General features: G+C 36.1%; 40 protein-coding genes. 19 read left to right on the top strand and 21 right to left on the bottom strand.

Features of this window, described 5'->3' with window-relative positions:
- Positions 1-69: 69 nt before the first annotated feature.
- The 13 genes from HHU12_RS14995 to HHU12_RS14935 all read right to left on the bottom strand — a co-directional run bounded on the left by HHU12_RS14995 (position 70) and on the right by HHU12_RS14935 (position 18,185).
- Entirely contained in the window at positions 70-1,767 is a 1,698-nt protein-coding gene (locus HHU12_RS14995) for a polysaccharide lyase family 7 protein (protein ID WP_169657561.1), read from the bottom strand.
- A gap of 237 nt (positions 1,768-2,004) precedes the next feature.
- Positions 2,005-2,904: a polysaccharide lyase family 7 protein gene (locus HHU12_RS14990; protein ID WP_169657560.1), complete on the bottom strand. Its 900-nt coding sequence runs from the start codon at positions 2,902-2,904 to the stop codon at positions 2,005-2,007.
- A 13-nt stretch (positions 2,905-2,917) separates the two neighbouring features.
- Positions 2,918-3,607 carry a bifunctional 4-hydroxy-2-oxoglutarate aldolase/2-dehydro-3-deoxy-phosphogluconate aldolase gene (locus tag HHU12_RS14985; protein WP_169657559.1) on the bottom strand — a complete coding sequence of 230 codons (690 nt, stop codon included), beginning with the start codon at positions 3,605-3,607 and terminating at the stop codon, positions 2,918-2,920.
- A 1-nt stretch (position 3,608) separates the two neighbouring features.
- Complete coding sequence (locus HHU12_RS14980; protein WP_169657558.1) at positions 3,609-4,643, bottom strand: sugar kinase; 1,035 nt, start codon at positions 4,641-4,643, stop codon at positions 3,609-3,611.
- A 1-nt stretch (position 4,644) separates the two neighbouring features.
- Positions 4,645-5,397, bottom strand: coding sequence for an SDR family NAD(P)-dependent oxidoreductase (locus tag HHU12_RS14975; RefSeq protein WP_169657557.1), 753 nt, complete (start codon positions 5,395-5,397; stop codon positions 4,645-4,647).
- A gap of 88 nt (positions 5,398-5,485) precedes the next feature.
- A complete protein-coding gene (locus HHU12_RS14970) occupies positions 5,486-6,805 on the bottom strand; it encodes an MFS transporter (RefSeq protein WP_169657556.1) in 1,320 nt (439 codons plus the stop codon).
- Positions 6,805-7,158 (bottom strand): cupin domain-containing protein, encoded by a 354-nt coding sequence (locus HHU12_RS14965; protein WP_062614710.1) that lies wholly within the window; start codon positions 7,156-7,158, stop codon positions 6,805-6,807. The genes HHU12_RS14970 and HHU12_RS14965 overlap by 1 nt, the downstream gene beginning before the upstream one ends.
- Positions 7,159-7,179: 21 nt before the next feature.
- Complete coding sequence (locus tag HHU12_RS14960) at positions 7,180-9,414, bottom strand: alginate lyase family protein (RefSeq protein ID WP_205959890.1); 2,235 nt, start codon at positions 9,412-9,414, stop codon at positions 7,180-7,182.
- Positions 9,414-11,735: a polysaccharide lyase 6 family protein gene (locus HHU12_RS14955; RefSeq protein ID WP_205959889.1), complete on the bottom strand. Its 2,322-nt coding sequence runs from the start codon at positions 11,733-11,735 to the stop codon at positions 9,414-9,416. The genes HHU12_RS14960 and HHU12_RS14955 overlap by 1 nt, the downstream gene beginning before the upstream one ends.
- 86 nt (positions 11,736-11,821) lie before the next feature.
- Positions 11,822-12,583: a PKD domain-containing protein gene (locus HHU12_RS14950; protein WP_169657554.1), complete on the bottom strand. Its 762-nt coding sequence runs from the start codon at positions 12,581-12,583 to the stop codon at positions 11,822-11,824.
- Between the two features lie 110 nt (positions 12,584-12,693).
- Positions 12,694-14,061, bottom strand: coding sequence for a RagB/SusD family nutrient uptake outer membrane protein (locus HHU12_RS14945; RefSeq protein WP_169657553.1), 1,368 nt, complete (start codon positions 14,059-14,061; stop codon positions 12,694-12,696).
- A gap of 5 nt (positions 14,062-14,066) precedes the next feature.
- Positions 14,067-17,171, bottom strand: a complete 3,105-nt coding sequence (locus tag HHU12_RS14940; protein WP_169657552.1) for a SusC/RagA family TonB-linked outer membrane protein — start codon at positions 17,169-17,171, stop codon at positions 14,067-14,069.
- A 309-nt stretch (positions 17,172-17,480) separates the two neighbouring features.
- Positions 17,481-18,185, bottom strand: coding sequence for a FadR/GntR family transcriptional regulator (locus HHU12_RS14935; RefSeq protein WP_169657551.1), 705 nt, complete (start codon positions 18,183-18,185; stop codon positions 17,481-17,483).
- Between the two features lie 396 nt (positions 18,186-18,581).
- Between HHU12_RS14935 and HHU12_RS14930 the strand changes: the two genes are divergently transcribed.
- Entirely contained in the window at positions 18,582-20,195 is a 1,614-nt protein-coding gene (locus tag HHU12_RS14930; RefSeq protein WP_169657550.1) for an aminopeptidase P family protein, read from the top strand.
- Between the two features lie 63 nt (positions 20,196-20,258).
- Positions 20,259-20,963, top strand: a complete 705-nt coding sequence (locus HHU12_RS14925) for a hypothetical protein (RefSeq protein WP_169657549.1) — start codon at positions 20,259-20,261, stop codon at positions 20,961-20,963.
- A gap of 246 nt (positions 20,964-21,209) precedes the next feature.
- On the opposite strand, the gene HHU12_RS14920 is transcribed toward HHU12_RS14925, so the two are convergent.
- The 4 genes from HHU12_RS14920 to HHU12_RS14905 all read right to left on the bottom strand — a co-directional run bounded on the left by HHU12_RS14920 (position 21,210) and on the right by HHU12_RS14905 (position 28,763).
- Positions 21,210-22,850, bottom strand: coding sequence for a RagB/SusD family nutrient uptake outer membrane protein (locus tag HHU12_RS14920; RefSeq protein WP_169657548.1), 1,641 nt, complete (start codon positions 22,848-22,850; stop codon positions 21,210-21,212).
- A gap of 11 nt (positions 22,851-22,861) precedes the next feature.
- Positions 22,862-25,954 (bottom strand): SusC/RagA family TonB-linked outer membrane protein, encoded by a 3,093-nt coding sequence (locus HHU12_RS14915; RefSeq protein ID WP_169657547.1) that lies wholly within the window; start codon positions 25,952-25,954, stop codon positions 22,862-22,864.
- Between the two features lie 612 nt (positions 25,955-26,566).
- Entirely contained in the window at positions 26,567-27,001 is a 435-nt protein-coding gene (locus tag HHU12_RS14910) for a YkvA family protein (protein WP_169657546.1), read from the bottom strand.
- 4 nt (positions 27,002-27,005) lie between these two features.
- Positions 27,006-28,763: a M14 family metallopeptidase gene (locus tag HHU12_RS14905; RefSeq protein ID WP_317170483.1), complete on the bottom strand. Its 1,758-nt coding sequence runs from the start codon at positions 28,761-28,763 to the stop codon at positions 27,006-27,008.
- A 210-nt stretch (positions 28,764-28,973) separates the two neighbouring features.
- On the opposite strand from HHU12_RS14905, the gene HHU12_RS14900 reads away from it, so the two are divergent.
- The 9 genes from HHU12_RS14900 (at position 28,974) to HHU12_RS14860 (ending at position 37,507) form a co-directional block, all read left to right on the top strand.
- Positions 28,974-29,918 carry an alpha/beta hydrolase gene (locus HHU12_RS14900; RefSeq protein WP_169657545.1) on the top strand — a complete coding sequence of 315 codons (945 nt, stop codon included), beginning with the start codon at positions 28,974-28,976 and terminating at the stop codon, positions 29,916-29,918.
- A 117-nt stretch (positions 29,919-30,035) separates the two neighbouring features.
- Complete coding sequence (locus tag HHU12_RS14895) at positions 30,036-30,644, top strand: hypothetical protein (protein WP_169657544.1); 609 nt, start codon at positions 30,036-30,038, stop codon at positions 30,642-30,644.
- A 100-nt stretch (positions 30,645-30,744) separates the two neighbouring features.
- Positions 30,745-31,170 carry an acyl-CoA thioesterase gene (locus tag HHU12_RS14890; protein ID WP_169657543.1) on the top strand — a complete coding sequence of 142 codons (426 nt, stop codon included), beginning with the start codon at positions 30,745-30,747 and terminating at the stop codon, positions 31,168-31,170.
- 15 nt (positions 31,171-31,185) lie between these two features.
- Positions 31,186-32,094, top strand: coding sequence for an alpha/beta hydrolase (locus tag HHU12_RS14885; RefSeq protein WP_169657542.1), 909 nt, complete (start codon positions 31,186-31,188; stop codon positions 32,092-32,094).
- A gap of 183 nt (positions 32,095-32,277) precedes the next feature.
- Entirely contained in the window at positions 32,278-32,670 is a 393-nt protein-coding gene (locus tag HHU12_RS14880) for a phasin family protein (RefSeq protein WP_205959888.1), read from the top strand.
- Between the two features lie 174 nt (positions 32,671-32,844).
- The gene (gene fbp / locus HHU12_RS14875) at positions 32,845-33,888 is read left to right on the top strand and encodes a class 1 fructose-bisphosphatase (RefSeq protein WP_169657541.1); all 1,044 of its coding nucleotides are present in this window, start codon (positions 32,845-32,847) and stop codon (positions 33,886-33,888) included.
- 213 nt (positions 33,889-34,101) lie between these two features.
- On the top strand, positions 34,102-35,337 hold the full coding sequence (locus tag HHU12_RS14870; protein WP_169657540.1) for an MFS transporter: 1,236 nt from the start codon (positions 34,102-34,104) through the stop codon (positions 35,335-35,337).
- Positions 35,338-35,358: 21 nt separating this feature from the next.
- Entirely contained in the window at positions 35,359-36,294 is a 936-nt protein-coding gene (locus tag HHU12_RS14865) for a TIGR01212 family radical SAM protein (protein ID WP_169657539.1), read from the top strand.
- Between the two features lie 334 nt (positions 36,295-36,628).
- Positions 36,629-37,507: a DnaJ C-terminal domain-containing protein gene (locus HHU12_RS14860; RefSeq protein WP_169657538.1), complete on the top strand. Its 879-nt coding sequence runs from the start codon at positions 36,629-36,631 to the stop codon at positions 37,505-37,507.
- A 334-nt stretch (positions 37,508-37,841) separates the two neighbouring features.
- On the opposite strand, the gene HHU12_RS14855 is transcribed toward HHU12_RS14860, so the two are convergent.
- Both HHU12_RS14855 and HHU12_RS14850 read right to left on the bottom strand, forming a co-directional pair.
- Positions 37,842-38,747 carry an IS1595 family transposase gene (locus tag HHU12_RS14855; protein WP_169657537.1) on the bottom strand — a complete coding sequence of 302 codons (906 nt, stop codon included), beginning with the start codon at positions 38,745-38,747 and terminating at the stop codon, positions 37,842-37,844.
- Between the two features lie 183 nt (positions 38,748-38,930).
- Positions 38,931-39,950 carry a bestrophin family protein gene (locus HHU12_RS14850; protein WP_169657536.1) on the bottom strand — a complete coding sequence of 340 codons (1,020 nt, stop codon included), beginning with the start codon at positions 39,948-39,950 and terminating at the stop codon, positions 38,931-38,933.
- A gap of 499 nt (positions 39,951-40,449) precedes the next feature.
- Here HHU12_RS14850 and HHU12_RS14845 point away from each other — a divergent pair, with 499 nt between their 5' ends.
- A complete protein-coding gene (locus HHU12_RS14845; protein ID WP_169657535.1) occupies positions 40,450-43,011 on the top strand; it encodes a TonB-dependent receptor in 2,562 nt (853 codons plus the stop codon).
- Between the two features lie 18 nt (positions 43,012-43,029).
- Positions 43,030-44,166, top strand: a complete 1,137-nt coding sequence (locus HHU12_RS14840) for a hypothetical protein (protein ID WP_169657534.1) — start codon at positions 43,030-43,032, stop codon at positions 44,164-44,166.
- A gap of 533 nt (positions 44,167-44,699) precedes the next feature.
- Here the strand turns inward: HHU12_RS14840 and HHU12_RS14835 are convergent.
- Positions 44,700-49,352 carry a choice-of-anchor tandem repeat GloVer-containing protein gene (locus HHU12_RS14835; RefSeq protein ID WP_169657533.1) on the bottom strand — a complete coding sequence of 1,551 codons (4,653 nt, stop codon included), beginning with the start codon at positions 49,350-49,352 and terminating at the stop codon, positions 44,700-44,702.
- Positions 49,353-49,789: 437 nt separating this feature from the next.
- On the opposite strand from HHU12_RS14835, the gene HHU12_RS14830 reads away from it, so the two are divergent.
- The 5 genes from HHU12_RS14830 to HHU12_RS14810 all read left to right on the top strand — a co-directional run bounded on the left by HHU12_RS14830 (position 49,790) and on the right by HHU12_RS14810 (position 56,244).
- Positions 49,790-51,040 carry an alpha/beta fold hydrolase gene (locus HHU12_RS14830; protein WP_169657532.1) on the top strand — a complete coding sequence of 417 codons (1,251 nt, stop codon included), beginning with the start codon at positions 49,790-49,792 and terminating at the stop codon, positions 51,038-51,040.
- Between the two features lie 39 nt (positions 51,041-51,079).
- Positions 51,080-51,448, top strand: coding sequence for an alpha/beta fold hydrolase (locus HHU12_RS14825; RefSeq protein ID WP_169657531.1), 369 nt, complete (start codon positions 51,080-51,082; stop codon positions 51,446-51,448).
- 42 nt (positions 51,449-51,490) lie between these two features.
- Positions 51,491-51,787, top strand: coding sequence for a GNAT family N-acetyltransferase (locus HHU12_RS14820; protein WP_169657530.1), 297 nt, complete (start codon positions 51,491-51,493; stop codon positions 51,785-51,787).
- Positions 51,788-52,270: 483 nt separating this feature from the next.
- Complete coding sequence (locus HHU12_RS14815; protein WP_169657529.1) at positions 52,271-54,361, top strand: T9SS type A sorting domain-containing protein; 2,091 nt, start codon at positions 52,271-52,273, stop codon at positions 54,359-54,361.
- Positions 54,362-54,684: 323 nt separating this feature from the next.
- Positions 54,685-56,244 carry an arylsulfatase gene (locus tag HHU12_RS14810; RefSeq protein ID WP_169657528.1) on the top strand — a complete coding sequence of 520 codons (1,560 nt, stop codon included), beginning with the start codon at positions 54,685-54,687 and terminating at the stop codon, positions 56,242-56,244.
- 85 nt (positions 56,245-56,329) lie between these two features.
- Here HHU12_RS14810 and HHU12_RS14805 read toward each other — a convergent pair whose 3' ends face one another.
- Positions 56,330-57,004 carry a hypothetical protein gene (locus tag HHU12_RS14805; protein ID WP_169657527.1) on the bottom strand — a complete coding sequence of 225 codons (675 nt, stop codon included), beginning with the start codon at positions 57,002-57,004 and terminating at the stop codon, positions 56,330-56,332.
- Between the two features lie 235 nt (positions 57,005-57,239).
- Between HHU12_RS14805 and HHU12_RS14800 the strand changes: the two genes are divergently transcribed.
- Positions 57,240-57,671: transposase (locus HHU12_RS14800; RefSeq protein WP_169656040.1), on the top strand; the 432-nt coding region annotated here is incomplete at its 3' end.

Here is a 57,671-nt window from a genome sequence, read left to right as displayed (position 1 = left end):
TCGTCCGTTTTCAAAAAAATACAATTTAAATGTATTGCATGGGCGTTACAGTGCAACGCCCATACTTTATTAGTGAGTGATTTTCAAATAGCTTATTGAAACTAAACCATAATCGCTTGTATCTAATGACTTTCCTTTCATAGATTGCATATAGTTACCTGCTTTAAAATAGTTTGAATCACTATTACAGCCGTTGAAACGGTAGATCTCAGTTCTTGAACCATTGTTGATAGAATACAACACTACATTGCTGTTTTCAAAAATCAGTTCAAGATGCATTTCTTGATCCAATGCCCAGTTTCCATCAATAAAATCACCAGAGAAATCTCCATTTTCTTCTGTTACCCAACCCATAATTTTCAATCTTGCTGAACCTGAAGATTGGTTAGGATCACCTTCATATTGTACTCTGATGACATCATCATAAGAGCTAGAAGGACCGTGAATTTGACCAAAGCAAAGTTTTCCTGAACTTGGTAATTGATTTACCGTCACTTTCCATTCCATACGGTTAGTACCGCTTCCACCATCCCAATAAATATTACTAGAACCATTGGCAGTTAACTCTCTTAATTCTGTTCTCGGGTTTCCTGAACCTGATGATGTAGGATATCCTGCATAGCATTTAAAGAAGACCTTTGAGCCATCTGTATAGAACCAATTATCATTTGAATAGGTATCCAAATTTGGAATTTGATCTACAAAAGTAGGATTGTTTAATGTCCCTGAGAAAGCATTCAACTTCCAATTTTGTAACCCTAATACATCATAAGGATAATCACCTCCTGGAGTTGGGTCAGTAGGATCCGTTGGATCTGTGCCATTACCTTCACCATCCGTTCCAAATGCTTCAAACTCTGTGATACTATTCCATGAGTTAGCAGTATTTCCATAACCGACAATTTGAATATAACGCCCTGAAACATTGCTTAATGAAATGGTTTCAAGATCTAAAGAGGTTCCACTTGACACTCCCGAATGCACAACACTTAATGCATCAGTAGCATCTCCTGCTAAGACTTCAAAAGTACTTGCTCTTTGGTCGCCCTTGAACCAAGCAATTGATACTGACTCTACATTTTTCACAGAACCAAAATCGTAACGGATCCATTGGCCATTTCCATTCGCTGACCACCTTGTAGCCAAGTTCCCATCAACAGTGTTTTGAGGAACATTTCCATCATTTGATGAAGCCGCTACTCCACTCACCGCTAATTGTTCTGCAGAAGCAGGAGGATTTGTAGATGAACCATCCAATGCGATCAATTCAAAATCATCATAACGGCCTTCTCCATTATAATACTCACCTTTAATGGTCACAGTAGTTGCTGATCCAGAACTAAATGCGACTGTTTCTTTTTTCCAATCAGAAGTATTTCCACTTCTTGAAGTTTTGTTGCCATTGACTGTTGCTGAAATTCTCCAACTGCCTTTCACATAAGCCGATACTTCAAAATCTGTATTAGAAGAAACATTTACATCTTGAGCAAATGACCCTCCACTTCCTGTGATTTTGGCAGCGCCTGTTCCAGAGTTGGCATCGCCTGAAATAGCAGATGGGTCCGTATCCGACCAACCACTCCAACTGCTTTCAAAGCCACTGTTACTTATAGCGACTGCTGTTCTGGCATTACTGCTCTGAAGGCTGGTTTCTTCAGCAACTGTAATTTCTTGCTGGTTGTTTGTACAGCTCATTGCTCCTGCAATAAGCATTGTTCCCAAAATAGATTTAGAGAATAGTTTTCCCTTTAAAAACTGGTTGTTCATAATTCATTTAATTTGTGTGCATTTTTGCATTTCATTCTGAAGTTGTTATGCTGTTTATTTAGTTTATATGGTATGCATTTGAAACCAAATACGTACCGCACACTGTTAATAATGTTAGTTAGGATCCTTTGTGACAATTGATAAAAAAGTGTTTCACTATATAAAAAACTATGATAATTCTTGGTGTTTTTTTTTGGTGGTCCGTTAGATATTGCAGTGCAATATCCCTACAAATACTTATTGATGTGTGACTGACAAGTAAGACATTGAGACTTGTCCATAATCTTCCAAATTGTATGGTTTGTTTTGCATGGATTGCATATAAAGTCCTGCTTTGAAGTAATTTTCAGTACTTCCACATCCTTCAAAACGGTAAATTTCTATAGGTTCTTCATTCACAATTGAATATAAAATCAGGTTTTCATTTTCGAAAATTAATCGGAATCTATAAACAGTATCCAAAGCCCAATCTCCATCAATAAAATCACCTGAGAAATCTCCATTTTCTTCAGTTACCCAACCCATTATTTTTAAGCGTACATCCCCTTCACCTTGGTTTTTATCTCCTTGGAATTGTACTCTGATGACATCATCATAGGAATCTGAAGGCCCATGAATCTGTCCAAAACATAACTTTCCAGAACTCGGCAAGTGCTCTACATTCACTTCCCATTCCATTTGATGAGTTCCTTTTGTTCCATCCCAATAGCTGTTGGTTTTTCCATCACTCTCCAATTCCCTTAATTCTGTACGAGGATTTCCAGAACCTGAAGAGGTAGGAAAACCTGCATAACATTTAAAGGTCACCCAATCTTCTGCTGATGAATAAAACCAATGTTCATTGGAATAATTGGCTAAATCAGAAATTCTATCGACGTACTCCAAATTGTCTAATTCTCCTTCAAACGCATTTAATTTCCAATTATTTAAATTAAGAATAACGAATGGAAGATTATAGTCTGGAGTTACGGTTACAGTATCTTCGTTTGTTGTATTAGTTGTGTCTTTTTCTGTCAGTTCATCGTCTACTTCTTTAATAATCTCCTCTATTTCCTCAGAAGGTTCAACAGCATCCGATTTGCATTGAGCATTAATAAAAAAGAAAGAAAGTAGTGTTAATGTAAAAAGTCTGTTCATCGCTTTATCAAAATTATACAAGTACAGTTTCTCTGCCCATCGCTTCTTGAGCTATTTGATAGACATTTTTAATATGTTCTTCCAATGCAGTGAAGTTACCTGAGGCAATCATTTTTGAATCCATCAACTGTGAGCCTAGTCCAACACAATGCACTCCTGCATCAAACCATTTTTTTAATTCATCGAATTGAGGTTGCACTCCGCCTGTTGGCATAATGCTCGACCAAGGCATTGGTGCTTTGACTCCTTTTACAAACTCAGGTCCACCAACTTGTAGTCCTGGGAAAATCTTCACGACTTCAGCTCCCAATTCTTCTGCATAAGAAATCTCTGTAACAGAACCACAACCCGGCATCCAAGCTACTTTTCTACGATTGCAAACCTTTCCAATACTTGGGTTCAACAGTGGTGAAACGATAAAATCAGCTCCATTTTGAATGTATAATCCGGCTGTTACGTCATCGACAATTGACCCCACACCCATTTTCATTTCAGGGGCTTCTTTAATCACTTTCTTTAATACCTCATCAAAAACTTTGTGGGCATTATCTCCTCGGTTTGTAAATTCGAAAACTCGGATTCCAGCATTATAACATGCTTTTACCACTTCCCAACACACTGTGGCATCGGCATGATAAAAGACGGGAACAATCCCACCTTCTTTCATGCTCAAGGCTACTTCAATTCTACTGAATCTTGCCATTTTATCGATTGATTTTTTTGATACTGTTTTTATCCATGATCTGGAATACTTCCTCCTCTGTGGCAATGTTATAATCGCCTGGAATCGAAAGTTTGTAAGCGGATGCGGCCAATGCGAAATCCAATGCTTCTTTGTCTACCACAAATTTTCTTTTTCCATGGATATAAGCCGCCATAAACGAATCACCTCCTCCTACTCTATCAATGATAGATGGAATTTCATGTACTTCACCTCTAACAAAGTTTTCTCCATCATAACTTACGCCCGACCATCTGTTGTGAGAAGCGTTGATGGTTTGTCTTAAAGTAGTGATCACATAATCCAAGTTTGGAAATGCTTTCATTACTTCTCGGCTGATAAACTTATAACAACGCTTATCAAAACCTTCTACTTCTTCGTAATCTGACTCCTGAGGAACAATGCCTAAATACTTAGCAACATCTTCTTCATTGGCTAAACAAATTGTCGTATTCTCCAATAGTTTAGGCATGATGTGTTTCGGGGCCACACCGTACTTCCAGAGTTTGCTTCTGTAATTCAGATCACATGACACTGGAATTCCTTTTTTAAAAGCGGCTTCTACAGCGGCAAGATTCGCAGCTGCTGCCCCTTTTGATAAAGCTGGCGTAATACCTGACCAGTGAAACCAATCAGCATCTTCCAATATTTTATCCCAGTCAAATGTATTTGCATCTACGTGTGTGATACTCGCTCCTGCTCTATCATAAATGACATTTCCTCCTCTTAGAGAACCTCCTTTTTCAAGGAAGTACATGCCCATTTTATCTCCTCCAAATTGGACTCCTTCTACTCCTGCTCCCCATTTTTTTACTTCACGTACTGCAAACTGTCCCAATGCATTATCAGGAACAATACTCACGTACTCCACTTCACTTCCGTACTGTGCCAGAGAAATAGCGATATTGGCTTCAGCACCTCCTACAGTTGCTTCGTATTGGTTGGCTTGAGAGAATCGAAGGTTGCCCATTGGCGAAAAACGGTAAAGTAATTCGCCAAATGTTACGACCTTCTTCATACTATGAGAACATTAATCCTCCGTTGATATCGATATTTGTACCAGTAACAAATGAAGACTGATTTGATGCTAAACATGCTACAAAATCAGCTACTTCTTCTGCTCTACCTTCTCTACCAAGTGGTGTAGAAACTGCTACTTTTTCACGTACTGCTGTTGCTGTAAATGTATCGTGGAAAGTCGTTGCAATCATACCTGGGCAAAGTGAGTTCACTCTGATACCTTTTGGTCCTAATTCTTTTGCCATTGAACGCGTGAACGTCATCAATGCACCTTTTGCTGTAGCGTATGCACTTGCACCTGGTCCGCCACCGTCTTTACCCGCTTGTGATGCGAAGTTGACAATTGAGCTACCTTTTGGCATTAATGGAGCCACTGCTTGCGTCATTAAGAATGCTGTATTTAAGTTCAATTGGATCACGAAGTTGAAGAAATCAAGATCCATTTCATCGATTTTCTTTCTTGCTACTAAACCACCAGCCACGTTCACTAAGATGTCTACTTGATCACCATAAGCCTCAGTTGCTTGGGCTACTACGTTGTCTACGTCTTCTTTCTTCGTCATATCACCTTGAACGATGATAGCATCTCCACCTGCCGCTTTAATCTCTATTAAAGTTTGTGTTGCTTGTGCTTCATTATCAAAATAGTTGATCACTACTTTTGCTCCTTCACTTGCTAATTTTAATGAAATTGCTTTTCCGATGTCTCTTGCTCCGCCAGTAACGATGGCTACTTTGTTTTCTAATAACATAATGATTTTGTTTGTTCTCACTTATTCTGAAATGAAATAAATTAGCTATCTCGTGATAACTGAGAATGAATAAGTGAGAGGTTGATTTTTAATTAATTGATTTGATTTCTTTAGCAAACAGATAGATCGACCCTACTCCTAATGGTACGAACGCTGCGATCATCACGAAGATGGGCACGTAAGAGTAGCTTGAAATAACTGGTACTAAAAAATTCATAATGATGACCGAAAATACACCTACCGTACCTCCAAGTCCTGCCAATGACCCTACTGATTTACCTGTAAATAAATCACTTGGTATAGTTTGAATGTTGCTGATTACAAACTGGAAACCATACAATACCATGGCTACAATCAGTACAAATTTCAATGCACTATCCGCCAAAAATATAGTTGCCAATAGACCAACAAACATGATGATTCCACCGATAAAAATGGTTCTTTTTCTTGCTTGATCGACCGATGCTCCTGCTTGCATCAATTTCCCTGAGAAATAACCTCCTGATAAACTTCCAAGTGCTGCACCTACATAAGGTACCCATGCGAAGTAACCAATTTCTTTTACATTGAACCCATACGTATCTGAAAGATATAACGGCATCCAACCTACAAATAACCACCAGATAGGTTCAATAAAGAAACGGGACATTAATACTGACCATGAAGCCTTGTGAGAAAGGATCGACTTCATACTTAACCCTGGCTTTTCTTCTTTCTTTTCCTCTTGATCACCTTGGATAAATTCCTTCTCCGCTTTTGTAATCCACGGGTGCTTTGCTGGAATTCCTTTATTGATAATTAACCAAGGAATGACCCAAATCAAACCTAATCCACCAAGGAATAAGAAGGTCTTTTCCCAACCGTAAGTTGCCCAAACAATGGCAATCAAAGGTGGTGCGATTACAGAACCTAAAGCCGCACCTGAATTGAAAATCCCTTGTGCTAAAGCTCTCTCTTTCACTGGAAACCACTCTGCATTATTCTTTGCTGCTCCCGGCCAGTTGCCTGCTTCACCCATTCCCAGCATTATTCTAAATCCTGCAAATGAAGTTACTCCTCTAGCCACTGCGTGAAGCATTGTTGCAATACCCCAAACGGTAATCGAAACTACAAACCCTAGTCGCGTTCCAATCTTATCAAACATCTTTCCTGACACTGACTGACCAATTGCGTAAGCAATCATAAAGACGTTCAAGATCAATGCATAATCGTTCTTTGTCATGTTCAGATCTTGGGCAATATCAGGCCACATCATTGCCATTGCCAAACGGTCAATGTAGTTGATGACTGTTGCCAAACATACCAATCCGATGATCCACCAACGGAGACCTTTCAGCTTAAAGGCTCCGGAAGAAGAGGAGGATTTCCCCCTTACCTCTTCTTCTGGTAATTTTATTCCTGTAGCCATTACTTTTGATCGAAAAAGTCTTCACGAATAGGACTAAATACATCGATCAACTCGCCTGCTTCCAAGCATACAGCACCATGATCAACGTGAGGAGGAATGTAGAATCCGTCTCCAGGACCGATTACCTTCTTCTCATCACCAACTTGCAATTCAAATTTACCCGATACCACATAAGTCGCTTGACTGTGGTGGTGCTCATGCACAGTACCAATTGCTCCTTTTTCAAAAAGTACTCTCGCCATTAGAATTTTATCATCGTAACCCATGATCTGACGTTTCAAACCTGGTCCTACTTCTTCCCAAGGTAGTTCGCTTGAAAATAAAAATTCTTTGCTTGCTTTTAATGCTTCCATCTTACTTAATATTTTATGTTTTTACTGTTTTAAATCATTTCGAAATAGGGCGAATGGACCGCCCCATTTATATTGTCTATCCTCGATTGTAATCTCATGTGTTGTCTGACTAGATTTGTCAACCGTTGAAATGATGAAGGTCCATTCTTCATCTTGTTTGTTAGTAAAGCTTATCGCTGAATATTCGTCTGTATGAAATGAAATTGTTACACTATTTATATTCCCGTATGAATTTCTTGATGCTTCAGTCACTGTAGAATAACTACCGTGAGTTTCCAGTACTGAAGCCATCAGATTATTTCCTTTTTGACCTTTTCTTTTCAGAATAAAACAAGGATCATTTCTCAAATTGAAGTTGGGATCATTGGCTCCTAATCTTGCCATTACTAGTTGATCTCCTTTGTTTGATGCTACATTAAGTGTGTAAAAACGTGTTTTATCAAACCAATTAATCTGCTCATAATCCTGATCTGCTTCTCCATCGGCCACCTTCCATAAGTGCTGATAACCATCTTCCTCACCTAGTGGACTTAAGGTCTGATTCCTTGTCAAATCAATGCTCGATGACATAAACTGACCGTGGTAGTGATAAGGCAATTCTATTTCCGCCTCTTCAGAAAGCTTCACATTGTAAAGGTCTATCACAAATGGATTTTCAAAGCTCTCATCCGTTATCAAAGCCAATGTTCTAAATAGTTCAACGCCTTCATAAGCATTGTTTTCCTTGGCACTTACTACTTGGACTTTTTGATTTTCTGCTGAAAAAACAAACTCATCTGGAGCAATTCGATCAGCAACTTTTACCTTTCCATCAAACTGTGATTGTCCATCAATCACCACTGTGTTATGAGCAATTGTCTGTTTTGCCCATGTTTTGTTTTCCCTTAAGTATCCACCTCCATCTTTTTGATGAATGTTGACATATCTTGCAGCACCATAATCTTGAAGAATCTCATGTCCATCATAATTCAAGCTATATGAAAGTCGATCAAAATGACCGTGTCCCATTCCGTGCTGTGTAAACTTCATGATCAACTCATGTTCCTTACTTCTCAACACTCCGATTCCACCCTTTTCACCTTTAGGACCATCACTTAAATAGATTGATCGTTTTTCAAATTTCTTTCCTATTCCTTTGGCTAAATCAATAGCTGATTTCCATCCAGAATAAGTCAGTGGCACTCTACTTTGTTTTTGAATCAGGGATAACAAACCTTCATCCTGATTGCCATAATAGTAACCTAAAGCTAATGATAGTTGTAATTCTCTAGAGTAATACGACATCCCTTTTTGAGCATCATTTAATGGGAAAAACTCTCCATCGTCATCTGTTTGTTGCAATAACGCATCAATAGCTTTCAGTAATACTCCGTCTCTATATTCGAAGATTTTTAAATCCTTCTTTTGATGTTCTAATGAAAGAGCGAAAATCAAGAAAGGATACATCGCATAACGTTGGTAATAAGGACCTTCCGTATAGTAACCGTCAGGAGAGAAAGAGTGATCGATTTGAGCTAGGAAACCTGCCTTTGTTTGCCCTTCTTTCTGAATACTTCCACCGTCATTGTCCGTTGCAGTTTTGGTATTTAATGGTAATCCATACAATGCTTTTTGAATTAAACCTTCATTTTGCATTACAAGACCTATCATCCCTACACCTGCATTTGCCCAAGTACTGTGGTTGTGCAATCGGTTAAAAAAGTGAGGCGTTTCAATGGATAAGAAGTTGGCCATCGGAACAAAAAGCTTCTCATTGAATTGCTTTCTTTCCTTTTCACTTAACCAATTATATATACTTCCATATGCTTGGCTTGTATACACTAACCAATTGGCATCATTCAAACACTGCCAGAAGATCTTCCCTCTTGCATACGACTTCTCTGAAGGGTGTCTCCCCCACGTCGGGTATTGTTTGAGGTACTTTTCTAAAGTAGTTTTGATCAGTTCAGCGTAAGCTTCTTTGCCAGTAATCTGAAAAAGCAACCCTGCCCTCTGCATCGTAAAGTAGTTAACTTTATGTTGTGTGTGCGTGTATCCTCCAGCTAAATCTTTGGGAGTCGGAACATCCAAACCACTTTCCAGATAAGGAGCCAATTCCTTTTCTGCTTGAGCAAGTGATGCACCAAATAGATTCCCTTGATTGTCTACTGCAATGATCTCCTCAACTTCTCCTTCAGTCAGTGTCACTGACTGAGCGAAGAGAGTTGAAACACACATTATAAAGCAAACTACTGTATATAATTTCTTTATCAACATTACTTATTGATCATTTTCACGTTTTCTAAACTGTATTGATCCGAGTTCGCTACTACCTTTTCTGTTTCATCAAATGTGCAGTCTTTGATGATCGAAATCGGCTCACCGTTTGTCAAGAATAACTTCAATGGAGCACTCTTTTTCCAAAGACAATCTTCTACCACCAAATGCTGTACTCCGTGGAAGGTCAGAGATGACATTTCCTTATTTCTTTTGTCTTTTCCTACCTCTTCAAAAGTGGAATTTGTTACGCTTACATTAGGACCGAAAGTACTTTCATCCGTTCCGCCTCTGTATACATCTGCAATCGTATTCCCGATGTTTTTGAAGTTAGATTGATCAATGATCACGTACTCTGCATTGTACATTCCTAAGTCATCTACTTCCTTGTCCAAAGCTAAAATTGCACCCGTTACATCTTCAAAATCTGTGTTTTGAATCTGGATTGTATCCGCCATAGTAGATGGATAAATCTTTAAGAAATTGAAAGTATGGTTGATATTCAAATTCTTTACAGTACAATCAATCGTTTTGAAAATGTAGTTGTCGTTCATAGAGTATTTACTTGTACTCACAATGGCATTTCCTGATTGATCTGGAGCATCTGAAGCGTCTATTAATAAGTTATTTAATTCTAGATCTCCACCGTTTTCTACTCGAATAGCAACTGTCTTTTCTGACTTTACGATTGCCTTTGCATCACTCTTGATTGTTATTGAATGCTTCACAAATAAGGTCTTTGTCATAATGTATTCTTGACCGCCTTTCAATTGTAAAATATCTCCTGCGTTTGACTTGCTGTACGCTTCAATGATTGTATTAATTCCTGGTTCAACCTCGATGACCTTGCCTTCATTTAAGCCTAATTTGTTTTGGTCTTTTTGGTAATAAGATGGACCAACTTCTGCTTTCGTTACAGGTAATTTCACCTCACCTTCGAAACCAATTTTCTTTAGAATCTTTTTTGATGGAACTTTCAAACCATTTTCATTCTCAGTCAAAGCATACTCCACTTTTTTGAAACCTTCTTCAGTTGGTGTGTTTTCTTCTTGGTTGATGTAGTTTCCATTAAAACTGATGCCTGAAATGTCATCGTAAACCGTGAATAACTTAGGGTTTGTAGTCGTCATTAAGACGTTTTGATCAAAGTGAGAATCTACCGGAGTTGCTGATCTTTCTTCATCACTTCCTGCACACAACTGAATGTGATCGCTGTCAATAATGATGTTGTTCGTGATCTTTGCTCCAACCACTTGATTATAGCGGTTCAAAGGTGAATTAGGTACTCCGTTCATCACAACTAACGCTCCTCTAAAACGATATCCCGTTAATCCACTTAAGTAGTTATTTTTTACTGTTTGATACTCGTTGATGACTCTGATTCCTCCTGTATTGTGTTTTCTATTTCCCAAGAAATAATTGTTCTCTACTAAAGTTCTTTCTCCATGACGCATCGTCAACGTACCTTTGCATTCATCAAAAACATTGTTCTGATAAGTGTTACCACATGATTTGTTAGAGATAATTTCCAATTCTCCATCACATGCCTCGAAGTAGTTGTTACGAACAATCGAATTAGAGTTTTTTCTAGAGTAATGGCTCGTTCCGATTCTTAAAGTCTCTCCACCATTTGAACCTAAATTCTGTCTTTTACCGAAGTAATTATACTCAATGATATGGTTGTTTTCTAGGCTTTCCTCACTGTTCAAACGCACTGTAAAAGTCACTCCTTTGTTACGCTTATCAACTAATGCATTGTGATCAAAAGTGTTGTTCTTTCCATACATTTCCACCCACTTGTCTGCATCATATCTTTCTGGATTACTGTAGCTTTCTACTACACACTGCGTCACTCTACAGTGGTAAGCCAATTCTTTACTGCTAGTTCTATAGCTAATTACTGCATTGGTAGGTGTATAACCATTTCTGAAAGTAAGTCCTTCCACTTGTAGGTATTTTCCTGAAATACCGATGTAAGACTGTCCTTCTAAGTATACACTACCGTTTGTTTCTGCTTTTAAAATAATAGGTTGTTGTTCGGTTCCTTCTCCTTTAAATTTGATTTCGGCATCTTTCCAAACGCCATTTTTCATTAGGATAATATCTCCTGCTTTTGCTGTTTTGATCGCTTCTTTTAGTGCTGTCACATCGTTGACTAGCTTCTGACCGTGAGAGACCAAAGAGATAAAAAGTAAGAGCGGTAAGAGTAGTTTTATTTTAGTTGAAGTATTCATTATCAATTCATTTATGCTTCCTTGAATGATTTGAGAGGTACCATCCAGTTGATACTGGATGGTGTTGTCTGTTCTTGTTTTGCCCATTGGAACCCGGTGTTCACGATTTCCTTTGGTAATTTGAGCAACCGTGGGTTACTCGTGGTACTGCGGGCAAACACATAGGTTTGCCCCTACTGTACTTTTTTGATTTCTACCAAATCAAATCTTGCCTCTGTTCCTTCAAAAGTCAGGTTGAAGCGTAATTGTGAGGTGTTATTGGTGGTCTCTACAATGTAACTTTTATAAACATACTCCGATGAGTTGCTTGTCAATGGAATAGATTCATCTACAAACTTGATCCCGTTGTCAGGGTCTTCCATCAGTAATTTTCCTGCACTTGAACCACTTGTTTTACTTACATAATGGAAGCTCACATTGTAAGTCACTCCACCTGTTACGGCAATGGTTTGATCTAGGTACTGAGAATCATTACCAAGCTTAGCACCTGTAGACTCATCTGGAGGAGTTGGTGATCCAGAACCTGAGAAGCTACCCCAAACGCTTCTGTCTGAGCATTCGAAACTTTTACATTGGAACTCTGGAATTAACTCATCTACAATCTCTACTGTAATAGTAGTGTCAGAAGTCAGATCATTGCCGTCTTTTGCTACCAACTTCACTGTATAAGAACCTTCTCCTGGGTAGATGTGTATTGGGTCTCTATCATCAGAAGTAGATCCATCACCAAAGTCCCATTCGAAAACACCTGCTGAGATGGAGTTGTTTGTAAATAGAATTTCTTTGAAACTTTCTGTACTTGATTTGTAAGAAAAGTCAGCGGATGGTGGTGTTAAATCCTCAATTGAACCCACACCTGGCAACTCATCAGTACAAGCAAATAATGCTGCACTTAAAGCTCCTGTCAATCCTATATATTTTAAAAATGATTTCATGATTTGCTTATTGAATTGTTCTTCAAAAAATTTAAGAGTAGGTTGGGAATGTTAAACTCACGTGCGTTTCCCTTATTTAATGATCATTCCCAACTCTACTTTTAATGGAATTAATAGCCTGGATTCTGTTTTAATGCTCCGTAACTTGTATCTATTTCTCTTTGAGGAATAGGAAGTAAAAGTTTAGTTCCATTGAACGGGAACCCATTGGCTGCTGCAAAAGCACCCATTACTTCTTCCGCTACTCCAAATCTCACCAAGTCATAAAGTCTATGATTTTCGAAGCCCAATTCAACTCTTCTTTCTAATAATAAAGCTTGCTTTGTCAATGTACTTCCTGTGTCTAAAGTAGGCATTCCGGCTCTCGCTCTAACCATATTGTAAGCATTCACAGCACCAGCATCAGTTGTAGATTCTGCTCCTGCTAAAACTGCTTCTGAATACATCAAATAAACATCTGCCATTCTTAAAACGATCCAATCATTACCGCAAAGTCTATTATCTGCAGAAGAAGTGATAAACTTACCATTTTCATTTGCATCATCGGGACTGTAAAGTACTGCTGTTCTTTTAACATCAGCTGCACCTACATTGGCTTTAAAATCATCAGTTACATAATTCAAGCCTGTGTTTTTTCCCAACTTTGTAAACTCATAGGAGAAATCTTGAGATTCTTCAGCATTATCATTAATAAACTGTATTGCAAATATAATTTCAGAGTTTAATTCGCTATAAAAAACATCTTCATAGTTTTCCATAAGGCTATAATCTCCATTTCCCATCACTGCTTCTAAAAGTGTTTTAGCTCCAGTAAAATCACCTGTAGTCAGTTTCACTTTTGCTAATAATGCTTGTGCCGCAGCTTTCGTTGCTCTACCTTCCTGAATAGATCCTCTTTCTGGTAAACTTCCAATTGCTTCCGTTAAATCTTGATCAATTTGCTGATAAACAGTATTTGTAGCAATTCTTTCAGTAGTTTCTAAGTCACCTGGTACAACAACTTTAGTGATTAATGGCACATCACCAAAACCTCTTGTAAGATTAAAATACATCAATGCTCTTACAAATTTTGCTTCACTTTCGAACAGCTTTTTCGAGGCATCATCAGTGACTACTTCTAAAGATGCTAAAACCTTATTGGCTCTAAAAATCACATTATAACAATCAACCCAATACGTTGACAAAGTGCCATTAGTAGGCGAAACGTTCATGTTATCAAACTGCCCCCAATCTCCTTCACTATTTTTTGACTTCGCATTATCCGAACGCATTTCTGTAAATGCAAACTCTCTTAATACAGTATTTTGTAAGCCATCGTACATAGCGAAAGTTGCTGCTTCCACTTCCTGTGTGTTTTGGTAAAATCCATTAGTACCAATTGCCGAAATAGGCTTTAGGTTCAGTTGACTCTCACATGATGTTAATGTTGCTGCACCTAACATCAAAGCGGAGATAATATTTAAATATTTCTTTTTCATGATTCTTAGAATGATAAGTTAACGCCTGCTGAGAATGTTCTATGGATTGGTGCTGCACCTCTTTGATAACCATAAGTCAAAGGAGAATCCAAACCTTGGTTGATACCTTCTGGGTTATAACCTCTATAGTCTTCACCCATGATATAAATTAAGTTTTGAGCAGCTACATATACTCTCATTCTGTTGATTCCAACTTTACTAATTGCACTTTTCGGTAATGTAAATCCTACATTCAAGTTACGAAGAGTGATATAAGAAGCGTCCATAACAATGTCATCTGTATAAATTCTTTCAACAACTTTATCAGCATCTGGGAAGAAGTTAGGATCAGTTTCATCATTGATGTAATCCTGATTTGAACTAAACTGATTGTTTACATACTGAGGGTCTATGTTTCTCACTTTAGCACCATGAGAACCTTGGAACATAAAGCTTAAGTCAAAGTTTTTATAGTTGATTGTATTCGTGAGTGACCAAATCAATTTAGGATATGGTGAACCTAAAATCGTTCTATCATCTGGATCAATGATACCATCACCATTCAAGTCTTTTACATAGATATCTTGAGACTGACCGTTGATTGGGTAGAAAGGATTCTTGATATAATTCAATGGAATTTCCTTCTCTACTACGTAACCATAAAATGATGATACTGGATGACCTTCTTTAGCAATCCACTGTGCAGGTCTTTTAGGATCTACTTCAGAGATAAGACCGTCAGCTCCTGCCATACTTACAATTTTATTTTCATTTAATGACATGTTACCAGTAGTAGACCATTTGAACCCGCCTTTGTCTAAGTTTGTTGTTCTAACTTCAATCTCAACACCTCTATTTTCTACTTCTCCAAGGTTTACGATAGCATCTTTAAATCCTGTTGCAGAAGGAATAGGTCTGTTTAATAATAAGTCTTGGCTATTTTTCTTGTAAAGATCAATACTAAATCCAAAGCGATCTTGTAAGAAACCTACATCAATACCTGGGTTAATCTCGATTGATTTCTCCCATTTCAGTTGAGGGTTTGAAAGTGTAGATTGATTAAAGCCAGTATAAACTCCTCCGTCAAAAACAGCACCTACAGGTTCAACCAAACCGATTGCTGGATAACGACCTACAATGTTATCGTCACCATCATTACCCGTCACACCATAACTTGCTCTTACTTTTAGATTACTGATAATCTCATTGTCTTTTAAGAAATTCTCTTGTGAAATTCTCCAACCTACTGAAGCTGCAGGGAATACACCATATTTGTTATCTTGTCCAAACTTAGAACTACCATCTGTTCTGAAGCTTAATGAAACTAAGTATTTATCATCATAAGCATAGTTCACACGACCTAAATACGATACTAACGACTTTTGGCTAGCATATGTTGAAGCTCCTGTTACGTTATTTGCTGGGATTGTTTTGATATAATCAAAATTGTATCCATTTGCTTCAATTGAACTTCCATTCGTGTCCCAATACTCAAATGCAAAACCTACTACTGCATTTAATGAGTGTTTGTTACCAAATCTCTTATCGTACGTTAACGTATGCTCTGTTACCAAGTGAAACTGTTTAGATGTATTGTCATATGCTGAAGTACCATTCTCTGCATTTCTACTTGCTTTCACTCCAGTAAAACGATGATTCCTTGTATTTTTATAATCACCCCCTACAGCAGATCTAAAGTTCAGTCCTTCTGCAATTTTATATTTTAAGTAAAGACTTGTAAAAAGTTTTGTTTGATACTTTCTATATTCTCTTTCTAAAATCTTTGCTATAGGTGAAACATTTGAAGTAGTACTGATATCCGTTCCACCTGATTCAACTGGCATACCAGCATCTAAGTCATAATCATCAAACATTCTTTCCATAGTGTAATCACCAATTTGAGTATCTGCCCAACGACCATTTTCTCTCTCACGGTTTACAAATTTCACATTGTTTTCATCCACATGTTGTGGTAACCAAGGTGATTGACGAATTGCATCATGTACACCAATCGGGAATCTTCTTTGATTACTGAATGAAGGATTTAATTTCAAACCGTATGAAAGACGTTTGTTGACTTTAGTATCTACACTTAATCGGAAGTTGATTCTTTCATAGCTATCTGTAAGTAGAACGCCTTCATCTTTTAAATAGTTAGCTGATGCAGAGTATTTAGTCTTCTCAGAACCACCTCTTGCTGATATTGAGTGACTTTGGATTGTACCTCCATCCATGATTACATCTTCCCAATTGGTCTCTGTACCTAATTCATTGATGTATCTCATTCTATCAGTTAGCTCTCCTTCATTGTTTTCTCTTACAAAAGCATTCCATTCTCCTACTGTTTTCAACACATCATTACTTGGAACATCTTTCACACCGAAATAACCATTGTAATTGAACGTTGCTTTACCTTCTTTACCTTTTTTGTTTGTAATTAAGATCACACCGTTTGCACCTCTTGATCCATAGATTGCTGCAGAAGATGCATCTTTCAATACCTCGATTGATTCCACATCATTCATATCAAGTGTACTCATGTAATCCTGATCTACTACTATTCCATCAACTACAATCAGTGGACTAGGGAATGATGTAATTGAACCTACACCACGAACACGGATCGTTGGAGCTTCACCTGCAGATGGATTGGTCATTTGGATATTTACACCCGAAACCTGACCAGCCAATGCATCATCCAAACGTGCCGATGGAATCTCGTCCATTTTTTCACTGGAAACTTTAGAAACAGCACCTGTGAGGTGTGACTTCTGAACAGCACCATAACCAACAACTACGATTTCATCCAGTTGACTTGCTTCTTCAATTAATTGAACATTTAGTTCTGACTGAGATGTAATTGTAAACTCTTGTGGTTTGTGACCAATGAAAGAGAAACTCACAACATCATTTGACTTCACCATCAATTTGTATAGACCGTCAAAATCAGTAATTGTCCCTTTGCTTGACTCTGTTCCTTTTATGACAATTGTAACACCAGGTAAAGGCATTCCTTCCTGATCTACAACTTGACCTTTGAGCATATAAGCTTCCTGAGCATAAGTTTCAGAAATGCCCAAAAAGGCTAAGAAACTTACTACAGTTAGTAAAATTCTAGTTAAGTAATTCATTTTATTTCATTAAGAGAGATAGCGATAGATGTAGATATCACGATTGTAGCTAACGGATAGTTAAATACATTCACCATTCATCTATTTGCTTAAAATTTTAATAATTAGTTAGGATGCAGGTTGTGTTGCTGGTTAGATAAAAAATTTGTGTTTACTTAATTGAAATATTATCTTTGAACCATAAGATATTTCTAATGCGGATGATTTTGCCGATGACCCTGCTTTTGAAAATCTTAACCTGCATGGATTAGCACTATTTATAATGTTAATCCATTTTTTTTGCGTCCTTGTTCATATCATAGGCATTTTTTAAATTTTTTTATCAAGAATTTCCTTTAAGTGATTGAACATTGCCAACTCCGCCTTTTCAGGTTCTCTGTTGGAAATATGTTCCAAAATTTCATAGTGCTCTTCCAATGCTTTTGAAGGTTTTGAACCTGTACAGATGTCATTTTCCTTGAAGAAAGTAATGATATCAGGTGCTACAATCATCATCAGTGACTTTAAAACATTGTTTTTGCTTGCCTCTGCAATTTTCATATGAAACATTAAATCATGTTCCACTGTGTCATTGCCTTCTTTAACTGCTTTTTCATAAGCAGCTAATGCTCCTGAGATAGAAACAATGTCTTTTTCATCACGACGCATTGCAGCAAAACGTGCTGTGTTTTGTTCCAGAATTACCCTTGTCTCCACCAAAGAGTTAAAGTCATTTCCTTCTAAATCTAAAACATCTGTGATTAAACCTTCTAATGCTGTAATTCCAAATCCTGCTACTACAGTACCACTTTGCGGCAGCGTTTTTAGAATACCATAGAATTCTAATTTTCGGATCGCATCACGAACGTGTGTACGACCGATACCAAAATGCTCGCTCAATTTTCTTTCCGATGGCAACTTGTCACCTGGCTTCAATTGACCTGAAGATATTAATGTCTTGATCTGCTTGATGATTTTATCAACAGGCTTTTCAATTTGAATTTTCTTGAATGTATTGAATACTGTCTGCTCCATTTTTGCTAAACTTATAAACTGGTAGACCAATTTACAAACATTTACATTTCACTTCCAAATCAAAAGACAATTTTATTTTAAAAATCATCAAAATCAGCCTTAAAACACTTATTTACTACATTTTAGTAGGCTTCTATAGACAATGATCAAAGAGTGCTATAATAGTTCGTTTTTCTACCTAAATTAAATTTTTGAATAATTCATTTCTATTTTTCACCTGTTTTGGCAGCGCTTCAACTGCTCTACCATAAACTGGTTGACCAATTTTACGGCGATTAAATTTTAAAACCAAATATTTATTAAAAAAATGTCTAAAACACACTTAATTTTTAACAAAAAAGTGATTTGATGATGAAAAACATTCCAATTCTGAATTTCAAACGGTAGTTTTATCACATGAAAAAAATCACACTACTCTTATCCTTTTTAGTACTTTGTTATCAGAGTTTTTCTCAATATAAACATGCTCCCACAGACTTCACTTCAAAAAACTTTCACCAAAGCAGAAGAGATAGTCTAAGAGCCAAAATGCCAGATAAGAGTGTGGCGATCTTTTTTGCCAACCCCGTCCGTAACAGAGCCAATGATGTAAATTATGTTTATCATCAAGATCCAGACTTTTTCTACCTGACCGGTTATAGAGAACCCAATGCTGTTCTTTTTCTTTTTAAAGAGCCTTATACGTTAGAAGATGGAGAAGTCTGTACTGACTTAATCTATGTACAACCCAAGGATGAATATGATGAGATGTGGAATGGTGCCCGTTTGGGAATTGAAGGGACTCATGAACAATTGGGATTTCAGAATGTAAGGTCCAATCAATCTTTTAGGAATGTTGAAATAGATTTTCAGGGATTTGATCATGTACTTACTTTCGATCCTTATAGAGATGTCAGCAATAATATATATGATCCTTATGAGCTTTTTGATTTTATTCAGATTTTCAAAAAGAAGGCCCACTACCCTGCCTACCTCAACCCCGTTACTGAAGATTTATATAATCAGATGAGAGGTAGTACCTTACAAACACAGGCTAATGTGGCACAGTTTATAGGAAGTGAATTGATCAATGCTCCTATATTAAGGCTAGATCAGAATATTATTTCTTTTTTAACAGCCCCTACTCCAGAACAGAGAGTGACTGTAGGTCAAAATCTTTCAACTACCAATATTCAGATTATGCTTCTGGACAGTTTAATGAAAGATTTAAGACAGGTAAAAGAAAAGGAGGAAATCAACTTATTAAAGAAAGCTGTATTTATATCTTGTGTAGCACAGAAAGAAGTGATGAAAGCGATAAAACCGGGTATGTCGGAAACGGAAATTCAAGGGATTCATGAGTTTATCTATAAAAAATATGGGGCCGAATATGAAGGCTATCCTAGTATTGTAGGTGCTGGTGAAAATGCTTGTATGCTCCATTATATTTCCAATAACAAACCAAAGATGGAGGATAGAGAATTGATTTTGATGGACTGCGGAGCCGAATATAGAGGGTATACAGCAGATGTAACAAGAACTATTCCTGTAAACGGTACTTTTACGAAAGAGCAAAAATTGCTTTATAACATTGTTTTGGATGCTCAGACGAAAGCAATCAAAGCTTGTAAAGCAGGAAACACTTTTGAGGAAGTACATGAGATTGCTGCAAATGTCATTGGGAAAGGTCTGACGAAACTAAAAATTATAGCGTTTCCTGAAGATTATGCCCGTTATTTTCCGCATGGTCTGATGCATCATATTGGTTTGGATGTACATGACAAAGGGCATTATACTAAACTTTTGCCTAATATGGTCGTCACTGTTGAGCCTGGTATTTATATTCCAGAAGATAGTGAATGTGATGAAAAATGGTGGGGAATCGGTATCAGAATAGAGGATGATATATTAATTACGGCTGATGGACCTGTCAATTTATCGGCTTCAGCACCTAGAACTATTTCAGAAATTGAAACGTTAATGAAAGCAGAAAGTGCGTTTGACAAAATTATATTGCCTAACTTTGAATAAATCTTCATTTCCCATACAATAATCTTATTGTTTACTCGGTTTAAAAAGTAGATAATTAAGTATATGAGACTTATTACTATTTTTTTAGTTCTTTTTATCAGTACATCTTTTCAAATTCCTTCTAATGTACTGAACACAGCCCTGCCTCTCAGTGCAATTGAAATTGAGAAGCAAGGGTTCAATAAACTGAACTCTTCTCTTCATTATGAACTCAATATAAGCTACCCTTTTGTACATTATAAGGATAAATTTGATATAGAACATAAAATCAACATTGATATACAAAGTATCATGGCATTTGCCATATCTGATTTTATGAAAAAGATGTATCATACCAAAAATGAAAAAGGAGCTATTGGTCTAAGTTTTTTAAATCTGGATTACAAAGTTCATTTCCAAGAGTATGGGGTACTGAGTATTGCTTTCGCAAAGGAAACCTATTATAATGGGTTAGAAGATATCAGAAATATTAAGCTGACTTATAATTATGACTACATAAATAAAAGAAACATTCAGTTGAATGATCTGTTTTTACCTGAGTCTGATTATAAAGATCGCCTTTTTCATCTTATCAAAGAAAAAGTAGGCAACAGCGGTAAAGTAAAGAAAGACAGCTACAGCATTTTTTGTATCAATAAAGAAGGGTTGTTATTTCCGTTAGACTACAATCGCTGTAAAGGAAAAAATTGTCCGCCTGAGGTTTTAATCAAATGGTCTGAAATTAAGGATATTACTTCTGATTTTGTGAGGACTATGGATTTGCTTTAATTTAAAAACACCTTATAATTCAATATAAAAAGGCTTAGAGTTTTAATAAATGCTCTAAGCCTTTTGTATTCTATAAGAAAATAGATTTAAGTACAAAGTCAAAAATAAATTATAGTTAATTCTAATTTATTTTTTGTGAGTACAACGCTAAAAAACGTATTAATAGTGGTTCTATTGAAAGTTTTTTGAAGGAAGTAATCGCAAAATAATAAATAGAATTAGTATTAGATAATTTTGAATTTGTACTTAATACCCTTCGTTCTGTTTTAAATCAGGATGTACATCCAATTCAATTATTGGTATAGGAAGGAAACCTCTCTGTTCTAATTTGAAGTCAATTTCATAATCTGAACTTTTACCTGCTTCACCATACCGGTCAATTTCATCTGTTTCTGGAGTGTAGTTTTTTACATCCAAAATCGATTTTACAGTATTCAAATTACCTTGTCCATACCTTCTCAATAAGTCATGATACCTTACTCCTTCTAATGCCAATTCTCTATTTCTTTCTTCAAATAAAATATCTTCATTGATAGAAGTTAGTGCAGTGGCCTTTGCTCTAGTTCTCACTAGGTTGACGTATTCTAATGCTTTCCCTGTATTACCCTTTCTTAAATATAGCTCTCCCGCCATCAAGATAACATCTGCAAAACGAAGGGCGTGATAATTCATTCCGTAGTTCAAGTTGACTGCAATGGAAGGTTGAATAGAAGCGAATGTGCTGTACTTTTTGTTATACAAACCGGTATGTTGCCATCCTATTTTAATCGGGAATTGTGGACTTTCCGGATCAAACCCTGCTTCATTTTGTCCTTCTTCTACTTCTTGTGCTGTTAAAATAGTAGCACTTTTACGTTCATCATTGGGATCATCCCAAAGTGTCAATAACTTTCTTCTTGGAACTCCATTGGCCCAACCGTCTGCATAAGTAGCATCAAATGCTTTTCCTTTTCCACCCCACGGACCTGATGCTCTACACATAATGTTTCCCGATTTAATACCCGTCCAACCTGGCAAACCTGAGTCTACATGAGGAATTTCCAAAAGTACTTCATCATTCCAGTTACTTGTCAATGGATCAAAGTTGTCTGCAAATTTTGGTAAAAGGTGCTTTCCACTGTTAGTATAAATATCATCAGCAAGTGCAATGGCATTGTCTAACGTAAATTCACTACCGTCCAGTCTTGGCAATGATTCTTTCTGATAATATCCCGTGTAGAAAAGGAACATTTTCAACAACTCAGCTTTAGATGCATATACAGACATTCTTCCTTTTTCGGGATCAGTTTCCGCCATAAGTTCAAAGCTCTTCAAATAATCATCCGTGGCCTGAGCATAAACTTTATGTGGATCTTCTTGTTTGTAGTTTCTCCAGCTTGTTCCATCAATAGGCTCAGTAGTTAGAATGACGTTTTCATACATTCTCAGCAACTCAAAATAATAATGTCCTCTTAGGAAATAAGCTTCTCCCAGAATTGTATTGGCCCTGTCTTCTTCTCCCTGTTTGATGGTGATATTTCCCCAGTTATGAAAAAGAGAATTTACTCTTGAAATACCATTATAAGATCTTCTCCAAAATGCTTCAGATCTAATCGGGCTCATCTCAAATTGATTCGCCTCTTGATAGGGATTGTTGGTCTGTTTTTTATTCGCACCTCCATTGACATTATCAGACATGCATTCGCTAAATAAAGCAATTGAAAACAACGGGAATGCATCTACGTAGTTCATTTTCATGGTACGTATAGGTTCATAGGCACCTAATAGTGCTTGATAGGCTTCGTCAACAGAATTGTAGTATTGAGAAGAGGGAATTCTATCATTTGGCTGGATGTTTAAATAATCACAACCCATCAATAGAAGAAAGATTAAATATATTTTTTTCATTGGATTACAGTTTAGAATGATACATTAAGACCCATCAGGTAAGTTCTTGCTTGAGGATAGGAACCGTTGTCAAGACCATAACGAAGGAGGTCACTGTCACTGAATTCAGGATCGGCTCCAGAGTAATTTGTGATGGTAAAAAGGTTTTGAACCGAACCATAAATTCTGAAGCGTTCCATCCCAATCTTTTTTGATGTTTTTGTTGGAAGTGTAAACCCTAGCTGAAGGTTTCTAAGTCTTAGGTAACTTGCATCTTCAATGTGAATCATATCATTGATTTTGGTAAAGTTACCATTGGCATCTTCATGCGTCATGGCTGGCCACTCATTCGTAGTGCCTTCACCTTTCCAATAATTCAGATGTCTTGCGTTTAAGTTTTGATAAGTCTCATTGGGACCATAAGCTACATTGGCAATATCATAATGAGTTTGTGCTTGGAAGAACATACTGAAGTCCCAGTTTTTATAACCTAGATTAATCGTCAATCCATAGTTGAATTTCGGGATAGCATTACCAATATTAGTTCTGTCCTCATCCGATATTTTTCCGTCTTCATTAATATCTACAAAACGAATATCACCTGGTTTAGCACTTGGCTGAATTAAGTTGCCTTCTCCATCTTTATGACTATTTACTTCCTCTTGATTCTGGAAAATACCATCTGTTTTATAGGCGAAGAAAAATGGCATTGGGTAGCCTTCCTGTACTCTCATATTTCCATCCAAAGTCCCTAAATTTCTTCCATTAAAATACCCCTCTGCGTTTTCCAGTTTTGTCATGTTGTTATGGTTATAGGACATATTGCCAAGGATATCAATCTTTAAATTTCTAACCTCTCCTGTGTATCTAATATCAAATTCTACACCTTTATTGGATACCGTTCCTATATTGGCCAAAGGCCCCATTCTACCCGTAAATGCTGGAATTGGCAATTCGTACAATAAGTCTTTTGTCAGTTTATCATAATACTCCGCAGTCAGTGTCAGCTTGTTATTCAAGAAACCAAGGTCAATACCAATATTCAACGTTTCTGAAGTTTCCCATTTCAAATCAGGGTTAGCCGCTCTTAGCGGTGCAAATCCTTGTACGAGGCTTCCATTGACAATATAATGATCGCTTCGTTCCATGATCGACATATGACCCCAGTTTCCGATTCTGTCATTACCTACTTGTCCCCATGAACCTCTCAGTTTGATTAAGCTAATTTTATTATGATCAATCTGGAAAAAATCTTCGTTTGAAATGGTCCATCCTGCCGAAAGTGAAGGGAAGATGCCGTATTTATTATTCTCTCCAAACCTTGTCGATCCATCTCTTCTGATAGTCGCATTCAGCATGTATTTTTCATCATAATTATAGCTTACTCTACCGAAGAAAGAAACCAATCTTGATTCATTCAGCATCGCTTCTGCCAACATGTTTTCCTGACCGCCATTAGAAGGCCATCCATAGTGCCAAGTACTCGGGTAAATATCTGAATTAGTACTGTTGGTGTTTCTATATTGATCGCTTATTAATGATTGTCCTAGTATAGCCGAGACATTTTGCTTTCCGAATGATCTAGAAAAACTCAATACATTTTCAAATTGGATAGAAGTATTTCTATTGGTTGTTACTTGAGCAGTGCTAGTACCATTTTGGTAAGGCCCTTGAGCAGAGATATAAAAAGCGGGGGTAAATACTCTATTATGATTGTCATAATTATTGATCCCTAAACTCGATTTAAATTTCAATCCTTCAACAAGAGTTCCTAAATTAAAATCTAAATACACATTCCCTCTCAACGTATTGGACAATTGTTCCCTGTTTTGAGTTTCTAGAATCGCCATTGGGTTACCTGCATATCCATCCAATTCTTTACTGATCGCATAATATCTTCCCTCAGCATTAGTCACCGCATTTTTGTGATAGCCTGTTGGATCATCTGTGAAGACAGGTGTCAATGGATCATGCAAATACATACTTGACAAGGTAGACACTTGCTGTTTTTCATTAAAACCTCTTGTTTTAGAATGAGAGTACGACAAGTTCTGTCCAAAAGTAATTACATCATTGATCTCGTGTGTAGAATTAATTCTGAATGTATAGCGGTCGAAATTTGACTTTTTACTTCCACCTACAATACCGTCTTGAGAGAAATAAGACAATGAACTGCTGAAGTTGGATTTCTTCCCGCCACCAGAAAAACTTAATGCATGATTGGTGATCGGTGCTTTCTGATACATTTCATCTTGCCAATCCGTATCAATTGTATTTTGCTGAATTCGATCTTCAGAATAGCGAGGCTCAGTATTGTCCCATTCACTTGCTGCATTATGGATTCTCATGTACTCCGTAGCATTCAGCATATTTACTTTATTTGCTGCTTCCTGAATACCATAATACCCGTCATATGTAATGTTATACTTCCCTTTTTCACCCTGTTTTGTGGTCACTAATACAACACCATTTGCACCCCTAGCTCCAAAAATTGCTGCCGAAGCCGCATCTTTCAGCACCTCGATCGACTCAATATCATTTGGAGAAAGGTTGTTGATATTTCCTACTTGAAGTCCATCTACAATATATAATGGAGAGGAATTACCATTACTACTTACCCCTCTGATTTTTATACTTACTGCACCACCTGGAGCTCCCGAATTACTTTGAACAATCACCCCTGAAGTCCTTCCTTGAAGGGCCTGTGATGCATTGGCAATTGGAGTCGATTCTACATCTTCTGATTTGATAGAAGAAATGGCTCCCGTCACTACACTTTTCTTTTGCACGCCATAACCTACGACTACAATTTCTTCTAATTGTTTGGCATCTAATACCATCTGTACTTCTATGGCACTTTTACCTTTAACAGATATCTCCTGAGGCTGATAACCAATATAGGAGAACAACAACACATCATTCTCATTTGTGGAAAGAGAAAATTCTCCATCCATATTGGTTACTGTTCCTTGGGTCGTTCCTTTGATCAGGATATTGGCTCCCGGAATTGGAGATTTTTTCTCATCAAGAACCACTCCTCTAATAATATTTTGAGCAAATACATTGAAGGATAGAAGAGATAAAAGACATACTGTCAATATCTCTGAAAATGTAATTTTAAACATACTTTTAATTCAAATTCATTTCAAAAAGAGAGCATAACCTTCCAGTATTAAGAATACCTTTTCACATTAAGTATTGCATAATAATTAGTGTATCAATATTTCGACATAGAATGCCATAGTCAGATTTTGTATAGTATTTCTTAATACTGTTGTCCATGAGGCTACCGTTAAAAGAAAACTCTTCTAATTTTAGACCTACTGCCTCATTTATAAAAAAGGTTGTTGTTTACTGCTTTATTATTACACTTGATTGACATATCAAGTACCTTCTTTCTTTGATAGAAAGAGCTTCTCATTTGTAGTGTAGTTCAATAACTAGTTCATTTCATTGTTTAAATTATTTCTTGGGATCGTTTGAAAAATAATTATAAACCAAAAGTAGGCGTTTCAATGCTCTAGCAGGGGTAGTATTAGTAAAAAACTCGTTGCTTTTAGTTTGAAAAAATGTTGCTAAGAGTGAAGGTAATGTTGCTTTAAAACAGTGTTATAATGATGATTTGAAATATAGATTGTGGCCTACTGTAAAAACTATTCATCTCTTAATACAAAAAAACTGCCTGCAAGAAACATTTTTCTTACAGGCAGTTTTCAATATCTAATGCTATTAACGGCTTATTTCGATTCTTCCTCTTCAGCTTCATCTTTTTTTCTGAAGATCAAATCATTCAGTCCTTCCACTTCGCTTCTATCAAAGTCTTCAAACCAATCTTCCATTTTTTGCAATGCTAATTCTTTATGTTCTTGCTTCAAGCAGACAGATACATAACCAATGGCGGCAAATACTACTGAAAAATCATCGGCAAAACCTACAACTGGAATGAAATCTGGGATAAGGTCCATAGGGACTAATAAATACCCCAATGCACCTGCAATTGCCACTTTTGCTTTGCTAGGTGTTTCCTCATCGATATACATAAAAAACAGCAGCAAGGCCACGTAAACTACTTTCTCTCCTGCCTTTTTCGCGATTTTAAAAAGTGTATTGATAAACTTACTTTCCTTAAATGCATTGACGTATTTTGTGGTTTCTATATCTTTTAGTTCCATACTTTTATTGGTTATTTAATTTATAAATGGGGTACCTTAGGTGCGATTTTTCTTTATGGTCAGAGTGGTCGTAAATGAATTCTAGTTGTTGATAAGCAGAATTTCTAAAACCCTCATCCTCTTTCTTCCTCTTCTCCAACGCTTCTTTAAGTTCGGGATTTTTTTCGAGAATTCTTACCGCTTTATCTTCAAAAACATAAGAAGAGAAATGTTCTTTTTGCTGAAGGATAGGATCAAAATAATTCCAGGCAAAATAACTGTCTTTGGCTTCCGGCGTTAAGGTTTCCATTAAAAAGCGGACGCCTCTTTGAGCCGTAGGAACCATATAATCACCTTTTCTAAACATTACTTCCTCTTCTTTTGTGGTAGTGGTTACATCATAATGCAAATAGTGACCTTCATAAGGGCTTTTTACAGTTTGATATTGTTCAATGTATTTCACTTCCACTTTCATGGTCTGATCTTCCTCCAACTGTTTCATCTTAATATGATTGTACTCTAATGCGGCAATCACATTTCCCCACGCTTTAGGAATTATAAAAAAGTCCGGTTTCTTTTCGGTTTTCGTTACTTTCAAACCTGAATAAAAAGGAATTTCTTTTTCATAAGGCTTTGATCGGTCGTAATACAAGCGAGGCAAACCACTCACTTCGCTGTCTTTGTAACTTCCTTCATAGCCTTTAAAAGAAATTTGATCCACCTTAGAAGAGTCCAAACTCCAGTTGATCGCCATTGATTCAGCCTTTAAATCTGCTTCAATTTTGGCCTCTTTTGCAACTGTAAGTGCATCTCCATGTCTTTCTAAAAATTCAATCGCTTTTTTCAAAAAGGCATAAGTTGCCAATGTTCTTTGCTTATAAGGCTTCAACATATGCGTTTCAATCACATAACTTGGCGTATTAAAAAGAGCAGTGTAACCAGAAGAATAACGGGGGGAATCAAAAAACTGAACATAGCCTTTATCTGGAGTGGTACCCCAAACATTGACATAAGGCACTATATCCCAACCTTCGTTCTCCATCTCATTTTCCATAAATGGATTCATCTTTTCCTTCATAAAAGCACCTATTTCACCACCCAATTTTTCTTCATGCGTAGCCAAATAAGTCAATACATGCTGGTAATCTGCACCATTGCTGACATGCGTATCAATAAACAAATCAGGTTCATAGAGGTGGAAAATCTCAGCGAATGAACGCATGTTTTCAGAATCCATTTTCACAAAATCTCTATTCAAATCAAGGTTTTTGGCATTTCCTCTAAATCCATATTCGTGAGGACCGTCTTGATTTGCTCTTGTAGACGAATTTCTGTTTAATGCTCCTCCAATATTATAAAAGGGAATTACAGCAACGATGGTATTATCATCCTCAATTGTCACTTTTCCTTGTAATAAATCACGCAAAAGCATCATGGACGCATCCACTCCATCAGGTTCACCAGGATGAATGGCATTATTGATCAACAATACATTTTTCTTTTTTATATCAGAGGGAATAAAAGTGCTTTCTTTTGAATAAATCCCTAAATGTAATGGGAAACCACTGTCCGTTTTTCCATACTCCACCACTCTAAATGCCTCATAAGCATCTCCCAGCCGATGGAAATAATCCATTCCCTCCTCATAAGTAAAAGTTTCAGTCCCTTTTGATTTTTCAAAGGGTGTCAACCAATCGGTTTCTTTTACGGTTTGCTTATCTGAACATGAAAAAATAAAGGTGAATAAGCTTAATATTAAAAAAGTATTGCGTAATTGTATCACTATTTTGATATATTTATTGTCAATATTGAAGTGCCAATGCAAATGTAAGGATACTTTATTTTTAAACGGGCACTTACTTATAGCATATTGAATTCTCCCTACCGGTTTTCAACTATGTTCTTATGAATATCTAATTTTTAAATCGATTCAACAAAGAATATGCATAATGTTGAATTTTTTTAATGAAAAACTTATTGTAAATCATCAACAATGAAACTATCTATCAAAAAAATAAGCCTTTCACTAATTGCTTTTGTAGTATTTTTTTATGCTGTCATCTCCATCTTCACTTACACGCAAACCTGCTTGATACAAACGCATCAAGGCACAAGCAAACTACAAGATGAAAAGGAAAATGGGTCTTTTGATACTTCTTGGCTAGACAAAGTAAGTAGAGAGGATTTTGAAGTAACTTCTGATCAGGGATATACACTCAGTGGCACTTACCTGGAGGCTCCTGAAGACTCTGTGCAATTAACTGCTGTAATGGTACACGGCGTTACGCACGACCGATGGAGAATGATGCGTTATGCTCAAATCTATCTAAAACATGGCATTGATGTAGTACTTTATGACCATAGAAAACATGGATTGAGTGGTGGCGAAGAAGTGAGTTTCAGCTTCTTTGAAAGTCAAGATCTAGAAAAAGTGGTACAATGGGCCAAAAAGAGAAAGCCTGAAGATATTATTCTTGCACACGGAGAATCTCTTGGTGGCGCTACCGTAACTTCCCACTCTGGCCTTAATGAGACGACACACTCCGTTGATTTTTATATTGCAGATTGTCCTTTTTCTGACACAAAAGAGTTATTGGCTTTTAGAGCTGAAGAGGATTTCAGTGTGCCAGATCTTGGGTTTATGAATACATCAAGTATCGTTACAAAACTGATGGCGGGCTTCTATTTAGGGGATGCTTCTCCAATTCAAAATGTAAAGAAATCAAAAGTTCCATTCTTGTTTATTCACGGAAAAGAAGATAAATATATTCCTATGCAAATGACGAAAGATTTATTTGAAGCAAAGCAGTTTGGAGAGAAATACATTTGGCTTGTACCTTATGCAAAACATGCGAAATCAATTACAGTAGCCCCTGTGATGTACGAAATCACAGTCATGAATTATATCAATACTATTTTATCGAAGTTGTCGAAGTAGGCAATTTTATTGAAAGCTGGTTCAAGCACTCAACTTGGGCCTGCTTTTTTAGATTATACTTAAAAACTAACTTTTACAACAACTAAGCAATAGTTTTACAGTCAACAAAAATACTAAATGAGCAAACTAAAAATATTCAAATGGGGGTGTATCTCTACATTAAGCATCTTCTTAATTCTTATCGCCACATTTATTTACTTTTTGATAAAACCAAATCAGGTCGACTTTCACAATCATCCTTTATCAGATACTTTAATTAAAGTAAATACTGATTTTCCCAAACATAACATTCCCTCTTACTTACTAACACCTTCTACAAATGAAATTATTTACCAAGCTTTATTTCAAGAGGAATTATTGGATAAAAATGTACTATTCAAAACACTGATAAAGGTTGATTCCAATTTTCAATTCGAACATCGTTTTCCTTTAGATAGTGCTCAAATTGAATTACTTAATACTTCCATTGCTTTTCGCAGTATTAAAAACAATCAATTCATTGCTAGTATTCCATTAACTAAAGAAGATCAAATCAACAACAGTACCACAATTGATATCTACTCCAAGCTTAATGATGATGAAACTAAAGTCTCTCTTCAGAAAGGATCTTATTCCATCCATTTTTTAGAACAAGACAAAATCGGTAATTACCAAGATCTGTTCATTTATGATGAAGTAAACCACTATATCTATTTTGAAAGGAGAAGGTATTTTGCTTTTCAATAAGGTTTTGTCATTCACATATCTCTGATTTACCTATAATTTGTGAATACCCAATGATGTATGTATATTCACTCATTCATAATCAACACAATACACCAAACTTATGACAAAACAAACCGAAAGCACAACGGGTAGAGTAAGCAAGACCACTATTAAAGTCAGAAATTATCATATTGATAGTTTTCAGCATGTCAACAACATGAGATATATGGAGTTTCTGGAAGAAGCTAGATGGTGTCACTTTGAAAACAATGAGACTTTAGTATTGGCAAGTAAAGAGGATACTACCTTTGTAATTGCCAACTATAACATCAATTTTAAGTTCCCTGCCTCAATGCATCAAGAATTAGAATTGCATTCACAGGTCATTAAAGTGGGAGGTTCGAGTGTAACTTTCCATCAAATTATTTATATTAAAGGAACTGATCTTGTAGCATTGGAAGCTGATGTGGTTTTAGTAGCCTTTGACATCAAGACACAAAAACCTAAGAAAATATCGCCCATCATAAAAGATGAGCTGTTTAAATAATTAACCTTACCGCCCATGTCATCATTACAGCATAGGATTTTGAAAATGGGATTGAACCTATCCTCTACTTTATTTCCTACAAAAGACATCAACCTTACTTTATTAAGAGAGACCACTGAATTGATCTCCCTTGTGGCACTATTGCCCTGGGGAGTTAAATCCAGCAAATTTAAAATTGGAGAATTGGAAGCAGAAGTGATTAAGCCTGTACATACTTCCGAGAAGAAAAGAGCTTTGCTTTATCTTCACGGAGGAGGTTTTGCGATTGGTTCCAATCAGACGCACCGACATATGGTGGGAAAAATTGTGAAAGATACTGACACGGAAGCATTGCTGATCAATTACCGAAAAATTCCCAATCATCCCTGCCCTGCTCCAATTGAAGATGCTTATGAAGGTTATCAGTTTCTTTTGAAAGAAGGTTATCAAGAAGAGGAAATCATTGTAGCAGGAGATTCCGCTGGAGGTGGCTTAGTTTGTACTTTGTTTTTTTGGCTCAAAGAAAAAGGTGAAAAATTGCCCAAAGCAGGGATTTGCCTTTCACCTTGGCTGGACTTAATGCATACTGGAGACACTGTGGAGGACAATAAATACACAGATCCTTTTGTAAAAATTGATGAGATGAAGCGATGGGCCAAAGTCTACGCAGATAAAAAACCGTTAGACGACCCTTTTGTTTCTCCGCTTTATGGCGATTTTACGGGCTTCCCTCCTATGCTCGTACAGACTTCTAAAAATGAAGTGCTACATGACGACAGTGTACGCTTGAAAAAGGTATTGGAACAACAAAAAATTGACGTCACTTATCAAGAGTGGGAAGACCTTATCCATTGGTGGCAATTGTTTTGGCGTTTCATTCCTGAATCTGATGAAGCACTGACAAAAGTTTCAGCTTATATTAATCAACAATTCAAGGAATCGTAATAGTAATTTCAATCACTTATCTCTATCTTTATCAAGAGATTATAATAAAACTTAAATATTTCTTAATTTTTATATTAGTCTTTATAATGATTGTTCATTCATTTATTTTTATTACCTTTGTAAAAATGATAACTCAATGTGTTTGAACAACAAGTTTAACCGCAAAATAAAAAAATAAGCACCATGGAAGAACTATTAAAAAAGCTAGTATATACTGGAGTAGGTATTACAGCATTTACTATCGAAAAAATTCAGGAAGTTGTTGACAAATTAGTTGCAGAAGAGAAATTGACTGTAGAGGAAGGAAAGAAAATTGTTGACGAATTTGTAGACAGCACTGAAGCGAAGAAAAACGAATTTGAAGATCAACTCAAAACATTAGCTGAAAAATTTACATCATCATTAAACTTTGATTTCGACAAGATCACTTCAATGTTTAAGGGTGGAGATTCTGAAGAGGTAGAGATCTTAAAAGCTCGTATTGAAGCTTTGGAAGCAGCTCAAGCTAAGACTGCTGCACCAAAAAAAGCTCCTGCTAAGAAAACTACTGCGTCTTCAGAAGCGTCGAAAGCGTAAGCCTTTTGGTACTTTTGTGATGTGTGTGGGCCGACACTACTGTATGCTGTACAGAATTGTCGGTCTTTTTTTTATACAATTTGCAACCGATTGCAACTATTCAAAAATTATTACCTAATTTTATCCTACCAATATGAAACAACGAAAAACACACTAAATTATTCACCAAAAATTATGATGGATAAACTTACTGCTTCTGTCGGTACAGCACTTGACCGCTTTATCGCTCAAAAGCAAGAACAATTTCCTTATGCTACAGGAGAATTATCTCAACTCTTACGCGATATTGCACTGGCTTCTAAAATCATCAATAGAGAAATCAATAGAGCAGGCCTTGCAGGAATAGAAGGAGGTGCCGGAGCTGAAAATGTTCAGGGAGAGGCGCAACAGAAACTAGATATGATTGCTGATATCCGTTTTACAAGAGCACTGTCTAAAGGTGGTGAAACTTGTGGAATCATTTCTGAAGAAGTAGACGGAATCATTGACACTGGAAATCATCATGCAAAGTATATTGTCACGATAGATCCACTTGATGGGTCGTCAAACATCGATGTCAATGTGCTTGTCGGTACAATTTTCTCAATTTACCGCAGACGTTCACCTATCGGCAGACCTCCTACCAAGGAAGATATGCTACAACAAGGAACGGAACAAGTAGCAGCCGGATATGTACTTTACGGTTCATCCACTATGCTAGTGTATAGTACTGGCTATGGAGTAAACGGTTTCACTTATGAGCCTTCTCTGGGTGAATATTTCCTTTCACACCCAAATATGCAATGCAAAGAGGACGGAGAAATCTACTCTATCAATGAGGGCGGATATAATACTTTCGATGAAGGATTGAAAGAGTATATCACAGCTTGCAAAGACAGAGAGTATTCTAGCCGTTATATCGGTTCACTTGTGGGAGACTTCCATAGAAACTTGTTGAAAGGCGGGATTTATATCTATCCATCCACTTCAAAATACAAAACCGGAAAACTTCGTCTGCTGTATGAGTGTAATGCACTCGCCTTCTTGGCAGAGCAGTCCGGTGCGATGGCCACTGACGGCTATCAGCGAATTCTGGATATCAAACCAACGGAATTCCATCAGAGGACACCGTTTTATGTAGGTTCTCCAAAAATGGTAGAAGAAGCAATGTCCTTTTTACAAGGAAAAAAACATAAATCAGTTACTGCTCCACCCGTCAACGGTGTAGAAGTAAAATAAAAACACAATGGTCAGCTAGTCAATTATTTAGCTGACCATTTTTTTATTTACCCCTTTTCAGCATAACAATACCACTTTAACAGCAATTTATCTTAATAAAAGTTTAGCGATTCTACTTTGCTTTGTTAAAACTCTAACTTTACAAATGTGTGTACATCAAAACTTTGACTGACAATATCAGTAGGCGAACTACTAGACTAATCAATTAATAATATGATCTCATTAAATAAAAAAGAGAAAGTAACGCTATATATACTCGCCGCAGTAAGCTTTACAAATATCTTGGACTTCGTTGTATTGATGCCGCTAGGACATACTTTACAGGAAACTTTCAACATGACTCCTATTCAGTGGAGTGCCGTCGTATCATCTTATACTTTGGCTGCATCAGTATCTGGATTACTGTCCATTTTTTTTATCGATAAATTCGAAAGAAAGAAAATGTTCTTATTTATATATGCCTTTTTCACTTTTGGGACAATACTTTGCGGTATTGCCGATTCTTATAATTTCCTGCTTTTCGCAAGGTTGTTTACCGGTATTTTTGGAGGATTGATTAATGCCACTTTATTCACTATTGTGGGTGATATGCTTCCAGAGGAAAAAAGAGGCACCGGCATTGGTATTTTGATGACTGGCTTTGCCGTCTCTTCTGCTGTGGGTGTACCCATAGGTTTATATTTGGGGGTGACGATCGACTGGCATGCACCATTTATTATCATTGCAGTACTATCAAGTATTCTATGGTTTGTCTGTTATCACAGATTGGAAAAGATGGAAGCGCACTTGGAAGACAGACCTGTTCAAGGTTCATTTTTCTCACCATTATTGAATGTGCTTAAAAATTCGAGACAGCTGAAAGGGCTTTTTGCGCTCTTCTTGGTTTTCTTCGGACACTTTTTGCTAATCCCATTCTTTTCTCCTTACATGGTAAAAAACATTGGATTTCAAGACCAGCAACTTACTTGGATTTACTTATGTGGAGGATTGGCTACTTTGTATTTCTCTCCAAAAATTGGAAAATGGTCAGACCGTTATGGGAAATATTTGGTCTTCGTGATCATTTCATTCATTACTATAATTCCTGCATTGGTTTTAACCAACGTTCCTGAAATGAGCATTCCGGTAGTACTTGTCTTTTCTTCGCTCTTCTTTATTTGTGGAGCAAGGTCAATTCCTGCCAATGCATTGATTCTTGGAACTGCAAATCCTAAGCAGAGAGGAGGTTTTATGAGTATCCGTTCAGCGGTACAAAATTTATCTCAAGGTTTAGCCTCATTCGCTTCTGGTCTGATAATAATTGATAATCCTATCACAGATAAACTGGAAAATTATAACTTAGTCGGTATTTGTAGCGTAATTGCAACTATGTTAGGTGTCTTTATGTTCAAGCATATCAGTGATGCGAAAGCACATAGAGAACGTATGAAAAATTTGTCGGCAGAATAATTTTATAACCATTTCTATATCATGAACTTTCAATCTAGAAGGTATTTCCCCTACTCTCAGCAGTTAAAAAGTAAATATGGAGGACGAATTCAAAAAGTCTCTATTCATGCTGAATTTACATGTCCCAATAGAGACGGTTCTCTGGGATATGGCGGATGTACTTTTTGTAATAATGACAGCTTCGTTCCTAATTATCTTCATGATGGAATGATGAGCATTACAAAACAGATTGATCATGGAATGGAATTTTTGCCAGGCAGATACCATAGTGCTAAAGCATTTGTAGGCTATTTTCAAGCGTATTCTAATACTTATGGTACTTTAGACTACCTTAAAGAGATTTATTCTGAAGCGCTGAACCATCCTAAAATTGATGGTTTGGTAATTGGCACAAGACCTGACTGTCTTTCAGACGAACAATTAGATTACCTGGAAGAACTCTCTAAAGACTATTTGATTTTTATTGAATTCGGTATAGAATCTTGTTATAATAAAACGCTGGACAGAGTAAACAGAGGACACTCTTTTGAAGATTCTGTGGAAGCTATTCAAAAGGTGGCTGACAGAGGTATCTCAGTTGCAGGTCATATGCTGTTTGGGTTGCCAGGTGAAACAAGAGAGGAAACATTGGCCCAAGCTGAAATCTTGAACAAACTACCTTTGGAATCATTGAAATTTCATCAACTTCAAATTGTAAAAGGGACGATCATGGCCAAACAATTTAAAGAAGATCCTTCTCAGTTTCCATTATTCCAGCCTGATGAATATGTTGATTTTATGGTGGATTTCTTAGAACAATTACGTCCTGATATCGCTATACAACGTTTCAGCAGTGATACTCCTATCAACTTAAGGATTGCTCCTAACTGGGGAATCAGACCCAATCAAATTCAATTGATGATTGAGAAAAGATTGAAAGAAAGAGATACTTACCAAGGGGCATTATATAAAGGATAAAAACCTCCCTGCCTTAATTCCATTTTTAACCACTGATTTTCAATACCATATAGTGTTATTTTGTAAATATTTCGTAAATTCTATTAAACATAATATATTTCTTACGTATCTATATTTATGTGGGATAATTAACACCCTGATTATTGTTACAACTAAAATTGTGGTTAAAAGCTATCAGAATTAAAAAACTTTCTCTATTGATTTTTAGTATTAATGCTAACTATAATTTTATATTCGTGATCCAATAATGGGCAAAGAGGTTTTTATACCTTTTTGATCAAAAAATCCCGTTTTTAAATAGGTCAAATTAGAAACAATCAGATAAGAATCAACAATGGAATATATAGATTATTATGAGGTGCTTGGAGTAGACAAAAACGCAACTCAAGCAGAAATAAAAAAAGCATACAGAAAATTAGCTCGTCAATATCACCCAGATAAAAATCCTGATGACGAGGTGGCGAAAAAGAAATTTCAGCAAATTAATGAAGCCAATGAGGTGTTGGGTGATGAAGAAAATAGAAAGAAATACGATAAGTACGGTAAAGACTGGGAACACGCAGATCAGTTTGAATCACAAGGCTTCGGTGGCGGAGGATTTGGCGGATTTGGTGGCTTCGGTGGAGGTGCCCAAGGAGGTGGTGATTTCTCCGATTTCTTCAACTCTATGTTTGGAGGTGGTGGTTTCTCTCAAAGACCTAAAAAGGGAGGTGATTACAAGGTAAATGTTACTTTAGATATCCGTGATATTTACAAAACTGAAAAGCGTACTTATAAAATAAATAATAAAAATATCAGAGTAACAGTTCCTGCAGGTATAGCAGATGGTCAGGTCATTAAGATTCCGGGCCATGGTAAAGCAGGTATTAATGGCGGTCAGAATGGTGATTTACTGATTGCTTTTAAAATCACGAACAGCACTGATTTTGATCGTAAACTAAATGATCTTTTCAAAACAGTGGATATTGATTTATATACTGCTTTGTTGGGAGGTGACATTACAATAGACACGTTTGACAGTAAAGTGAAATTGAAAGTCAAAGAAGGAACGCAAAACGGTACAACGGTAAAACTGAGAGGTAAAGGTTTCCCTAAATACAAGCAGGATGAAGTCTTCGGTGATTTGTATATCACTTATAATGTGAAAGTTCCAACTTCGCTTACTGATGAACAAAAAGAGCTGATCGAAAAAGTGAGAGAATTGTCAGAATAAAAGAATGACTAAAATCAGTTCTTTTGTTGGATTAAGACGTACAATTGTTTATAATTGTGCCATTAAAAACCGAATTACATTCTCTTAACTCCAACGACAATGATAGCAACAGCGTATTTGGAATATGCAGCAATGGGCTTTATGGTACCACCGTTAGTAGGTGCTATTGCTTATGCTCTTATCACGTTAAAGAAAGACAAAGTTTAGTCTTTTGCGTTAAAGGATGAAGGCGTTTGAACACTATGTTTCAAACGCCTTTATTTTTATATAAGCATTAGGAAAAAAGTTATGGAACTTTTTTAATGAAGAATTAAGAATATGCTTATCCGCAAGTTTAACAGTACTGATGACCAATCGCAATAATTGCTCTATCAAATAACTTATCACCGAAATACCTTCTATTAAGTTTATAGCAAAACTCGTCAAGGTAATTTTGCAGATATTTTGCTTTCATATGATGATATAAACCAAGAAATGTGCGTTTTGCATTACTTATTGCAATATGAACCCAGCCCAATTTATTTTTTGAATATTCTTTTGTAGATTTTTCAGCGAAATGGTATTCTACTAGATCCTCTATATCAACATAAGATGTACTTTTGTCGGAAAAGACAACAGATGTATCCTGAATATTTTCTTTGACACATTCGTTAACTGCATCTTTCAAGTGGCTTTCTAATACCTTCATTTTAAAGTATCTACATTGGTGACTTGTAGTATCAGTATCTATATCTTCTATAGGTACAGACTCTGCCATAACAGCTACATTTTGTTGTTTTTGGCTACCTTTACCTCTCTTTAAATCCGTAGATTCTGGAGCTCCAGTTGTAAAATAACCTTCATCAAATTCAACCATATCTTCCAATACATAAAGTCCGTCTCTTTTCCCCATTGCTTCTCTTATTTTATGCATCATACGCCATATGCTCTCATATCGAGAATGATTTAGTTGACGCTTGACTTCATTAGCTGAGATCCCTTTCTTGGTCATTGTCATATAAGCATTCGCTAAATACCACTTACGAATTGATAACTTACTACCATGCATTATTGTTCCACTGCGAAGAGTCGTTCTGAAATTACAAGAAGAACACTGCCACTGTTTGATAGCTTTTAACCAATAATGCTTCTTACAACCGCATTTTTTACAAGTTATACCTTCTTTTTCACGAGTTAATCTAAAGTGATTAATACACGACTGCTCATCAGGAAATTTTTCTGTAAATTCTATTATTTTCATAACTTCTAATTTGAGTTCTGAAACTAAATTAGAGGTTTAGAACATATTCTTATTACGTACTGTTATTTAAGCGGATAAGCATAATTAAGAATGTAGAATTATGGTTCGCAAAATGGTTTTTAGGATGGTTATTAAGCCACAATAAGAACCATAATTCTTCATTCTTCATTAAAAAGGATTCGCTTACATTAAAATATGACCATGAGGTTTTACCTTCTCTGGTAATTCTTCTTTCCCCAACATTTCTTTCAAATCAATCTCAATAGTATTACAAAGACTCGTCATTGGTGTATCAAAAGCTAACCCTTCAAATGGATTTTCAGCAAAATCACCCACCAATTCCATTATAAAATAAATACCTCCCACAATTGTTGTAAATGGTATCGTCAACCATACAAGCCCCTCTCCCATGGCACTGAATTGAGAAACCATTCCAAATGGCAATAAGAATACAATCAAAACTGTCAATACAAAAGAAGTATTAGCATACTGACGGGGTAATGGAAAGTTCTTTATACGCTCACACTTTCCTTGTTGAGTGTAGAGGTCCTGTAGTAATTTTTGCAGCTCCACATGTCTGAAATCATCAATCAAGCCCTTCTCTCTCAATTCCAATAACCTTTTAGATTGATTACTGATAATTTGGGTACAAATATTTTTTCTTTTTAGTAATTCATCGACCTCATTATCTTCAATAAACATTTTCAATTCATCTTCTTCTGAAAGTGAAGCAAATTTATCTCCCAAATTTTTCCTCACTTCATTCGATAATTTATGAGAATGCTCCCAAGGTTGAGGTTTCCATAATTGTCTACGGAGGCGGTAAGCCCATGCGATATGTCTAAGTATTAATTCCTTATGAATCTGATAAAGTTCTCCCTCTTCCAATGGCTCTCCCTTAACAAAAAGATTTGAAGTATAATCTCTTGCCAATATCCCCCATGTACGGCTGCTGTTAATAATCGCTCCCCAAATTTTACGGGCTTCCCATGTTCTTGCATAAGCCGAATTGTTCTTAAAACCCACATAAAAGGCCACGGCAGTACCCACAATCGATAAAATAGACCACGGGAGTTTTATCCATGTCATATGAAAATACTCATAAAGAACTACGATAAAAGCGCCGTAAAGTGCGAGAAAAAGAATAGGAGTAAATGCTTTATGAAGAAAGACTTTGAAGTTTATATTCCTGTTAATGTACATTTGTTTTGTAGCGTTTGGTTATTAATGTCAAGTAATCATATAAATTAAAGAAAACCTATTATTAGGGCAAAAGGTTAAAGGAATATTTTAAGTAAGTACTAAATCAAAAATAAATCATAGTTAATTCTAATTTATTTTTTGTGAGTACAACGCTAAAAAACGTATTAATAGTGGTTCTATTAAAAGTTTTTTGAAGGAAGTAATCGCAAAACAATAAATAGAATTAGTATGAGATAATTTTGAATTTGTACTTATTATACTATTGATTTATTTACAACACAACTAAACTTCTAGTCTCTTTTTGAAGAGTAATCATTGTTATTATACTATATATTTGGGCACTTTGATGTAATAATTTAAGGTTATGATTTTACTTTTTCAGCAAGTATAGAATAGAATCATAATGAACTTCTAAGAATTAGTTAAATTAATATTAGCTGTAAATGAGGCAGTATATTTAAGGAAAACTAAAACAAAATTTTTATACCTACTATTTCTTATGAAGAAAGCTATTTTGCTACTCCTTTGTATAATCACTAGTGTTTCACTATATGCTCAGGAAGTAACTACTGTAATAAAAGGTACAGTGATAGAAAAAGATATAGATCAGCCCGTAATAGGAGCATCTATTGTTATTAAAGGAACTACTATTGGAACCACCTCAGATTTTGATGGTAATTTTAGCTTAAAATCAATTAAGTCTGGCAATGTCACTTTAGTTATTTCATTTGTAGGAATGCAACCTATAGAACAGGAAATCAACTTAGACGGGACTCAAAAAGACCTTGGTGAATTAATGATGGCTTCAGATGCTATTGGTCTTGCAGAAGTGGAAGTCGTCGCCTCAGTGGCCATAGACAGGAAGACTCCGGTTGCCGTATCTACTATTAAGCCAGAAGCACTTGAAGAGAAATTAGGATCTCAAGAGTTTCCAGAAATTCTGAAATCAACTCCGGGGGTTTACGCCACAAAAGCTGGTGGTGGATATGGTGACAGTAGAATTAATTTAAGAGGATTCTCTTCTGAAAACATTGCCGTAATGATCAACGGTGTTCCTGTCAACGATATGGAAAATGGTGCTGTTTACTGGTCAAATTGGGCTGGTTTAGCCGATGTTACCAGGTCGATGCAAGTGCAAAGGGGATTGGGAGCTTCTAAAGTAGCCGTCCCTTCTGTGGGTGGTACTATCAATATCTTGACGAAAACTACGGATGCTCAAAAAGGAGGTAATATCTTTTACGGTATTGGAAATAATGGCTACAACAAAGTGGCCTTTACGGCTTCTACTGGTTTGACGGATAATAATTGGGCAATTACAATTTCTGGAGCACGCACCGCTGGACAAGGCTTTGTAGATGGAACTCAATTTATTGGCTACTCTTATTTCGCTAATATTTCAAAGAAGATCAATAACAGCCATCAATTGGCCTTTACGGTATTTGGAGCTCCACAAGTACATGGTCAAAGACGAAATAAAATGCTCCTCTCTGATTATAAAGAGTCTGGAAGAGGTATAGTTTATAATGGTGATTGGGGCTATAGAAATGGTCAGGTGGCTAATGTAAGAGAGAACTATTATCATAAACCTCAAATGTCATTGAACTGGTACTGGAACATTAATGACAAAATGGATTTAGCCACTGTGATTTATGCTTCAATTGGTAATGGCGGTGGATCTGGCGGTGCCGGAGTAGACAAATTTTCTCCTACTTTAAGTAACCCTTGGAGAAGAGATGGTGTGATTGATTTTGATAGAATTGTCGATGAAAATATTGCACGAGGACGTCAGGGTTCTGAAACCGTATTATATAATAGTGTCAATAACCATAAGTGGTACGGAGGTCTTTCTACTTTAACCACTCAATTATCAGAGTATATTAATTTCACTGGAGGTCTTGATATCAGATATTATGAAGGAAATCACTACCGTGAACTAAGAGATCTTTTAGGCGGACAATTTTATACTGATCCTGCTGTTGGAGGTGCCGAATCAGGAGCTGTGGGAGCTGTTCCAAGAGCTGTGAAAGTTGGTGATAAAATCCAGTATAATAATGATGGAAATGTATGGTGGCAAAGTATCAATGCACAAGCTGAATATTCTAAAGACAAGCTCTCTGCATTCCTTTCGGGGTCTATCTCCAATCAGTCTTTCAGAAGAGTCGATTTTTTCCAGAAAAGACCTGAAAACCAGAAAACAGACTGGCAAAACTTTTTTGGATTTAATATCAAAGGAGGAGCGAATTACAATCTAACTGATGTTCATAATGTATTTTTTAATGCAGGTTATTTCTCAAGACAACCTTTCTTCAATAGCGTCTTCCCTACTTTTACGAATGATGTAAACGAAGGTGTAGTAAATGAAAAAGCATTAAGTTTTGAAGTAGGATACGGTTATAGAGGAAAAATTGTATCTGGTAATATCAACTTTTACCACACCACATGGAAAGATAAATATTATAGAGCATCTATTCCTGTTGGAGGTGTTTCTTACTCTGCCAATATTCCTGGTATTGATGCGGTACATATGGGCGTAGAACTTGACTTTATTGTTAGACCAACAGATAAATTAAGCATAACAGGTATGCTTTCCGTAGGAGATTGGAAATGGGATAAAGATGTGCTTGGTGTTCCTGTTCTGGATGATACGCAACAAGTGGTGGGTATTGTAAATGTTTATGCCAAAGGGATTCATGTTGGTGATGCCGCTCAGACAACGGCCGCTTTGGGATTGAATTATAATGTGATTGCAGGGTTGAAAGTGGGTGCAGACTGGAACTTATATGACCGTCTTTTTGCCGATTTCAATGTTACCCAAATTAATTCACCTGAAAATAGTCAAGACTCATGGATGGTGCCTACCTACAATCTATTCGACTTAAATGCTAGCTATAAGTTTGGAATAGGAAGCCTTGATGCTACTTTTTACGCGAAAGTAAATAATGTATTCAACGTCAACTATGTCTCTGATGCATTTGATGGTGCTTCTCACAACTGGGATACAGCCTTAGTATTTTATGGAGCAGGTACTACCTGGACCACAAGTATCAAATTAAACTTCTAGTCATTTATACCAGAAATTATGAAACAGATTTATAAATATATAGGGGTAGTTTTAGCTTTGATAGCTGCTAGTGCCTGTGACCCTTTGAAGGATATTAATGATCAAATCACAGACGGGCGACCCTCTGAGAATTTTGACTATACCTTAACAGAAGACGATTATGATTTGTCATGCAGTGAAGCAGTACAACGTTTTAAAAGTTTCAGTCAAGATGTTCCTCCTGATAATGACACCTGTGGGGTGGCTCAAATTTTAGATCAAAAATTCCTTGGGGTAGCTGGAGATGTACTCAATGCCACTTATGATTATTATAACCCACTTTATAAAGGAACTACTGTGCAGTATAAAGCAAATCAGGCTGATTATGATCGATTTGGCCAATATGGTAATCTTAACCTCACCCAATCCATTATAGTATGTGATTCTATCTTCACTCTGACATCGGGTAAAACAGCTGTAAAAACAGATGTTGTAGCGCTTACCGCTAATTATTATGATGGTAGAACTACCCACAATGATACGCTTATTGAATATATCTCTTTTGGCAGTCCAATATGGCATCAGATTTATGTCTTGCAGACCTCTGATTATGAATTAATGGAGCAAGCGACAAATCCCAACTTTTTCACCAGTAAGAGTAATGCCCTTCATAGAATTCCCACTTGGCTGAAACAACACGGTGACCCTTATGCTAATGCTGGTGATACAAGAATAATCCAATATACTGTAAGAGAATTCAATGATCAGGGGACGGCTGAGTATAAAGATTATGTGGCACAGTTTGATTATAATGGAGCTGAATGGGAAAATATATCTGATACTTCTCCTCAAACTTCTGCCTTCAAATGGTCTGCAGAGAATTCGAACTGGGCTATCTCCCCTGTTTATACTTTCACTCGACAACCTGATGAAACTGAACCTACTGATGGAAAAGAATACACGCTTACTGCTTCAGATTATTCTTCTGTAGGTGAATCGTTCCCTAACTTTGATACAAGAAATAATACGCAAGAAGATATTGACAGAAAGATTGGGATCATATTGAATTCTCAGTCTGAAGTGAATATTGAAGAAAATGATAATATAAAAGTTAATTACGCCGTCTACCCTAGTGGTTCAGCCCCTACAGAAGGCGTCTATAAAGCAACTTTGTAACTACTATCTATCTGATCTTTTTAAGAGGGAGACACTGTAATGGTGTCTCTTTTTTTTTCAAACTAATACTCTGTAAACTAAAGTACCGTCAACTTTCAATTGATTTTCTACAAGCTTTTCATGTTCTACTTTCAAGCTTCCTTCTTCTTCATTTTTCCATTGATGAAAAACGAAGCAAAAAATCTAGGCTGTGAAGGCAAAAGCTAAATTCCATTCCTCTCGCCTAAATGATTTTAAACTCGCTAAAGCTCGAACAAGAAAATCATTTTTAACGGCTCAATACATGAAATTCTTAACGCTTTTCCCTTCAAGGCCGGGAAAGTACTACATAAACATTGTACGTACCAAAGGAGAAATGTTATATAATAATCTACTAAAATACAGTGTTGTAAGGATGTTGTATTGCAACGTCCTCGCTGACCACAATACACAAGCATTTACCCTTCAAATACTTATTTTATTATGCACAAAAAAACACCTCCCTATAGCCTATAGAAAGGTGTTTCATTACTAAATGGATCTCTATACTATTCTCATTTTTGGATTAGAATAGAGTGAACGCCGTAGTTTTGATTTTCACTGAATACATCTACAAAGTACTTACCATTACCCATTTTATTAAGTTTAATATCTTTTGGCTTTCCTGTGTATTTTTTCACAATTCTACCTTGAATATCTCTAATTACAATGGTGATAATATTCTCCTCCATACCCGTTAGTGATAGTTTATCCTTAGTCGGGTTTGGATAGGCAATAATTGAATTACTTAGTTCACCTTCAAGAGAGGTTGGATCAAACTCTATTCGTATCACTGCTGTAGTCATGGTAGATGCCCCACATTCATTAACAGCTTGTACACCTACATTATGATCTCCTAAGTTAGATTCCCTTACCGTAAATTGAATGGATTGTTCATTATTTGCACCAATCACCACTGCATCTTGTGGAATAGTCCATGTATAACTTTCAGCTCCCATTACATTTGATGCCATCATTGTTACTGTGTCATTAGGGTGAATGATGTCTGATGAAATATCTATTCCTGAGACTGTTGGCTCACTTGGAACGGCCACGGTTAATGTTGCTGAGTCTGCCAAACTACATGAATTTGTTACTTCAACAGAAACATCTACTGTATCAGAAGTAACATCACTCATATCTAATGTCAACAGTTTTGTACCCTGCCCCGAAATTACAATAGCTTCAGATGGGAAACTCCACACATAACTTGTTCCTCCTGTACTTTCAACAATGAACGAAATCACTTCATCACCACAAGTCAACTCTCTATTGGCTGAACAAGAATCGATATGTGGAACTTCTACTACAGTAATATCTACATTTGCAGAAGGTACTACATCACAATGACTGACAGATGAAGCCACTACATTATACGTTCCAGAAGCTACATTTGAGAAGTCAACCTCAATCACTGTTGAATCACTTACAGATCCACTGACCAAAGTCGCTCCAGTTGGTAATGTCCAATCAATGGGATCATCGGCATTATCAGTGGTTGCTGTAAATACACTGGTATTTCCACAGATAGTAGATTTTGATGAAGTCAATCCATGAACAGGTGGTACGTGAGGCACATAAACTGCTATTGAGTCGGTCACTGTGATATTACAGTTGTTTTGAGTAGAGAAATGGATCATTGCAGTATCTGCTGAATAAGTACCAAAATCTAATGTAATAAGGTCTGATGCCTGACCGCTGATTACATTTGTACCTGATGGCACTGTCCAGTTGTATGAAGTACCAAATAAAACATCAGCTCTAATGGTTAAAACTTCATTACTACAAGTCAATGCTCTACTAGCTGTTAAAGCATTTACAATTGGTTTTTCCGATATATCTACAATCATCGTATCGCCTGGACTGAAACCGCAATTTGATTTCCCTCTAGCCACTACTGAATATGATCCTCTGCTAGTACCGCCAAATGCCACTTCTACCACAGATGAATCCGCTTTCGTTTGATCTACAATATATGCTGTTGGAGGAATTGACCACGCTATTTTTTGACCTATATAAGAAGTTGATGCAGTAAATGTTAAGGTATCACCCACACAAATGGAATTACTACTCACTGATATTGCAGGCTTGCTGTTTGGATCCAAAAGAGTGAAAGACAAAGTATCTGTTACTTCATTTCCACATCCATTAAATGCATGAGCGATAATTTGATGTGCTCCGAATTGCTCATTGGAAACATCGATTTGAATATTATCTCTATTAGAGTTTGCATCTAGCAATACAATATCTGTAGGCAATTCCCAATAAAATGAATCCACATGTGAGTAAGAAGATAAAGTCAGGCGTGCATGTTGTGTTGGGCAATGTAAATCGACTGTACTTTTAATATCTCCAATTGTGGGTTGAACGTATTGGTGAATATTCCATGATAATGTATCTCCATATTGATAAGCAGATGTTGCATTTGGATTATAAGCAACGACACTAATAGTCGTTGATTGCTCTAAATTCATAGGTACACCACTGAAGTCAAAAGTAGCACTATCTGCATTAGTCATTGAAGGTACCAATGTCACATTCGAATCAGAAGACCACCACTGAAGGCTACCTCGATTATAATCATACACTTTGAAAGTTCTTGTAGTAATTGTACAGCCTAAAGTGTCAGCATTTAACTTATTACCTGTAATTGGTGATAATTGAATAATATTTGTTGACGTTAAAAGAGGACTAATACCTGTGCTTTCCTCTAAAGTATACAGTAATTCGAATGCATTAGAATTTGCTCTATCAATACTCCAAAAAGTCCCGTTAAAAACGGCCGTTCCTCTTTCTGCTCCATGGTCTGCATTTGACGTATAACTCCCTATATTTCCACCTTTAGTAAAACCATAGATTTTATTATTATAATAAGCCAGGTCAGCCATTGGGAACCACCCGTCTGTACTATCATTAGCAGATGAATTCAAATCCGGATTAAAACCTGTTTCTGGGAATTCTTTAATAATATGTGATGTACCAATTCTATTTCCGTTTTCTCCCATTGGGTAAGCTAAGATACATCCCAATGTTGTTGGGCTATTGTATTCTGATGCCATTACTAAAGTATCAGGAGCAGCGTTTGCACCTGGAAGAATGATCATACGGCCTTTCACACCTACACCACCTTTTCCTGAAGCTCTGACTGCAATTCTTGATCGATAACCACTAGTAGATGTGAGAGGATCAATAGTATACTCATTTGTGATAGTCCATGGTGAAGTAGATACATCTAATTTAATGATTGTTCCGCCATGTGTATTTGGTAAACTTTCACCTGACCCTTGAGTAGCATAATAGTAAGTGTTATCGTCCTTTTTGGTTACTGCTGTTGAGAATAAATATCCCCAATCCCAAGCTGCATCACTATTATCAGTATTCCTCTTCGTTATTAAATCAAATAATTTAGTAGTCTGACCAGTTGTTAAATCATATGTATATATTGAATTCGTATATGTAAATACTAGCTTACCTTGAATTTCAATTATTTCTCCAATTATATTATAAGGCGCTTTTTCATTGGCTTCATATAATCTATTTGACAATCTACCCGTAAGCACAGTCACAGAATCTAAATCATCATTAAATTCAACTAATCTATCTCTATAGAACAATGAGTCTACCTTAATATTATAAGCAGTAGCACCCGTTCTTTCAATGGCATAGTATTTCCCATTTGAAGCTAAGAATGCACCATTGGAGTACCCTTGTTTTGCTAAGGTGTTATTACCCGTTGAATACAAATGACCGATTGAACCTGTTGATGGATCAAAAGTAGCCAAGGTACCATAATTTTGAATGCCTCCATCTCGGTTTGAGAATGTATATTTTCCATCCTTAAATGGGGTTAATCTTGTTTCAGGAATAAAACCTGTGTCTGATCCAAAATTAGCGATCACTTCCATTTTATTCGTTGCTATTTCATATTTAAAAATAGCACCCTGTTCACTTCTACCACCAAATTCTGCAATTCCCCAAACGGTCCCTCCATTATCATCGGTAATAATAAAATATTCTGAAGGGTAAGATAGATCTTTAAAATGATAGAGCTCTTTATATTTTCCATGTCTATCCACTTGATAGATAACACCTCTATCAGGACTAGAAAATGATATTGTAGCAGGCTGTGTCATACCAATTAGATCATTTCCATTTTGTACTAAACCAGATATAGCTGTTCCGTTTGCATGACTAAAGGTAAACTCTTTCGTAACCTTTTTATCATCAGGTAAGATAGTTACTAAAGTACCTACTCCCGCACCACCATCAGCAAAAGACCTTGAATAAAAATCTCCAGAGGTGTTTCTAAATACACCTGAAAATTTGGAGCCTTTAAAATCTATATCCCTTACTACACTAATTTCATGGATAAAACCACTTTCAGCATCAACTTCATAAAAACCACCTCCACCAAATTGTGAAGCAGAGTTGGCTACAATCAATCGATCCCTACCTTGTACATTACGGTGAGAAAGAGCACCGGAAGCATATTCATATCCATAAGGATTGCTACATAGTATTCTAGCATCATTAGTATCTAGATTGTATTCTAATACACCCCCAACAGAAATATTTGATCCTGATTCACCATCAAATATTGTAGCATACAATTTATTATTCAACTTATAAAATCCACCTCCCATTCGTCTAATCTTGAATCTATCAGTGAAATTTATGAGAGGAATTAAACGGGTAGGATCACTGAGTTTAATAGCAAAGCCAACATCCTCTTTACTGCTTCTTCTCATTATACCATACAGAATCTGGTTATGCTCCACCATATTATAAATTGGATAATGATAATTATAGTCAAAAGAGAATAATTGAGTTACAGTATTTGTTGCAGGATCAATTCTGAAAAAGATACCACTATTATGCTCTCCACCTTCTTCGGTATGTCCATAGATATAGCCATCAGACGCTAAAATCAACGAACTAAAGTCACCCGGACGGCCTGTAAATGATTCTCCATGATCATAAAATTCTGGAGGTGTTCCTGCTGGAGATGATAAATTGTAAATAGAAATACCACCAGCATTTTGAATTCCACCACTAGAGTTTGTATTCATCAAATAAGGCTGGGCATTCGTTGAAAGGGCTGTAATCAACAATACTAGAAGGGAAAACAATGTAGATTGAAACTCCCTTAAAAAGTAATTTACTTTCATTGGTATAAATCAATAATTGGTTTTAGGTTATAATTTTGAGTAAGAATACAAGATTCCATACCCATTATAATTTAACCATTCTCTTCAAAACAGCCATTACTACAGAAAAAAAGAACTAGGTTTTCTACTATTGTTTAATCAAATCTATCAAAAGCAACAAGAATAATTACACAGTGTTAAGAGAGTAGTAATTATTAGTTTTAAAATAAGCCTTTGGAATTTCATTGATCTTAAAAAATAATATTTCACTCAAGATATTTGACCTTCAAATGAAAATAAAGGTCTATATAAATGACCATCTTTATTATGATGGAAAGTGAACTATGATCATCGATTTATCAAAACTATTTTGACAAAAAAATTTAGAATAGAAGACAGTTTTGGGTGAATCAAATTCGATTAGAATTATAGCCTTTTAAACTAAAATATAACAATCTATGCCATCAATAACTTATCTCCACTTATTGTTTCTGTTATTATTCAATGTAAAAGTATCCGCTCAAATTATCCTTTCAGGGCAAATATTGAGCAATAATGATACTTTAGCATATTGTAATATTGGAATCCCAAACTCTCCTTATGGTACGGTCTCAAAACTTGATGACAGTTTCTATCTTGAAGTACCACAAACCTTTGAAGATAGTCTTATTATATTTTCAGCTGTAGGATATGAACCTGAGGCGGTAAACATAAAAAAGATTGCCAATAAAAATATCACTTTGAATCTTCATGAGGTTATTACCCAACTTAAAGAAATAGAAGTTAGAGATGATCAATTTAAAAGTAAAATCATTGGTAAAAAGAAAAGACCTATGCTTTCTTTCTCTCATATGATTGATGAAAATGAGCCTGCAATTGAATATGGAAACATTTTTAAAATTTATAATACTACTTTTTTAGAGGCCTATAACTTTCATATCATTACAAGTTCTAAATATGAGGAGGTTACTTTAAAGCTTAATATTTACAGTGTGAAGAATAATATACCTGATAAAATTATTAATCAGCTTAACCTCATTTATAAAACAGATAGTGTAGGGTGGCAAAATGTTGATCTTCAAAAGTATAACCTTCAGTATAATGGATTAGATGAAATTGCTATTGTTTTGCAACTTGTTGATTTTAAAAAGCTGGATGACAATGTTTTTGTTTTTGGTGTATCAGCGGTAGGCAGTGGAAATAACAAGCTATTTTATCGTAAACAAAGTCAGGCGAAGTGGGAACATAAAAAAGGAGTTTTCCTTTCAAATATAAAAATAAGTTACAGTAAGGAAGGTCAACTTAAAGAAAAAATAGAGAATGAGCCGCCAGAAGAAGATGAATTCATAAAAGATGATTGGACCCAAGAATATTTGAAAAAACATCAGTATTATGAAGAAACTGAAAAGTCTACTTTTGGTAAAGATTTATCAAAAGGCAACCATGTTGAAGTTGAAGGTGGTAAATTTACTATGAAGTCTATGGTGATGGTCCTCCTCTTCTTTTTATTGCATGGTAATAAAGGTAGTATTTCGGAATTCTATAAACAGATACCTGCTCTTTCTAAAAAATATAAGGTCATTGCAATTGATACACGGGGGCAAGGGAAAAGTGTAAACATCAACAATCAGGATTACAGTTATCAACTTTTTTCTCAAGACTTGTATCAATTTATCATGAAACTTCAATTAAACGGGGTCAATATTTAAGGATGGAGTGATGGAGGTATTACTGCATTAATTTTTAATATGACATACCCTGAATTGGTAGACAAAGCGATTGTTATTGGTGCAAACTTGAATCCTAAAACCATCAAAGCAGAAACGATCGAAAAAGTGAAACTAAGATTGGAAAACAATCCGAAAGATAGTTTGGCACAACTAATTCTAACACAACCCAATATCAACCCTAAAGCATTAAATACAATACCTAATGAAGTAATGGTAATTGCAGGTGAAAATGATGTTATTAAAATTGAACACACTCAATTAATTCATTCATCCATTAAAAATTCTAAACTATGTATCATCCCCAATGCAACGCACTATGTTCCATGGGAACAAGCAACCATCATTAATAAAGCTATTCTTGACTTTCTTATGAGGGCATCAGAATAAAAGTAGTAACTTAAGTAATAAACACCATCAACCTAAAAACCTATGGAATATCAACTGATTAATAATAAAGAGAAAAAACGATATGAATTTAATATCGATGGAGAAATTGCCCATGTAGATTATATGTTGGCGAGAGGTAATATCTATTTGACACATACTGAGGTCCCTTCTTCATTAGGCGGGCAAGGTATTGGTTCAAAACTAATTAAGAGTGTTTTGACAGATGTAAAGGAAAATACAGCGTTCAAGCTTTTCCCACTTTGTCCTTTTGTGGCCGCCTACATTAAAAAGCATACTGAATGGAAAGCTATTTTATCGGAGCTTGTGAATGTTGAATAATAACTACCCCTAAGTGTTTATAAGAAAGAAGAGAGTAAGTTCTCTTCTTTTTTTGTGTCATTTTTTTTAAAAACTCTATTTATTACACAAACAATACATTCAGCCCTTCAAAAGAATAAGTGACATTTCTAAAGAAGGCAACATCTACTCAAAAAAGTAAAAATAAATCAAGCTAAAGAGAAAGTACAATAATAAGTTTTGCAGGATTTAAGTCATTTTGTATCAATTAGTTACAATAAAATACAAAATCATTACATCTAAAATAAATCTTCAAAAAACTGAAATTATTAGATATGTACAATAATTAAATTCAAATACATCAATTTTGATTCAAATAATACAATAAAATGAAAAATAAGACCACTAAAAATAATCACATTGGCCACAAAATCTCACACAAATGCTTTCCCTAAAATATATCCTAAATAAAAGTTAAACCGTTAGAGAAACCGAACCTAATTTACACCTATACTCACTGAAAAAATGAAAAAGATTTTATTATTGTTACTCCTAATTTTAATAGTAAAAATTAATATTAACGCCACAACTTACTCGATATCAGAAAGTGCTTCGGGATTCATTTATATAGGAACAAAAGGAGATTTATCAGATTTTGTTGACGAGGATGGCAACTCATTACCCTCATGGACAGGAGGATATAATATTAGAATTCAATCAGGAAAAAATGTTTATATCGGAAATAATTCTTTTGACCCGGATGTGGTGATTGACACATTATTTTTAGATGGAACAATTAATAATACTGCTTATAGAACTACGACACATTTTGGGACTATAATTGTGTCAGGGACTGGAAATTTTAATGCAGATAATCACTCGGGCGGACGTTTATATGTTAATGTTCAAGATATTGTTCTTGAAGAAGGAGCTGAATTTTCTGTACCATCTGTTGGTTCAAGTAGCTATAGTGGTCTGAATTGGTCAGGAAGTATTTCTGTAGAAGATAATGTAACTATTAATACGGGTGGTGCTTCCAATAACCTCATCACTCTGTCACAAATCAACAGTTTACCAGGTAATAATCCTAAAACAGTTGCTCAAGGTACTTTAGATGCAATTCCATCCAACATTAATTCAGTGGTTTTAAATGGCAATACAGCCATTACAACTGATTTATCATCGTCTGATGTAAATATATATACTGAAGGAAACGACTTAGTTATCGCTAATACCATTAATAGTGACGTGACTATCTTTGCCGATTTAACTACAAATACCAATCCTTCGGTAGACCTATCGTTTGCAGGTACAGCTTCGGGAACTGTAACGTTAGCACCTACCAACAACAGAGTAAGATCTGTTACCATGAATACAACCTCTACTGTGGGGGTAACATTGGGATACAAAATTGACGTTGTGAACTCATCTTACAACTTTGCTGCTTTAACCCTTTTAAATGGGAAGCTAATTACTTCAGAAACCAATGTACTAACGCTTGATGAGTTCTCATATGTTGCCAACGCAGTGTATTCATGGTCAGGTCATGCTTCTGGAGGATCAAGTAATTCTTATATCGAAGGACCTCTTGCAAAAGAGATCGATTATAATGCAACATTAAAAGCCGCTTTCAGTATTTCTGGAAATGACTTCTTCTTAATGTTTCCTGTAGGTAAAAACGGAACGCTTAGAGAAGCAGGATTAGGAATTCCTACGGCTGATACAAAAACGACTTTCAGAGTAGAATACTTTAACTCGGCTCACCCGAATAACAGAAATATCGATCCTTCTTCTACTGTGGATGTAGTGAGTGAGTTTGAATACTGGAACGTTGATAGAATTTCAGGGGCAGCAGGTGCTGCAGTGACGCTAACATATGACACAAATAGCGGTTTACAAAATGCTCATATCTTAGATGCGCAAGTAATGCACTACAATGGTTCTTTGTGGGAAGATCAAGGTAATCAATCGCAACATACAGTGGGTGATGATGCCGGTACATTGATGTCAGGTTTAGCTTCAAGTTTCTCTCCATTCACTTTGGGAGGTTCAAACAACCACGACTTGCCAGTAGAGTTGACTTATTTTGAAGGAGAGAAAAACACTGATGGATCGATTTCATTGTATTGGGAAACAGCATCAGAAGTTAATAACAGTCACTTTGAAGTGCAAGGTTCTAGAGACGGACGTAACTTTGAAATTTTAGGTCAGGTGGAAGGAAATGGAAACTCAAATTTATCAATTGAATATGCTTTTGATGTTTCACAAGAAAGAACGGCCAACTATAGATGGTACAGATTAAGACAAGTGGATTTTGATGGAGCGTATGAGTACTCTGAAACAATTCAGGTGATTTCAGATCAAATTACAATCCAAGAGTTAAACATCTACCCTATTCCTGCACAGGGAATGATACATACAAAAATTATTTCAAGTGATGAAGTAGAAATCTCATCTGCTTATATCCTGAATGCTTATGGTATGATGGTCAAAGAAATAGATACACATCACTTAGAAGATATCAATATTGCAAACTTACTGGATGGAGTTTACTTCTTAAGCGTAACAACAGCAAAAGGTACTAAAGATGTAAAGAGATTTATTGTTAGAAATTAAGTGGGATTATATATATGTTAGTTTTTCAGTTGAGTGTAAAACGACTACTATTTTAGTAGTCGTTTTATTTTTTTGTTTTAACACAAACTTATTTTAAATCTCAAAACTTTATTTTCAACTCCCTAAAAATCCAATTAAACCGACATTTTTAGTCTTCATATATGAAATTAAGTTAAATAAAACAGTGTTTTACTTTCGTTATCTTAGCAAACGCTAAAAAACTAATCTTGTTCAATATCAAACAACGTACATTTGAAATGTAATAACAAAGTACTCCACTCTATTGACAAAAAGGTGTTATTACATTTACAACAATAATTGATATGAAAAATATATTACTAACAGCGTTAGCCGTATTATTCGGTTTAACGGGATCGACCGCTTTTGCCAAAAAAGCACCAAAGAAGCCAAATTTCTTAATCCTTTGGGGTGACGATATAGGGATGTATAACCTTTCTTACTGGAACAGAGGTATGATGGGTTACAAGACACCAAACATCGATAGAATCGGTGAGGAAGGTATCGCGTTCACGGATTATATGGCAGAACAATCATGTACAGCAGGACGTTCATCATTTATCACAGGACAATCAGGTATTCGTACAGGTATGACTAAAGTAGGTCTGCCGGGTGCGGAAAAAGGGCTTACAGATGACACTCCTACACTTGCGGAGTTGATGAAAGCACAAGGTTATGCTACGGGTCAATTTGGTAAAAACCACTTTGGCGACAGAGACGTTGACCTTCCAACGAACCACGGTTTTGATGAGTTTTTTGGTAACTTATACCACTTAAATGCGGAAGAAGAGCCAGAATTACCAGACTACCCTCAAGATCCTGCCTTCAAGAAAAAGTTTGGACCAAGAGGTGTAATCCACTCTTATGCTGATGGCCGTGTTTCTGATACAGGTCCATTGACAAAGAAAAGAATGGAAACAATTGACAACGAAGTAATGGGCGTTGCTCAAACGTTTATCAAATCTCAGGTAGAAGCTGAAAAGCCTTTCTTTGTATGGTTTAACACTACACGTATGCACTTCAGAACGCATATCAATGAAGACGAAAAAGGTTTATCAAATGGCCAAGGTATTTATGCTGACGCAATGGTTTCTCATGATCAGGTAATTGGTCAAATGCTAGATTTCATTGAGGAGTTAGGTGTAGAGGAAAATACTTTCGTAATGTACTCAACGGACAACGGTCCTCATTACAATTCATGGCCAGATGCTGCGGTTACTCCTTTCCGTGGTGAGAAAAACACAAACTGGGAAGGTGCTTACCGTGTACCTTGTTTCGTGAAATACCCAGGTCATATTCCTGCAGGTCAAGTTTCAAACGGTATGGTTTCTCACTTAGACTGGGTACCAACAATCTTGCACTATGCGGGTAATGAAACAATCAAAGAAGATTTATTAAAAGGTGGCGTAAAAGCCAATGGTAAAGAGTTCAAAGCTCACTTAGACGGTTATGATTTAGTAGACCACTTAGCGGGTAAAGAAGAATCACCTCGTCATGAATTCTTATACTTCAATGATGACGCACAATTGACAGCCATCCGTATGGACGATTGGAAAGTAGTATTTATGGAGCAAAGAGCACATCAAATGGCCGTATGGTCAGAGCCTTTCGTTCCACTAAGATTACCAAAAATCTTCAACTTACGTCGTGATCCATATGAAAGAGCAGATATTGATTCAAATGCGTATTGGGATTGGTATTTTGATCACGTACCGTACTTATACATGGCACAAGATAAAGTGGGAGCTTTCATGAATACATTAGTGAAATATCCTCCTAAACAAAAAGCGGCTTCCTTCTCTGTAGATCAAATCATAGAAATGATCATGCAGCAAACAGAAGCAACAAAGGCGGCGCACAACTAGCTCTTTTCTGATCGTCATATACACACCCCTCTTACGGATTTCGATTTGTAAGGGGGGCTTTTTATTTTGAAAACGAGTAATAATTTTACTCATTAATAAAAGGCTCTAAAAAACCAATCAATTGCGTTCCACCATGTGCCCATCGAATTCCATGCCCTGAAGCCACTCTAGCTTCATACACCAATTCATGTTTATAATGAAAAAACACATTCCACCACGTTTTCTGATTCAGCATTTGATGAATTAAATTTCTCACATATTCTTCTTTGTCAGAAGGCGAACCTTTCACTTCACCCCAAAAATTATCGGAATGCCTTCCTGCATGTTTTTCCCACGCTCTTGTCGCCACACTGATTTGTGTATTGAAAGGAGCAAAAGCACTTTCAATTAAGGTGCTCTTTAATGGTGGAATCCCACTTCGGTCTGTAATGCTAGCAGAAGTAAGTCGCTGTCCCAAAAGAAGTAATAAATACCGGTCAGGCAATGCCTCTATTAATCTCACGAAGCTTTCAGTTTGAGCTAGATCTTCCCCTTCTAAATCTCTCATTGATTGGTGTATAGTTTCCGTAATTTCTTTCCAATCTGGAATTATTTCGTCCTTAAAATAAGGTTGACGCTCCATGGAGAAAGAAGCATCCAAAACCAATAAAAGGTTAGAAAATAAAATCTCAAAATGCTCGTCTTCTAATAGGTTATTATAGTCCTGTCGCCACTTTGTGGAAAACTGTTCTTTGGTAATTTGATGGTTCTTTATCTTCATTCTAAATTTATAAAAAGTGCATAAAGATAAGAAATTGGCACTATTTTTAACCAATCCACAAAGAAGCCCATTCAATTAACATACTAACTTGTAAACTATTAAAACACTGATGGGCAAATTATTTAATTAAAATTTTAGGTATCTAAACTTAGATCGCCCTAAATAGTAAAACGTACTTCTGTTACGGTTAACTGATTTACATTAGTGTAAAAGTAACCAAACAACCAGATGTATTATGATCAATTTTGAAGGTTTTGACGATAGAACATTTTATTCAACATTTCAAAAAGAAGAAGATTGTCTTGAATATTTATCGACACTAAAGTGGAGTGATCATTACAAATGTAGGAAATGTGAACATACAAAATATATGAAAGGTAAAAAGTTGCATTCTAGACGTTGTCAAAAGTGTAAATATGATGAGTCTGTTACAGCTCATACCCTATTTCATAAGCTGAAATTTTCAATTCTAACTGCTTTTGAATTCATATTTAAAGTTAGTTGTGATAAGAAAGGCATGTCCACTTTAACTTTAAGTGAGAAACTGTCCTTGAGTTATCAAAGCTGTTTAAATTTCAGACGTAAAGTACAATATTCTATGCAAAGTAGTTTACAGCATCCTTTGAAGGGGTATGTTGAAGTAGATGAGTTTGCTGTAGGTGGGTAT

The organism is Flammeovirga aprica JL-4, assembly GCF_012844305.1.
GTDB classification, from domain to species: domain Bacteria; phylum Bacteroidota; class Bacteroidia; order Cytophagales; family Flammeovirgaceae; genus Flammeovirga; species Flammeovirga aprica.
This window is presented reverse-complemented; position numbering and strand designations above follow the sequence as displayed.

Excerpts from the sequence above, each read along its gene's own strand:
- HHU12_RS14995 (WP_169657561.1), bottom strand. The coding sequence starts at position 1,767 with ATGAACAACCAGTTTTTAAAGGGAAAACTATTCTCTAAATCTATTTTG.
- HHU12_RS14990 (WP_169657560.1), bottom strand. The coding sequence starts at position 2,904 with ATGAACAGACTTTTTACATTAACACTACTTTCTTTCTTTTTTATTAAT.
- HHU12_RS14985 (WP_169657559.1), bottom strand. The coding sequence starts at position 3,607 with ATGGCAAGATTCAGTAGAATTGAAGTAGCCTTGAGCATGAAAGAAGGT.
- HHU12_RS14980 (WP_169657558.1), bottom strand. The coding sequence starts at position 4,643 with ATGAAGAAGGTCGTAACATTTGGCGAATTACTTTACCGTTTTTCGCCA.
- HHU12_RS14975 (WP_169657557.1), bottom strand. The coding sequence starts at position 5,397 with ATGTTATTAGAAAACAAAGTAGCCATCGTTACTGGCGGAGCAAGAGAC.
- HHU12_RS14970 (WP_169657556.1), bottom strand. The coding sequence starts at position 6,805 with ATGGCTACAGGAATAAAATTACCAGAAGAAGAGGTAAGGGGGAAATCC.
- HHU12_RS14965 (WP_062614710.1), bottom strand. The coding sequence starts at position 7,158 with ATGGAAGCATTAAAAGCAAGCAAAGAATTTTTATTTTCAAGCGAACTA.
- HHU12_RS14960 (WP_205959890.1), bottom strand. The coding sequence starts at position 9,414 with ATGTTGATAAAGAAATTATATACAGTAGTTTGCTTTATAATGTGTGTT.
- HHU12_RS14955 (WP_205959889.1), bottom strand. The coding sequence starts at position 11,735 with ATGGGCAAAACAAGAACAGACAACACCATCCAGTATCAACTGGATGGT.
- HHU12_RS14950 (WP_169657554.1), bottom strand. The coding sequence starts at position 12,583 with ATGAAATCATTTTTAAAATATATAGGATTGACAGGAGCTTTAAGTGCA.
- HHU12_RS14945 (WP_169657553.1), bottom strand. The coding sequence starts at position 14,061 with ATGAAAAAGAAATATTTAAATATTATCTCCGCTTTGATGTTAGGTGCA.
- HHU12_RS14940 (WP_169657552.1), bottom strand. The coding sequence starts at position 17,171 with ATGAATTACTTAACTAGAATTTTACTAACTGTAGTAAGTTTCTTAGCC.
- HHU12_RS14935 (WP_169657551.1), bottom strand. The coding sequence starts at position 18,185 with ATGGAGCAGACAGTATTCAATACATTCAAGAAAATTCAAATTGAAAAG.
- HHU12_RS14930 (WP_169657550.1), top strand. The coding sequence starts at position 18,582 with ATGAAAAAAATCACACTACTCTTATCCTTTTTAGTACTTTGTTATCAG.
- HHU12_RS14925 (WP_169657549.1), top strand. The coding sequence starts at position 20,259 with ATGAGACTTATTACTATTTTTTTAGTTCTTTTTATCAGTACATCTTTT.
- HHU12_RS14920 (WP_169657548.1), bottom strand. The coding sequence starts at position 22,850 with ATGAAAAAAATATATTTAATCTTTCTTCTATTGATGGGTTGTGATTAT.
- HHU12_RS14915 (WP_169657547.1), bottom strand. The coding sequence starts at position 25,954 with ATGTTTAAAATTACATTTTCAGAGATATTGACAGTATGTCTTTTATCT.
- HHU12_RS14910 (WP_169657546.1), bottom strand. The coding sequence starts at position 27,001 with ATGGAACTAAAAGATATAGAAACCACAAAATACGTCAATGCATTTAAG.
- HHU12_RS14900 (WP_169657545.1), top strand. The coding sequence starts at position 28,974 with ATGAAACTATCTATCAAAAAAATAAGCCTTTCACTAATTGCTTTTGTA.
- HHU12_RS14895 (WP_169657544.1), top strand. The coding sequence starts at position 30,036 with ATGAGCAAACTAAAAATATTCAAATGGGGGTGTATCTCTACATTAAGC.
- HHU12_RS14890 (WP_169657543.1), top strand. The coding sequence starts at position 30,745 with ATGACAAAACAAACCGAAAGCACAACGGGTAGAGTAAGCAAGACCACT.
- HHU12_RS14885 (WP_169657542.1), top strand. The coding sequence starts at position 31,186 with ATGTCATCATTACAGCATAGGATTTTGAAAATGGGATTGAACCTATCC.
- HHU12_RS14880 (WP_205959888.1), top strand. The coding sequence starts at position 32,278 with ATGGAAGAACTATTAAAAAAGCTAGTATATACTGGAGTAGGTATTACA.
- fbp (WP_169657541.1), top strand. The coding sequence starts at position 32,845 with ATGATGGATAAACTTACTGCTTCTGTCGGTACAGCACTTGACCGCTTT.
- HHU12_RS14870 (WP_169657540.1), top strand. The coding sequence starts at position 34,102 with ATGATCTCATTAAATAAAAAAGAGAAAGTAACGCTATATATACTCGCC.
- HHU12_RS14865 (WP_169657539.1), top strand. The coding sequence starts at position 35,359 with ATGAACTTTCAATCTAGAAGGTATTTCCCCTACTCTCAGCAGTTAAAA.
- HHU12_RS14860 (WP_169657538.1), top strand. The coding sequence starts at position 36,629 with ATGGAATATATAGATTATTATGAGGTGCTTGGAGTAGACAAAAACGCA.
- HHU12_RS14855 (WP_169657537.1), bottom strand. The coding sequence starts at position 38,747 with ATGAAAATAATAGAATTTACAGAAAAATTTCCTGATGAGCAGTCGTGT.
- HHU12_RS14850 (WP_169657536.1), bottom strand. The coding sequence starts at position 39,950 with ATGTACATTAACAGGAATATAAACTTCAAAGTCTTTCTTCATAAAGCA.
- HHU12_RS14845 (WP_169657535.1), top strand. The coding sequence starts at position 40,450 with ATGAAGAAAGCTATTTTGCTACTCCTTTGTATAATCACTAGTGTTTCA.
- HHU12_RS14840 (WP_169657534.1), top strand. The coding sequence starts at position 43,030 with ATGAAACAGATTTATAAATATATAGGGGTAGTTTTAGCTTTGATAGCT.
- HHU12_RS14835 (WP_169657533.1), bottom strand. The coding sequence starts at position 49,352 with ATGAAAGTAAATTACTTTTTAAGGGAGTTTCAATCTACATTGTTTTCC.
- HHU12_RS14830 (WP_169657532.1), top strand. The coding sequence starts at position 49,790 with ATGCCATCAATAACTTATCTCCACTTATTGTTTCTGTTATTATTCAAT.
- HHU12_RS14825 (WP_169657531.1), top strand. The coding sequence starts at position 51,080 with ATGACATACCCTGAATTGGTAGACAAAGCGATTGTTATTGGTGCAAAC.
- HHU12_RS14820 (WP_169657530.1), top strand. The coding sequence starts at position 51,491 with ATGGAATATCAACTGATTAATAATAAAGAGAAAAAACGATATGAATTT.
- HHU12_RS14815 (WP_169657529.1), top strand. The coding sequence starts at position 52,271 with ATGAAAAAGATTTTATTATTGTTACTCCTAATTTTAATAGTAAAAATT.
- HHU12_RS14810 (WP_169657528.1), top strand. The coding sequence starts at position 54,685 with ATGAAAAATATATTACTAACAGCGTTAGCCGTATTATTCGGTTTAACG.
- HHU12_RS14805 (WP_169657527.1), bottom strand. The coding sequence starts at position 57,004 with ATGAAGATAAAGAACCATCAAATTACCAAAGAACAGTTTTCCACAAAG.